At 47.2% G+C, this 57671-nt stretch carries 52 protein-coding genes and 1 tRNA gene (2 of these 53 cut by a window edge); 27 read left to right on the top strand and 26 right to left on the bottom strand.

The genetic code is table 11. The features are described 5' to 3' along the window. From rpsI to ACNI29_RS11410, 7 genes are all read left to right on the top strand, one after another. Positions 1-165: the end of a 30S ribosomal protein S9 gene (gene rpsI / locus ACNI29_RS11440; RefSeq protein WP_419778505.1), read on the top strand. 228 nt of this gene lie to the left of the window's left edge; only the last 165 of its 393 coding nucleotides appear in the window; the start codon falls outside the window, past its left edge; it ends in the stop codon at positions 163-165. A gap of 337 nt (positions 166-502) precedes the next feature. Further along, entirely contained in the window at positions 503-1753 is a 1251-nt protein-coding gene (locus ACNI29_RS11435; protein ID WP_419778504.1) for an EAL and HDOD domain-containing protein, read from the top strand. Positions 1754-1790: 37 nt separating this feature from the next. After that, the gene (locus tag ACNI29_RS11430; RefSeq protein WP_419778503.1) at positions 1791-3197 is read left to right on the top strand and encodes a sensor histidine kinase; all 1407 of its coding nucleotides are present in this window, start codon (positions 1791-1793) and stop codon (positions 3195-3197) included. Positions 3198-3217: 20 nt separating this feature from the next. Further along, entirely contained in the window at positions 3218-4495 is a 1278-nt protein-coding gene (locus tag ACNI29_RS11425; protein ID WP_419778502.1) for a radical SAM family protein, read from the top strand. Between the two features lie 250 nt (positions 4496-4745). Continuing rightward, entirely contained in the window at positions 4746-6746 is a 2001-nt protein-coding gene (locus ACNI29_RS11420) for a translocation/assembly module TamB domain-containing protein (RefSeq protein ID WP_419778501.1), read from the top strand. 17 nt (positions 6747-6763) lie between these two features. Then, the gene (locus tag ACNI29_RS11415) at positions 6764-7363 is read left to right on the top strand and encodes a DUF1318 domain-containing protein (RefSeq protein WP_419778500.1); all 600 of its coding nucleotides are present in this window, start codon (positions 6764-6766) and stop codon (positions 7361-7363) included. Between the two features lie 12 nt (positions 7364-7375). Further along, positions 7376-8830, top strand: a complete 1455-nt coding sequence (locus tag ACNI29_RS11410) for a protein adenylyltransferase SelO (RefSeq protein WP_419778499.1) — start codon at positions 7376-7378, stop codon at positions 8828-8830. Between the two features lie 62 nt (positions 8831-8892). Here ACNI29_RS11410 and purM read toward each other — a convergent pair whose 3' ends face one another. Continuing rightward, on the bottom strand, positions 8893-9939 hold the full coding sequence (gene purM, locus ACNI29_RS11405) for a phosphoribosylformylglycinamidine cyclo-ligase (protein ID WP_419778498.1): 1047 nt from the start codon (positions 9937-9939) through the stop codon (positions 8893-8895). A gap of 166 nt (positions 9940-10105) precedes the next feature. Here purM and ACNI29_RS11400 point away from each other — a divergent pair, with 166 nt between their 5' ends. The 5 genes from ACNI29_RS11400 to ACNI29_RS11380 all read left to right on the top strand — a co-directional run bounded on the left by ACNI29_RS11400 (position 10106) and on the right by ACNI29_RS11380 (position 14319). Next, positions 10106-10375, top strand: a complete 270-nt coding sequence (locus tag ACNI29_RS11400) for a hypothetical protein (RefSeq protein ID WP_419778497.1) — start codon at positions 10106-10108, stop codon at positions 10373-10375. 21 nt (positions 10376-10396) lie between these two features. Further along, complete coding sequence (amrS, locus tag ACNI29_RS11395) at positions 10397-11410, top strand: AmmeMemoRadiSam system radical SAM enzyme (RefSeq protein WP_419778496.1); 1014 nt, start codon at positions 10397-10399, stop codon at positions 11408-11410. A gap of 111 nt (positions 11411-11521) precedes the next feature. Continuing rightward, a tRNA-Pro gene (locus ACNI29_RS11390) sits at positions 11522-11598 on the top strand. 418 nt (positions 11599-12016) lie between these two features. After that, positions 12017-12676, top strand: coding sequence for a heterodisulfide reductase-related iron-sulfur binding cluster (locus tag ACNI29_RS11385; RefSeq protein WP_419778495.1), 660 nt, complete (start codon positions 12017-12019; stop codon positions 12674-12676). Between the two features lie 632 nt (positions 12677-13308). Next, positions 13309-14319 (top strand): hypothetical protein, encoded by a 1011-nt coding sequence (locus tag ACNI29_RS11380; protein ID WP_419778494.1) that lies wholly within the window; start codon positions 13309-13311, stop codon positions 14317-14319. A gap of 200 nt (positions 14320-14519) precedes the next feature. Here ACNI29_RS11380 and ACNI29_RS11375 read toward each other — a convergent pair whose 3' ends face one another. From ACNI29_RS11375 to ACNI29_RS11360, 4 genes are all read right to left on the bottom strand, one after another. Beyond that, positions 14520-15065, bottom strand: a complete 546-nt coding sequence (locus ACNI29_RS11375) for an LOG family protein (protein WP_419778493.1) — start codon at positions 15063-15065, stop codon at positions 14520-14522. 22 nt (positions 15066-15087) lie between these two features. Continuing rightward, positions 15088-15570 (bottom strand): MarR family winged helix-turn-helix transcriptional regulator, encoded by a 483-nt coding sequence (locus ACNI29_RS11370; protein WP_419778492.1) that lies wholly within the window; start codon positions 15568-15570, stop codon positions 15088-15090. A gap of 278 nt (positions 15571-15848) precedes the next feature. After that, entirely contained in the window at positions 15849-16304 is a 456-nt protein-coding gene (locus ACNI29_RS11365) for a superoxide dismutase, Ni (protein WP_419778491.1), read from the bottom strand. A 76-nt stretch (positions 16305-16380) separates the two neighbouring features. After that, on the bottom strand, positions 16381-17493 hold the full coding sequence (locus ACNI29_RS11360; RefSeq protein ID WP_419778490.1) for an NAD(P)/FAD-dependent oxidoreductase: 1113 nt from the start codon (positions 17491-17493) through the stop codon (positions 16381-16383). Between the two features lie 409 nt (positions 17494-17902). Here ACNI29_RS11360 and ACNI29_RS11355 point away from each other — a divergent pair, with 409 nt between their 5' ends. From ACNI29_RS11355 to ACNI29_RS11340, 4 genes are all read left to right on the top strand, one after another. Beyond that, positions 17903-18778, top strand: coding sequence for a hypothetical protein (locus ACNI29_RS11355; protein WP_419778489.1), 876 nt, complete (start codon positions 17903-17905; stop codon positions 18776-18778). Between the two features lie 193 nt (positions 18779-18971). Then, complete coding sequence (locus ACNI29_RS11350) at positions 18972-19877, top strand: FmdE family protein (RefSeq protein WP_419778488.1); 906 nt, start codon at positions 18972-18974, stop codon at positions 19875-19877. Between the two features lie 298 nt (positions 19878-20175). After that, positions 20176-21315 (top strand): serine hydrolase domain-containing protein, encoded by a 1140-nt coding sequence (locus ACNI29_RS11345; RefSeq protein ID WP_419778487.1) that lies wholly within the window; start codon positions 20176-20178, stop codon positions 21313-21315. A gap of 127 nt (positions 21316-21442) precedes the next feature. Beyond that, on the top strand, positions 21443-22738 hold the full coding sequence (locus ACNI29_RS11340) for a GGDEF domain-containing protein (protein WP_419778486.1): 1296 nt from the start codon (positions 21443-21445) through the stop codon (positions 22736-22738). Between the two features lie 63 nt (positions 22739-22801). Here ACNI29_RS11340 and ACNI29_RS11335 read toward each other — a convergent pair whose 3' ends face one another. The 5 genes from ACNI29_RS11335 to ACNI29_RS11315 all read right to left on the bottom strand — a co-directional run bounded on the left by ACNI29_RS11335 (position 22802) and on the right by ACNI29_RS11315 (position 28154). Then, the gene (locus ACNI29_RS11335; RefSeq protein ID WP_419778485.1) at positions 22802-24019 is read right to left on the bottom strand and encodes a rhamnosyltransferase WsaF family glycosyltransferase; all 1218 of its coding nucleotides are present in this window, start codon (positions 24017-24019) and stop codon (positions 22802-22804) included. A 116-nt stretch (positions 24020-24135) separates the two neighbouring features. Continuing rightward, positions 24136-24411 (bottom strand): hypothetical protein, encoded by a 276-nt coding sequence (locus ACNI29_RS11330; RefSeq protein ID WP_419778484.1) that lies wholly within the window; start codon positions 24409-24411, stop codon positions 24136-24138. A gap of 10 nt (positions 24412-24421) precedes the next feature. Next, positions 24422-26281 (bottom strand): ATP-binding protein, encoded by a 1860-nt coding sequence (locus ACNI29_RS11325; protein ID WP_419778483.1) that lies wholly within the window; start codon positions 26279-26281, stop codon positions 24422-24424. A 30-nt stretch (positions 26282-26311) separates the two neighbouring features. Continuing rightward, positions 26312-27019 (bottom strand): substrate-binding periplasmic protein, encoded by a 708-nt coding sequence (locus ACNI29_RS11320; protein WP_419778482.1) that lies wholly within the window; start codon positions 27017-27019, stop codon positions 26312-26314. A gap of 280 nt (positions 27020-27299) precedes the next feature. Further along, positions 27300-28154, bottom strand: a complete 855-nt coding sequence (locus tag ACNI29_RS11315; RefSeq protein ID WP_419778481.1) for a hypothetical protein — start codon at positions 28152-28154, stop codon at positions 27300-27302. Between the two features lie 160 nt (positions 28155-28314). Between ACNI29_RS11315 and ACNI29_RS11310 the strand changes: the two genes are divergently transcribed. From ACNI29_RS11310 to ACNI29_RS11300, 3 genes are all read left to right on the top strand, one after another. Continuing rightward, a complete protein-coding gene (locus tag ACNI29_RS11310) occupies positions 28315-29982 on the top strand; it encodes a DUF389 domain-containing protein (protein ID WP_419778480.1) in 1668 nt (555 codons plus the stop codon). Positions 29983-30047: 65 nt separating this feature from the next. Further along, positions 30048-30827, top strand: a complete 780-nt coding sequence (locus ACNI29_RS11305; RefSeq protein WP_419778479.1) for a substrate-binding periplasmic protein — start codon at positions 30048-30050, stop codon at positions 30825-30827. An 84-nt stretch (positions 30828-30911) separates the two neighbouring features. After that, positions 30912-32804, top strand: coding sequence for a c-type heme family protein (locus tag ACNI29_RS11300; protein ID WP_419778478.1), 1893 nt, complete (start codon positions 30912-30914; stop codon positions 32802-32804). A 257-nt stretch (positions 32805-33061) separates the two neighbouring features. Here ACNI29_RS11300 and glpK read toward each other — a convergent pair whose 3' ends face one another. The 3 genes from glpK to ACNI29_RS11285 form a co-directional block, all read right to left on the bottom strand. Continuing rightward, on the bottom strand, positions 33062-34549 hold the full coding sequence (gene glpK / locus ACNI29_RS11295) for a glycerol kinase GlpK (RefSeq protein ID WP_419778477.1): 1488 nt from the start codon (positions 34547-34549) through the stop codon (positions 33062-33064). A gap of 84 nt (positions 34550-34633) precedes the next feature. Beyond that, positions 34634-35341, bottom strand: a complete 708-nt coding sequence (locus ACNI29_RS11290) for an MIP/aquaporin family protein (RefSeq protein ID WP_419778476.1) — start codon at positions 35339-35341, stop codon at positions 34634-34636. A gap of 659 nt (positions 35342-36000) precedes the next feature. Beyond that, positions 36001-37563: a glycerol-3-phosphate dehydrogenase/oxidase gene (locus ACNI29_RS11285; protein WP_419778475.1), complete on the bottom strand. Its 1563-nt coding sequence runs from the start codon at positions 37561-37563 to the stop codon at positions 36001-36003. Positions 37564-38147: 584 nt separating this feature from the next. Here ACNI29_RS11285 and ACNI29_RS11280 point away from each other — a divergent pair. Next, positions 38148-38987: a DeoR/GlpR family DNA-binding transcription regulator gene (locus tag ACNI29_RS11280; RefSeq protein WP_426803761.1), complete on the top strand. Its 840-nt coding sequence runs from the start codon at positions 38148-38150 to the stop codon at positions 38985-38987. A gap of 105 nt (positions 38988-39092) precedes the next feature. Here ACNI29_RS11280 and ACNI29_RS11275 read toward each other — a convergent pair whose 3' ends face one another. After that, complete coding sequence (locus tag ACNI29_RS11275) at positions 39093-40442, bottom strand: radical SAM/SPASM family putative metalloenzyme maturase (protein ID WP_419778474.1); 1350 nt, start codon at positions 40440-40442, stop codon at positions 39093-39095. Between the two features lie 235 nt (positions 40443-40677). On the opposite strand from ACNI29_RS11275, the gene ACNI29_RS11270 reads away from it, so the two are divergent. Then, entirely contained in the window at positions 40678-40989 is a 312-nt protein-coding gene (locus ACNI29_RS11270; RefSeq protein WP_419778473.1) for a TIGR03905 family TSCPD domain-containing protein, read from the top strand. An 83-nt stretch (positions 40990-41072) separates the two neighbouring features. Here the strand turns inward: ACNI29_RS11270 and ACNI29_RS11265 are convergent, their stop codons facing one another. The 3 genes from ACNI29_RS11265 to ACNI29_RS11255 all read right to left on the bottom strand — a co-directional run bounded on the left by ACNI29_RS11265 (position 41073) and on the right by ACNI29_RS11255 (position 43278). After that, positions 41073-42182, bottom strand: a complete 1110-nt coding sequence (locus ACNI29_RS11265) for a metal-dependent phosphohydrolase (RefSeq protein ID WP_419778472.1) — start codon at positions 42180-42182, stop codon at positions 41073-41075. Between the two features lie 139 nt (positions 42183-42321). After that, the gene (locus ACNI29_RS11260; protein ID WP_419778471.1) at positions 42322-42507 is read right to left on the bottom strand and encodes a hypothetical protein; all 186 of its coding nucleotides are present in this window, start codon (positions 42505-42507) and stop codon (positions 42322-42324) included. 204 nt (positions 42508-42711) lie between these two features. Beyond that, positions 42712-43278, bottom strand: coding sequence for a DsbA family oxidoreductase (locus ACNI29_RS11255; protein WP_419782105.1), 567 nt, complete (start codon positions 43276-43278; stop codon positions 42712-42714). A 181-nt stretch (positions 43279-43459) separates the two neighbouring features. On the opposite strand from ACNI29_RS11255, the gene ACNI29_RS11250 reads away from it, so the two are divergent. Then, positions 43460-44614, top strand: a complete 1155-nt coding sequence (locus ACNI29_RS11250; RefSeq protein WP_419778470.1) for an iron-containing alcohol dehydrogenase — start codon at positions 43460-43462, stop codon at positions 44612-44614. A gap of 142 nt (positions 44615-44756) precedes the next feature. Here ACNI29_RS11250 and ACNI29_RS11245 read toward each other — a convergent pair whose 3' ends face one another. Continuing rightward, complete coding sequence (locus ACNI29_RS11245; protein WP_419778469.1) at positions 44757-45365, bottom strand: EF-hand domain-containing protein; 609 nt, start codon at positions 45363-45365, stop codon at positions 44757-44759. Positions 45366-45594: 229 nt separating this feature from the next. On the opposite strand from ACNI29_RS11245, the gene ACNI29_RS11240 reads away from it, so the two are divergent. Beyond that, positions 45595-46794, top strand: coding sequence for a hypothetical protein (locus ACNI29_RS11240; protein WP_419778468.1), 1200 nt, complete (start codon positions 45595-45597; stop codon positions 46792-46794). A gap of 69 nt (positions 46795-46863) precedes the next feature. On the opposite strand, the gene ACNI29_RS11235 is transcribed toward ACNI29_RS11240, so the two are convergent. The 8 genes from ACNI29_RS11235 to ACNI29_RS11200 all read right to left on the bottom strand — a co-directional run bounded on the left by ACNI29_RS11235 (position 46864) and on the right by ACNI29_RS11200 (position 54864). After that, positions 46864-48195 carry a sigma-54-dependent transcriptional regulator gene (locus ACNI29_RS11235; protein WP_419778467.1) on the bottom strand — a complete coding sequence of 444 codons (1332 nt, stop codon included), beginning with the start codon at positions 48193-48195 and terminating at the stop codon, positions 46864-46866. Further along, positions 48195-49685 carry a PAS domain-containing sensor histidine kinase gene (locus tag ACNI29_RS11230; RefSeq protein ID WP_419778466.1) on the bottom strand — a complete coding sequence of 497 codons (1491 nt, stop codon included), beginning with the start codon at positions 49683-49685 and terminating at the stop codon, positions 48195-48197. The genes ACNI29_RS11235 and ACNI29_RS11230 overlap by 1 nt, the downstream gene beginning before the upstream one ends. 164 nt (positions 49686-49849) lie before the next feature. Next, the gene (locus tag ACNI29_RS11225; RefSeq protein ID WP_419778465.1) at positions 49850-50536 is read right to left on the bottom strand and encodes a hypothetical protein; all 687 of its coding nucleotides are present in this window, start codon (positions 50534-50536) and stop codon (positions 49850-49852) included. A 1-nt stretch (position 50537) separates the two neighbouring features. Beyond that, positions 50538-51818 (bottom strand): sulfite exporter TauE/SafE family protein, encoded by a 1281-nt coding sequence (locus ACNI29_RS11220; protein WP_419778464.1) that lies wholly within the window; start codon positions 51816-51818, stop codon positions 50538-50540. A gap of 16 nt (positions 51819-51834) precedes the next feature. Next, entirely contained in the window at positions 51835-52212 is a 378-nt protein-coding gene (locus ACNI29_RS11215) for a response regulator (protein WP_419778463.1), read from the bottom strand. After that, entirely contained in the window at positions 52184-52600 is a 417-nt protein-coding gene (locus ACNI29_RS11210) for a response regulator (RefSeq protein ID WP_419778462.1), read from the bottom strand. The genes ACNI29_RS11215 and ACNI29_RS11210 overlap by 29 nt, the downstream gene beginning before the upstream one ends. Positions 52601-52635: 35 nt before the next feature. After that, on the bottom strand, positions 52636-53067 hold the full coding sequence (locus ACNI29_RS11205; RefSeq protein WP_419778461.1) for a response regulator: 432 nt from the start codon (positions 53065-53067) through the stop codon (positions 52636-52638). 3 nt (positions 53068-53070) lie between these two features. Then, complete coding sequence (locus tag ACNI29_RS11200) at positions 53071-54864, bottom strand: sensor histidine kinase (protein WP_419778460.1); 1794 nt, start codon at positions 54862-54864, stop codon at positions 53071-53073. 523 nt (positions 54865-55387) lie between these two features. On the opposite strand from ACNI29_RS11200, the gene ACNI29_RS11195 reads away from it, so the two are divergent. The 4 genes from ACNI29_RS11195 to ACNI29_RS11180 form a co-directional block, all read left to right on the top strand. After that, a complete protein-coding gene (locus ACNI29_RS11195; protein WP_419778459.1) occupies positions 55388-55780 on the top strand; it encodes a response regulator in 393 nt (130 codons plus the stop codon). 28 nt (positions 55781-55808) lie between these two features. After that, positions 55809-56576: a DUF1538 family protein gene (locus ACNI29_RS11190; protein ID WP_419778458.1), complete on the top strand. Its 768-nt coding sequence runs from the start codon at positions 55809-55811 to the stop codon at positions 56574-56576. 87 nt (positions 56577-56663) lie between these two features. Further along, on the top strand, positions 56664-57518 hold the full coding sequence (locus ACNI29_RS11185) for a DUF1538 domain-containing protein (protein WP_419778457.1): 855 nt from the start codon (positions 56664-56666) through the stop codon (positions 57516-57518). Next, positions 57518-57671, top strand: the 5' portion of a protein-coding gene (locus ACNI29_RS11180; protein ID WP_419778456.1) for a P-II family nitrogen regulator. The gene runs 194 nt beyond the window's last position; only the first 154 of its 348 coding nucleotides appear in the window; the start codon lies at positions 57518-57520; the stop codon falls past the right edge of the window. Before ACNI29_RS11185 ends, ACNI29_RS11180 begins: the two co-directional genes overlap by 1 nt.

Genomic DNA, 57671 nt, shown 5'->3' with positions numbered 1-57671 from the left:
CAGGCTGTTAGACACGGTATCTCCCGCGCACTTATCGAGATAGATCCCGAACTGCGTTCTATCCTCAAACGTGCAGGCCTCCTGACTCGTGATGCTCGTAAGAAAGAGCGTAAAAAATACGGTCAGCCCGGTGCACGCGCAAAATTCCAGTACTCCAAACGTTAAGAAGTACTGCGAATACTTTCGCAAGACCATTCAGGCGGGACTGCTTTTGCAGTTCCGCCTTTTCTTTTTGTCTATTCCGCCACCAGTTTGCCTGCAGAACTCCGTCTCTTTGCTCTGTCGTTATCGACCAAAAGTAACCACTCACTCTTTGTGCTAAAACAAACCTAATTAGAGTCATTTGGACAAACATATTTGTGATGGCAAATAATGATAAGTTATTTTCTCATTCTCATGCATTTTATAAGAATGATATTGTTTTTCACTAGCGTGAAACTCTGGATATTCCGTTCAAAACAATATATTTCTTAGAAAAATTGCAAGCAGGAATTACTAAAACATGTCCTCAAAAAAACCGCTTTACGATAAAATATTTTTCGCACGGCAGCCTATCCTCATGCCCGACCAGTCTGTCTGGGGGTATGAACTGCTTTTTCGCAACAGCAGCGAGGCGACCAGTGCAGAAATATCCGACAGCTACAAAGCAACTTTAAAAGTTGCTGCTGCCCTGTGCGCTGCGCCCGGAGAGAAATTGCCGGACAACGTAAAGCTGGTAGTCAACTTTTCCCACAAGGCAATCATGGATAAAATTCCATACTCACTGCCTGCCGGGAAAACTGTTGTCCAACTTCCGGAAACAACACCCCCAACTCCAAATCTCATCAAAGCCCTGCAGGAACTGACCAAGGACGGCTATTACATCGCCATCGATGACTTTGAGGCCAGACCTCAAGGGGAGTTCCTCATAGCATACGCCGATGCTATCATCGTAGACATTCTTTCTGCTGACGAAGAGAAGCTGCAACGCATCTGCGAACTCTGCAAAGACAACGACACCAAGCTCATCGCCAAAAGAGTCGAGAATACCGATCAATACCACCTCGCCCAGAAGCTGGGATTCAATTTTTTTCAAGGTTTTTACTTCAAGCGTCCGGAAAATGTACGTGGAAGAAAACTCCGCTCCGGGGAAACAGTAAAACTGAAAATACTCAAGCTGATTGAAGATCCTTCCCCGGACTTTGAAGCTTTGGCTGAAGCTCTGCAGAATGATGTATCCATCAGCTTCCGCCTGCTCACTCTTCTGAACTCACCGACCTTTGGCTTTTCCCAGAAGATTACTTCGATAAAGCAGGCCCTTGTTCTGGCAGGATGGAAAATGCTCAGAAACTGGCTGAGGGTTATTCTGCTTACCGACCTGACTCCAGAAGGAAAAAGCCGCATGCTTCCGCAGCTGGCCACCCAAAGAGCAAAGTTCCTGCAACTGGTTGCCAAAAGATCCGGTAAAGGCTTACCTGCCGATTCCATGTTTTTGCTGGGCCTTTTCTCGCTGCTAGAGGCTATGTTCGACATGTCAATGAAGGAACTGACCAGCTATCTGCCCCTTGAGGACGAAATCAATGCCGCCCTGCGTGGGGAAGATAATATTTACACCCGCTATCTGGAACTGACTTCTTTTTTTGAAACCGGAGAGTGGGAGAATCTTCAGCTGGTGCTCGATGAACTCGAACTTGATCCGGTCCAAATTTCAAAAAGTTACTACGAGTCCACCCGCTGGGCCAACAGCTTTTTCCAGATTCCCGGAACGTCCTGATCAAATTCGATCCGCAGCAGCGTAGAAAGGAGCTGAAATGCCGCATACACGCCTCAGCGATGAACATCACAAGCTGAATATTCTGATCACCGGCAAAATCCCGCTGATCCATACAGTCATCCCGTCACTGCATGATCTCGGACATGAGGTGTCTATTACCCGCTCGCCCCGGGAAACCCTGTTCACCTATGCCAGCCAGCAGCCGGACCTGCTCATTATGGCCGAGCAGGATGATACCTTCGATACCTTTTCCAGTATTAGGGAAGTTAACACCGAAGCACCCGCCCTTTTCTTAATCGACACTTCCAATCCGGAAAATTTTGAAAAACTTTTTGAATTCCAGCAAGTCTCATTTCTTCCGAATACAACTTCCAAAGAAAGACTTCTAAAGTTTATCAATAAATTTCAAAACCAGCACATACGTCAAAAAAAGCATCAGGATGATGCCAAACTATACAGCCTGATTTTGCAAAGCCTCCCTTTTCCGGCCCTGCTCGTCAGCACTAAAACGCAGGAAACCATAATCGCCAACAAGGCCGCGCACGATCAGCTGCCTATTTTTGATTACAGGCAGGCCCCGCCCTTCATATCTTCCCTTTCAGATGAAGTGCAGCAGAATCTCTTTCACGAACTGGAATCCTACCATCTACATTCCTTGAAATCCGTAAACGCTTATGAACGTTTCTGGGATTTGACTGTGGATCAGGTGGCTCCGTCAGTTTTCATGCTGCTTGCTGTTGACGTCACCGAACAACGTCAGCAGATGCAGTTACGTGAAGAGATGGAACGAATAGCAAGACACGACCTGCGTTCTCCAACAGCGAACATAGTCGGTATGTCCCGTATTCTTGAAACCGAGGCCGGGTTGAATGAAGAATTTCAACCGCTGGCAGAAATCGTACGTAAAACAAGTGAACGCATGATCCGGCAGATCGATACTTCACTGACCCTTATCCGTCTTGAGACGGGATCGCTCAAAGCAGATGCCCACCCCTTCAACCTCTCCAGTGCTATCAACGCCGCCATCGGTGACCTGAACCAACTGGTCGAAGACAAAGAGCTGACAATCGTCTGCATGATGGATGATGAACCGCTTCAGGAAGAAAACTCCATAGTCTGCTACGGTGAAGCTTCATTAATCATCACCATGTTTTCCAACCTGCTGAAAAACGCAGCCGAAGCAGCTCCTGAACACACGACCATCACAATTACCATAAGTGAAGACAGCCACTTCATCACAACCAAGATACACAATATGGGCGAAATTCCGGTCAGCATCCGTGAAACTTTCTTTGACCGCTATGCGACCTACGGTAAGAAATACGGAACCGGACTTGGAACATACAGTGCGCGGCTGATCGCCAGTGCCTCAGGCGGAGATATTTCATTCACAACATCAGAAGAAAAGGGTACTACCCTGATCACAACACTTCCCAAACCATAATTTAAACAGGATCTAATATAATGGCCGCTAAAAAAAAACCTCGTCCGCTGCTGGTCTTTGCTGATGCAGACGGGCAGATATACGATCATCCTGAACTTGAAATGATGTGCCGCAGGGGCGACGAACTATTCCAGCCCAAACCTGAAGAATACATCCCTCTGCCCCCTGACAGTGAATTTTTCCTACTTCCTGGACGCTTCCCCATAGGACTGGACCCGGAAACCGGAGAAGTGGTTGAAGTAGAAGGCACAGCTGTTACAGCTTTCCCCTGCCCCGGACACACTCTGACCGGACTTGCCGCTTACGGTAATACCGATGACGCTCCGGTTCTGCCTATGTTCTCATACGGTGCAGTTGGATACGCAAACGGTAAATTCTGGGTTACTGCAAAAAAAGTAGACGAAGACAAGAGACAGGTTTTCACCAGAATTCCGAATAAGAAAATCGATGCCGGGGCCCAGCGCATGATGAAGGAAATGCCTGAAAACAGGCTGGTCCGCCATCTTGCCGGGTGCGCCCTGACTTACTGCTGCCCGGCGGCAAAGAACCTTGCTTTGGGGCGTTTTGAGGCCCCCCTGCCGACGTCAAGGACCTGCAACGCCCGCTGCATCGGATGTATTTCTGAACAACCCGAGGATTCAGGATTTCCTTCACCGCAGGAGCGCATCAAGTTCACTCCCACAGCTGAAGAAATTACCGAACTCATGCATTTCCACGCCAAGCGTGAACGCAGACCTGTATTCTCTTTCGGTCAGGGCTGCGAAGGTGAACCGCTCACCGAGCACGTTCTGCTCACTGAAGCTATCAAGAAATACCGCGATGAAGGCGGGCACGGAACTGTAAATATCAACACCAACGGCTCCATCACCGAATCCATGGAACCACTGGCAGCAGCAGGATTGAACTCCATCCGGGTCAGCCTGAACAGTTTGCGTGAACCGGTTTACAATACCTACTACCGTCCCAAGGGCTATAAATTCGACGATGTTCTGGCTACCATCGGCAAAGCTAAGGAACTAGGGCTGCACGTTTCCCTTAACTATCTTTACTTCCCCGGTATCAGCGATACCGAATTTGAAGTGGGAGCACTGGTCGAAGTTGCCCAAAAAACCAAATTCGACTTCATCCAGCTGCGCAACCTGAACATAGATCCCGACCTGTACATGGAACTCATGGAACCTTACGAGTTCGGACCGGGTATGGGTTTCATCAACTTCCGCAAAAGAATCAAAACCGAATGTCCGTGGATCAACTTCGGTTACTTCAACCCTTATCTGGGTGACGGGAATAAAAAATAGTTTTCCTTGGTGCTTTTAAAGATTTAATTTCGCCCCGCACAAACGAAATCCTTTATGGGAGATTTGATTTTTACCAATCAAATCTCCCTTTTTATTATGTGTCGAGAAACTTCCCAGCAGCCATTCCTCCGTGTATAAGTGGGCGATGAACATTCGTCCCTTTATTTCCATACTGTGCATACTCCTATTACTCGTACTCGCTTGCCCGCATTCGTCTTTCTCGCACGTAAGCAGCTTCGGGTTCAACTGGATGTTCAATATTGTTCTCCCTCAAGCCGGTGTCGCCGGGAAATTGAAAGGCTACGTCGAACATGTTCAGGGAGCAAAATTCAAATTCAGCGGTAAATACCTGAATGAAAAAGGACCACTGCAATCCGGACCGGTCGAAATTTCCACCACCTTCAATCTTGATTCAGGAATTATTCGTCTCGAAAGCTTCCAAGCGCACATAAAAAATATGGCTGTTCACCAACCCCAACTAGGTCTCATAAACCCTGACCTGACACTCAGCGGGAAAGGAATAATTGATCCTGCTTCAGGAATGGCCGACTTCACAAATTTACGCATTAAAGCCGGAAAGCTACCCGAACTTCAAGGCACACTTAGCTATCGCCCGGACAACCATGGTCTGTGCCGGCTAAAAATACAAAACCCCCTTCCTCTTTTGGAAAGGCTGGTCGAAATCAACCTCCCTGACTTCGAACACTGGGACAAGGAAGGGCAATTCTCGCTGGCAATTGAGCTGCACGAAATCCAAAGCTCTCCGCAAGCACAGCTGCGCTTTGAATTCGCGAACACATCCGCAGCCTCCCCCGAAGGAACAGCCCTCGTGGACAGCATGAGCGGAAATCTTTTCGCAAGCAGCCCGCTGGACGATCCGCAGCTGAACTTAAAAATAGATTTCAAAAAAGGGGAAGCCCTTTACGACACATTCTACGTAAACCTGACTAAAAACCCATTACACCTTGAGTTCAATTCTCCGCTGCCCGACAGCGAAGGAAACTTCGATTTCACTGCTGCCGCAGACTGGAAAGACATGGGCAAAGTGAAAACTTTAGCCAAGATGAAGAACATTTTCGGCACCCCTTCATTCACCGGAAAAACGGAGTTCAAAACCAAACAACTATCAGCCCCCTTCCGAACCTTTGTGATTGAACCTTTTTCACTGGAAGGACTGGATGGAAGCGGCGAATTTGCAATGAACTATGTCTTCAACGGAAGCAGCCAGAACACCCATTTGAATGGCGAAATGCTCCTTAAGAATTGCACGCTAAGCCAGGATAAACTCATTTTCAGCGGAATTAATGCAGAGCTTCCTTTTGTGCTTTCCTTAAATGAGAGTTTCCTGCCGCAGGCTGACGCTAGCCTGCCCAAATCACAGTCAGGGGTGCTGCGATTCAGTAAAATTTCTGCTGGAAAACTGAAGATAGAGAACTTCGCATTCCCGGTCAGCGTATCCTCTAATGCAATAGAATTCGGGACCATTCCGGCTATCAGATCTGAAGGCGGAACTCTGCGTCTATCAGATCTGAAAATGCGCCACCCCTTCGATGACGACTTCGTGCTCAAAGGCAAAATTACAGCCAAGAACATAAATCTGCTCCCGCTATCGCCTAAGTCACTGCCCATCGACGGACATATCGGAGGCAATCTGAACTTCTGGCTGTTGAAAAACCATCTTTCCACTACGGGTAGTCTTTTCGGCGAAGTTTACGGTGGTGAAATGACCATTGATGAAATTTTCGCGGACAACCCGTTTGAGGATTCCCGGCAATACGGAGCGGACTTCAAACTCCGACATCTTAATCTGGAACCGCTCAGTCAGGCTCTGGACATCGGCCGTATCACAGGACGTATGGACCTTGATCTCACCGAACTGGTCATTGCCTACAACCAGCCTGCAGCATTTCACCTGCTGGCAAAAACAACACCCGGAACAGGAAAATCCGGGGATATCAGCCTCAAAGCGGTAAACACCCTCTCGGTAATCGGAACCGGCTCCGGACTTACCGGAGCAGGAGTGGGTATGTTTTCCCAATTTTTCAAAGAATTCGGCTATGCCGGACTGGGACTTGAATGTACCCTCAATGACGACATATTCAAGATCCGGGGCTTGATCAGGGATGATGGAATCGAGTACATTATCAAAAGACCGCCTTTGTTCGGCATCAACGTAATTAACAGCAATCCCGAAAACCTGATCAGCTTTTCCGACATGCTCAAAAGGCTGCGGCGGGTCATCGGCAACTAACAGCACAGGAGTTTATCATGCTCAAAAAAACCGCGCAGTTATTAACCTTTCTCAGCCTTCTTTCCTTTGTCGCCTGTGTGACAGTAAATATATATTTTCCGGCAGCAAAAGTGGAAAGGGCCGCTGAAGATATCGTGGAAGACGTATACGGAACCGACACAGGGCAGCAGGAGAACAGTGACGATCAGTCAGCCCTTGAGATCTTCCTAGCAATGGTCGGCCCGAATCAGGCCCATGCCCAGTCTGTATCCAAAGCCGACATTGAAAGCATCAAAAAATCCAATTCAGCCATTCGCGGCCTGAAAAAGACAATTACGGCCAACCACAGAAAACTCGTGCCCTACTACAACGCTGGCAACGTCGGCATTACCAATGACGGCTACCTGAAGATCATCAGCAAAGACGGACTGGATATCAAACAGACCGCCGCCCTGCGCCGCCTTGTTTCTCAGGATAATGATATCCGCGATCAGCTGTACATCGAGGTTGCCTCTTCCATGAACATTCCCGGCAGCGAACTTGGCAAAGTAAAAAACATCTTTGCGCAGGAATGGCAGGAAGGAGCACCTTCCGGGTGGTTTATCCAAAACCAGAGCGGCAAGTGGTCTAAAAAATAGAGAAATATTACCATGCCATTTGATAACAGTTACGCCCGGCTGGATGAAAAATTCTACCAGCGCATAGCCCCGGCCCCGGTCAAAAACCCACGCGTCAGGCTTGTGAACCGCGAATTAGCAGGGGAAATGGACTTTCCTCTGCCTGAAAGCGACGCTGGCCTTGCAGAACTTTTCTCCGGCAATAAACCTCCGCAGGGAGCGGAGCCGCTGGCGCAGGTCTATGCCGGGCATCAGTTCGGTAATTTCGTTCCCCGGCTGGGGGACGGGCGTGCTGTTCTGCTCGGAGAATTTCTGAACAATGCCGGGCAGCGATACGATATCCAGCTGAAAGGTTCCGGTCAGACCATGTTCTCCCGCAACGGTGACGGACGCTCCCCGATCGGTCCGGTTATACGCGAATACATTGTCAGCGAGGCAATGTTCCGGTTGGGAATTCCCACTACCCGTGCGCTGGCAATGACCACCAGCGGGGAGACAGTCTACCGGGAACAGGATCTTCCGGGCGGGGTGTTTACCAGAGTCGCCTCCAGCCATATCAGGATCGGCAGTTTCGAATACTTTGCATCCCGCAACGATTATGACGCAGTGAAAACTCTGGCCGACTACACCATCGACCGCCACTACCCGGACCTCAAAGAGTCCGGTAATCCATATGCAGCCCTGCTTGGAAAAGTCTGCTCCGTTCAGGCCCGGCTAGTCGCGAAATGGATGCGTATCGGCTTCATCCACGGCGTCATGAATACCGACAACACAACCGTATCCGGGGAAACCATTGATTACGGCCCCTGTGCCTTCATGGATGGCTATGATCCGGCAACCGTATTCAGCTCCATTGATCACTACGGGCGCTATGCCTACGCGCGCCAACCCTCCATTGCGCAATGGAATCTGGCGGCATTTGCGGGCTGCCTGCTACCCCTGATCCACAAGGATACAGAACAGGCCAAGTCTCGGGCAGAGGAAATAGTTCAGGGATTCGGTGCGGAATTCAGGAGACACTATTTTACCGAGATGTGTGCCAAGATCGGGCTTGTCCCGACTAATCCGGCTAAAGAACTGCTTGATGAATTCCTGCAGCTTATGCAAAATTCAAAAGTGGATTTCACCAATAGTTTTCGCAATCTTGGCAAAGCAGTGCGGAAAGACTACAGTACGCTGCTGGAACTTTTTGCTGACCGTGAACAGCTGCAGAACTGGCTGCAAAAATGGCGGGGAGAACTCAAAAAGCAGGGCATAGAACCTGAAACCGCCACCAGTGCCATGGACAGCAACAACCCGGCTTTCATTCCGCGCAACCACCGCGTGGAGGAGGCCATCAGCGCCGCAATAGAACAGGATGATTTTGAGACGACCAAAAAGTTAATCGAAATCCTGCAGTATCCATACGAAGAACAGCCGAAATACGCTGAATATATGAACCCGCCGGAACCGGACGAGCGGGTCTACCAGACCTTCTGCGGAACTTAAAAAACAAAAAAACCTCAATCCAAAAGGATTGAGGTTTTTTATACTAAACGAAAAAACAGAAACTAGAACTTAACGTTGACCTGCTCGGCATCTCCATCACGGGCGACGATTTCGCCGATCTTCCATGATTTGAGTTTCATGCCGGAAAGCCTGTTGAGCACGTCTTCTTCACGGTCTTTAGCTACAACGAGAATGTAACCGACACCGGTATTGAAGATCTGCAGCATTTCAGGCCAGCTCAGGTCACCCTGTTCTTTGAGCCAGTTGAATACCGGGGAAACTTCCCAGGAATTGAAATCAATGTCAGCGGTAACCTGTTTGGGCAGGATACGGGGCAGGTTGTCATAGAAACCGCCGCCGGTCACGTGAACCATACCCTTGATTTCGATATCGCGGGAAAGGTTGTGAACCGCATCTACGTAAATGCGTGTGGGGGTCAGCAGTGCTTCACCGATTTTCTGGTCAGTACCGGGCAGCAGATCCTCTGCCTTGAGGCCGGACTCATCAAACAGCTTACGCACGAGGGAGTAACCATTGGAATGGATACCGGAAGACTCCAGACCGATGATGGAATCGCCAATGGTGATTGAAGAACCGTCAACAATCCTGGTGTTATCAACCATACCAACACAGAAACCGGAAAGGTCATACTCACCGTCAGCGTAGAAGCCGGGCATCTCAGCAGTCTCACCACCAAGCAGTGCACAGCCGGACATCTTGCAGCCTTCAACGACACCTGCGATTACCTCTTCCGCTACACCGGATTCAAGTTTACCGGTTGCGAAGTAATCGAGGAAGAACAGGGGTTTTGCACCCTGTACAAGGATATCGTTTACGCTCATGGCAACAAGGTCGATACCGATGGTATCATGCTTGTCGACAGCGAAAGCGAGTTTAAGTTTGGTTCCCACACCGTCGGCACCTGCCACCAGCACGGGTTCATTCATCTGGGTCAGATCGAGCTTGAAAAGCCCGCCGAAACCGCCGATATCGGTGACAACACCTTTAGTAAAGGTGGAGCCGACCATATCCTTAATGCGGCCTATAAAATCATTGGCCGCATCAATGTCAACACCGGCGGCCTTGTATGCATCAGAACGACTTGCCATATTATTTTCTCCTAACAGTCTCTAAGAGCTAAGAGGTGACTGTATATGCTGAATCCCGCATAAGTTCAAGGAACAACAGCACACATTTCCCATAAAGGGAAAAAGAAAAGGCCCATTGTTTGCACAGGATCGGATAAGAGTTTATACTATGCCACGGAGAAATACCATGTACAAGAAAACTTTGCTCGCAGCTTTTATTATTATGGTAACGGTTCTATGCGGCAACGCCATGGCCGGGACCAAATTCATTAACAAGGATACTGCCAAGGAACGCAAGCCGATCCGCATGGGAACTTCCGGCGGTAACAACAGCGAAATCACAATTAAATCTGACAAGAATTCAAATAGTATACGAGTAAAACCAAAAGAGGATGACGAGAAAGAGGAAGACCAGCAGATCGGCCCTATCTTCGTTATTCCCGAAGTAAAACCATAGAACAGACTCATAAGGAAAAACATGCTTCATCCGGCCAGACTCTGGAAATCACTTAATGAGAACAAGGTGCAATGCCGCCTTTGCAGCCACTTCTGCATTATTGACAAAAACAATCATGGTAACTGCGGGGTGCGGCAAAACGTTGACGGCCAACTTATGACCCGCACCTATGAACTGGTTGCCGCACTGAATGTTGACCCGGTGGAAAAGAAACCGCTCTACCACTTCCTGCCCGGAACCCAGACCTTTTCACTGGGCACACAGGGCTGTAATTTCGGTTGCACTTTCTGCCAGAATGCTTCCCTTTCCCAGCACCCGAAGACCGGCCGGAAAATCACCGGACAAAAAGTAACCCCGGAAATTCTGGTGGAAGCGGCCATCGCCCATAAATGCGATTCCATTTCCTACACCTATTCCGAACCGACAATTTTTTTCGAGTTGATGCAGGATACCGCCCGCCGCGCTCATGCCAAAGGCCTAAAAAACATCATGGTTTCCAACGGCTTTCAAAGTCCGGAATGCATTGATGAACTTACCGGACTGATCGACGCTGCAAACATAGATCTCAAAGCCTTTAACGATGGATTTTACCGCAGCACCTGCGGAGGACGACTGAATCCGGTCCTCGACAATCTCCGACACATGAAAAAGAACGGTTGGTGGATTGAGGTTACCACCCTGCTTATCCCGGGTAAAAACGATTCGCCTGATGAGCTGAAACAGATGGCCGCCTTCATTGCGGACGAGCTGGGCAAGGAAGTCCCGTGGCACATTTCCCGCTTTCACCCAGACTACAAAATGCAGGATTGCCCGGTAACCCCCATGGAGGCCCTGCAAAAAGCCAGAAAAGCCGGAACCTCAGCAGGACTGGAGTACGTTTACATCGGCAATGTTCCGGGTAACGACAACACATCAACCTTCTGCCCGGACTGCCACAAGGAACTGCTCAAACGTTTCGGCTTTGAAATGACCAATACGGGCCTTTCCGACGGTATGTGCAAATATTGCGGATGTAAGATAGATGGAGTATTTTAAAAAGCCAATAGAATAACGCAAAGCATGAAATGGAGGAAATTTCATAAAAATAAATTTTGTTCTTGCCAAGGACATGCAATTCAAGTATCCCCCTTTCTGCACGAACCAAGTCGGAGCATGGCGCAGCCTGGTAGCGCGCTTGCTTTGGGAGCAAGATGCCGGGGGTTCAAATCCTCCTGCTCCGACCAGTAAATTCAAGCCCTTACGTTATACTTTACGTAAGGGCTTTTTTCGTTGTTGGGGACTTATTGGGGACTCTTTGAAAAATGCAAAACAAAACGTGATGAGATTGCCTAAGTATAGACGCAGGCTTCATCATAATTTTAACGCATATTTTCAGACATATAGACTGAAACTGCATTTTCTATCTCAATACATTATTGCCATCAGTAGACTTGGCTGAAGAGCAAGATGCCCACCTGAATGAAAAAGCCAGCCTCCGGGGGCCTAGCCCTTAAATTTATTACTCTTCAACCAAAGTATACAGAACAAACTCTTTATAAACACCAACAAATCATGTTTCTCAATGCGAATTCCGAAAGTCGCTATACGTAATCAATTTGAGCGCCTATCTTATAACAAACAGCTACCCCACAAGGAGATAAGATGCAGACCAACTCATACTTTAATCCCGGATGTGCGCTGAGTATCTATAAACCTGAAATGGAAAAACGCATTCTGGATTTCCTGAACCGAAACTACAAGAAAACATCACTGCATAAAATATGCTGTCGCCACGATCCGCAGTTGGACAAAGGATCTGTGATAATCAATGTTTGTGCCGGATGCGATAAACGCTTCAGCGGCTTATATGAAGGGATTTCAACCATATCATTATGGGAAGTTCTTGATAGTCTGGATTCATTTGAATTCCCTGACTATCAAGGGCTAAAAATGTCTGTCCACGATGCATGTCCTGTCCGGGGCAATACCGCTGTGCATCAGGCAGTACGCAACCTGCTCCGTAAAATGAACATTGAAATTATTGAGACCAAATTACACGGTTCAAAATCAGTCTGCTGCGGCGATGATTTTTATCCGAAACTTCCCGTTGAAAAAGTCCATCAACTTATGAAAAAGAGAGCTGATTCCATGCCTTGTGACGACGTCTGTGTTTACTGCGTATCCTGCATAAAATCTTTACACATCGGTGGCAAAACACCGCGCCATTTAGTTGACCTATTAATGAACGAATCCACAGCTCCGCAAGAGTACGACACAATTAGATGGCATGAACAATTACAGGAGTATATTGACCTGCATTAATTTCATGCTACCCAATTAAACTTCTTATAAACGGGGAACCATTCACCCCAAAAAATCTCGAAAAAGTGTTCCCAATGCGAAATTTTCTTCAATTAATTCAATGGTTGCGACATCAATAACCGGCTTTGGGAGCAAGATGCCGGGGGTTCAAATCCTCCTGCTCCGACCACTGCGAATTCAAAGGCTTACAGCATTAATTGTTGTAAGCCTTTTTTCGTGGGGAACCGGGTGGGGGGCCGGTTAAAAATACGCGCTGGATTATACACAAGTTCAAGTCTAGTCGGCTCCGCAACTTTTCTGACAGGAGATCAATCATTTAGATTGGTCTCCTTTTTTCCGATACCGACAAAATTGATCGGCCCCTTCCATCGGTCACCATATGTATTTTAGGTCGTAATCGCGGTAACTTAAAAACAAATTGTGTCAATCTGAGCATATAACACAAAAACTATACTTAGAAGAGTTCATCAACTTAACATTAGTGAGTGAGACTATTAATGCTGCATAAAAACTTCAATTTCTAACATTCCTCTTTTTGTTATTCATTATGAACTCTTTATCATTATTCAACTTGAGGAAGTGGATGCATATGCCGGGTGGCCTTTATCTGCTCGTGGCGTACGGAGTGAAAGATGGATATGATAATTCGTGATTTAATAAAATTTAATGAGTTCCTAGATTCGACAATAGATCGGAAAAATTTGGATGAGGAATTTATTACTTTAAGACAAGTCGAGCTGGAAGGAATATCAAAGAATTCCGATATTAAATATTCTCCTTATATTGCCTTAAGCTATGCGAAATTAATGGAGTTAACCGTTTTATTGGCTGGTAAGTATGCTGACAATTGCCAAATCGTGGATTTTGGGGATCTTTTGGTTAACCCCAGACACATAGACGTTTGCATCCTAAATGCCAGATTTATGACAGAAGACCTTGGCATTACAGATAATATTTCGCTTTGGTTCAAGCAACAAGTGCAGAAATATGTTGGCAGCCAATATTCTGAAGATCTGGGACGAATGGTTGTTGACCCAACGTTGCTATCTTATTTTTTTAAAAAAGGTCTACTGCTTAAAATAGTAAAAAAAGAAAGGCACAGAAGATTGAGCGATCAATTCCGGGGCTGCATTCTCGGTGACGCTCAATTAGCTTTTTCAAAATATGCTAAGGAGATTACCCCTGTCGCTTACACCCCGTTAAAAGAACTTGGCTGCGGAGGGGGAACGGTCGAGGGTCTTGATGTTGCATCATGGCTTGCCGGCAACACAGTATTAAACATAGTTAAAGGGACCTTAAAAAATGATCTTATAAATATGTTGCGTGGAAGCATGTCAGAGGATTACCTGAAATCAATCCATAGAAAATTTGAAAAGGCACATAATTCTATAGCCTATGTAAAAATGGGAAGGAAAAATTTTGCTAATTATCCATATGATGAGAAAGTTCCTTTAGCAGAATGGAATGAGATCAATCAAACCTTGTGCCACTTTACGCTGGATAGTTATGGTGAGATTCAGTCAGAATTGGATAAGAGCCTTTCCAATCCTTGGTACAAAAGCCCTTTTCTGAACGGATCGTTGTACAGGGCATCCAAAACACTGGACACAAACCGGGCACAAATAATCGCAAACATCATGTAAAGTTTCAGCACAATATGACATGCCCCAAACAATCATCTGGGATTAAATAATTGAATCAGTTACTCAGAGCGGTTCCACTCATGTCGCGCTGGAGATCTTGAAAAGAAGGCTTAACTGAAATTTCAGCTAAGCCTTTACATTTTGTATTTCGAAACAACGAAATATATTCTCCCCTTTCAACTCCAAAAACAGGAAACAGCTTACCGGATACCTCCCAGCAATCTATCAAATAGTTCAGGCACATTTTCTGATATAGACACGGATTCATCATAAGGAGTTTTCAAAAATCCTTCCCTCTCTGCAGTACTCATCATAAGCTCAAGCGGATGATAAAAATCATTAACATTCAACAAACCACACGGCTTGGAATGAAAGCCTAACTGCTTAAGAGTATACACTTCGAAAAACTCCTCATAAGTCCCTATTCCCCCCGGAAGAGCAATAAATCCATCTGAAAGTTCAATCATCATTTTTTTTCTTTCATGCATTGTCGGTGTAACGTGCAGCTCAGTCAGGTTCTTATGGAACTGCTCTTTATCTTTCAAAGCCTGAACAGTTACTCCTATAACCTTCCCCCCTGCATCCAGCACCGAGTCAGCAAGCTCATTCATCATTCCGGTACAGGACCCGCCGTACACACAAGTAATATTTCGCTTGGCAAGTTCCAGTCCTGTTTCCCTTGCTGCCTGCATATACAGAGGGTCATTCCCAGCATTTGAGCCTAAAAATATACAAATAGAATCCATAACCAACTCCAACTATGATCTATTATTCATAATAACTTAATAATGTTTTCAAAATATCATTCAAGGACTTGCGGTCATCAACAGAAAGACACCCGATAAATTTATCCGCAATGTCAAATCGCTCATGAATAATTGAATCTATCAATTCAAAACCAGATGCTGTTAAAACTGCATCGACTCCTCGACGGTCATCCGCATTAGTCTTCCGTTCAACCAGCCCCTTCATCACTAGTTTATCAATGCGATTAGTCATAGCTCCACTAGTCAACAATGCGGCGTCACACAATTCACCGACTGATAGTTTATACGGCTTTCCTGCACGTCTGAGCACTGCCAGGACATCAAACTCAGGATTCGTGAGTCCATGTTTTTTCAAAAATCCGCCCATGGCTTTTTCAGCAAGCTTATTAACAATCATCAGCCTGCCATATATCTCCATTGATTCCGGCTCCAGCTCAGGACGCTCTTTTGCCCATTGCTCAGCCATCAAACCAATTCTATCCATGTTTACCTACCTGTACTTCCTGTTTGCTTTTACATAAAGAATCTTTATATTAAGATATTTTTAAGATCAAGAAATTTTAACCTACAATTTGAAATGACAAAACCGAGCAAGACGTAAAGGGGAAAGGCCTTACGTCAATGAAACGCAAGGCCTTTTTATTGCCGGGAGATATTTGGATAAATTTAGGTTGTGCAAACACTTAATACACTTAACAACTCGACATTTCGCCAAGCCTTAATAAGTCAACTTCCACAAGCAACCGAGACTTTTAAGTAGGCTTAATGTTTATGCTCGGCAGGATAGTAACCCTCCAGGGCCTTAACACTGGCTTCCAGCTCATCAACTGTCGCCATATCAGCATTCTGCTTAGCGTTCATGGCGTTAACAATTACAGCGTGGTGACGTTTTAGGCGTTCCACATAGTCCTTTTGCGTTGCCTTGACCCGCTGCGTCAGAAAGTAGTCAGAGATGGTGGAGATGATGAGTTGCGCATGATGCTCTTTGTTCATAACCCAGCGCGTGAACTGCTGTCTGGACTGAACATCAGTCTTCTCAGCCAATTCCTGAAGCATGGTTACAGCCTTCTTCACTGTTTTCACATCCTCAAGCATTGCCTCTACGCGGGCATGGTCATCATAAATACCGCAAGGAACCTGACAATGTGCTGAAGACAGAACCGGAACCAGAACTATAATCATTAGAATGGACATGCCGGTAATTGTTTTGCGCAACACAGTGATTCTCCTTGTTAAAGATTGAACTAGTACTGATTCATACCACATATCCGGATATGCAGACAATCCACTACGGTCAACTTCCTTCCGCCATGAACCGCTTGATAAATTTCCTGTCAATATAGTCTTTAATCCAGAAAGCAGGAGAACCGCCGAAGCTCAATCCATTTTTATACAATATGCCCCTCCCGCCCCCGGTATTAAATATGAGAAGATAGGAACCGCCCGGATCAAATTCTCTTAAGCTATGGCCGTCAAGCTGCGCCCGAACATTATGCACGAGTACCGGGTTCTGGCGAACGGCATAAACACCCACCTTATCCAGTGGTTTCGGTTCGAACCGGATGCAATCACCGCCACCGAAGATCTCAGGATGGGAAATGCTCTGTAAATAGCGGTTAACCATCAGCCCGCCATCCTTCCCTGTGGGCAGCTCTGAGGCATCGAACACTCTGGAGGGATGCACACCCAAAGCCAAAAAAATGATGTCCTGATCGTAGTTTTGACCGTTTTGCAACACGACGCTTCCGTCTGCCACCCGCTCCACATAACTTCCTTGGATAATATTGATTCCGCGTTTATTCAGGACCTTGAGTGCAAGACGGCGTACCCTGTCCGGCTGGTTACGTAAAAATGCACTGCCGGTAAAAATCTGGACGTTAGCACCTGAGCGGCCCTGGTCTTTGGCTGCTGCCCAAGCGTTGCAGGCTATTTCCAGCGCGGCAGGACCGCCCCCGCATATGCCGATGCGCGCCGGACGTTCGGAGGCTATTTCCTGAATCCTCATGCGGGCCAGCAAAAGGTTTTGGATGGGTTTTACAGTATAAACCCCGGAACTGTCTCCGCCCGTAAGCCCACTTGGAACGAAACTGCCAAGATTGCAGGAAAGCACGTCATAGCGGAACTCCTGACCCGTTTCGAGAATTACCAGACGCATATACGGATCTATACGTGCAACCTTGCCCAGCACAAAAGTGCCACCCCGCCTTTCCACCATGGACTTCACCGGAAAACTGATTTCCTCGGCACGGTAAGCACCCCCAAGCAGCCCCGGTCCCATCCCCGAATAAAAGTGGCGGTCATCCGGGCCGATAACCGTGACACGATGTCCGTCCGCAATGATGTCCGGAATGACTTCCATGAGCTGCATGTGCGCGTGGCCTGCACCGGCAAGGACAAGTTCGCCCATAATCTCTCCTGACATAAATATTTTGATCACGATGAAACTGAGAAGGAGTAAGCATCTGCGCACGCCGGTCGTCAGCAAATCATGCTTGTGTATGAAACAACCTACCTCAATGGCTTCTTTTGTACTTATGCTAGCAAAAAAAATTACCCTGTCGAGAGATATCTAAGAATGATGCGAACTCCTTCGCCTATGACGATTCCATAACAACTTTCAACAATATCATGATTTATTACCATAGAACCCTGTCTTTCCAATAAAAACATATGGGCAGGCATTTACCGCATCACCCCGAAGTAGTTTTCGGGGCGTTAATAATAATTTCGATGAAGTAGTGAAAAGATTAATAATCAATATTGGTTTTATCAAGAACACAGACGCATATAAAAAACCTCTATAATCTGCAAAATACATGAATAAAATAAGAATCACATGCTACCTTATAGGTTTAATGCTAATATCAATTAGCAAAACATATGCTGCAAGCAGGATATACTGGCCTAGTTTTGATTTACCCCCGCTTTTTATATATGATGATTCCGGTAAGAGATATGGACTGGGTGAAGACCTGAACAAGCACTTCCAGCAGCTTCTCCCTAAAGATGAACATCTTAACACTATCTCTTCTCCCAAAAAAATCACGCAAGACGCTAAACAAGGGAAAAACATCGTCATTACAGGGATATTGAAAAGCAAGAAACGACAAGATTATTTATATTATTCAAAATATCCATGCAGAATATCTTGGAGCATGGTTGCTGTAATTAGAGCTGAAGACAAAACTAAGCTAACAACAGATGGTAAGTTCTCACTATATAAGAATCTTAACAAAAGGAAACACAAATTCAGCTATATAGATGGCATCTACTATGACAAACTCACAAAAATAATCGACCAAATAAAGTATGACAAGAAACTCACAGCAACCAGCACAGCAAGCATCGACACAAGCCATCAAATAAATTTACTTGCTAATAAAAGAATAGATTTCTTTTTTGCGGATCCACTTGTTGTATTTAAGCTTAAAAATCAAAACAACAATTTATATCCTATAGAATTAGTTGAATGCTTAGAACTGCCTTTGACCCCTATATATGGATATTATGCTACACCCAAAACATCGTGGGGACATGATATGATAGAAAAGGTAGATGAAATTATGTACCAGACCATTTGCTCGGGGGAACTTGAAAATATCATCGGCAGCTGGATTCCGGACAACCTGAAAAACAGATTTAAACGATCTTACAGAGATGAAATCGAAGACAAAGTTAAGTGCGATAAATAAACGCTACTTCCGGGCCTTACGTTGATGTAACGTAAGACCCTTTTTTTTAGCTCTATTCCTACTTCGCAATTCCCCACTGCATCCCTAATTATGCCGAAATAACACTAGTTAATACGCGATTGACAGTAACGCTCCCCGCCCGTAAACAACTCATTGATTATTTATATACCTCAAATAAGGGAGTTTTTTAACTATGTGTAAAAACACACCATCTCCAACATCAATCCTTTTGAGCCTGTCGATCTGCATGGCGCTGATCCTTGCTGCTTCCACCGGATTCTGCGGTGCTCCGCTTTATAAACAGGGCGAAAATATTTTCATCGAAACAGGTGTTACCCAGCCGGACCGGACACCGACATGGTATGCCCCCATGATTGCCAAACCTTATGCTCCCGAATTCGAAATTCTGGCCACCCGCGGAACACAGGGCCGATACTACCCCTATACCTACGCAGTTAACATGAAAGACATCATCCAGTTCCACGGACATGATTGCGAAGGACTTTCCCATTGCGCGGCATGCTGCAAACTGGCTTTTGATGTCCTCTTCCCTGATGGAATCATTGACCGCAGCGTTCTGGGCGGCATTACCGGTAAATCTCCCTGCTGGTCTGACTGTACCGCATTCCTCACCGGGGCACGTGTGCAGTACGGCAACCTCTCCTTTTTCAAAGAAAAAAAATATGGCCACGTTATCATTCTCTACCGCCAGGATACCGGACAGGCTGTGATGGCGACATGGAAAAAAGGTATCAATAATATTCCCGGTGAACCGCCAGTTCTGCCCGGTGTGATTGAATGGCAGACGAAAGTGGACAACAAAGAAGTGCTCGCGCTGAAAAAAGTTGTCAAAGATGCCGGAGGCAAACCAACCCCTTATCAGGTAGACCTGATGCGTTACCTGCAATTCACCCATATCAATGACGTTTTCAGCCACCCGCTGGAAGACAGCTATCAAATCAAGGTACTGGAAAATTTCAAGCTCGCTGATTGGGCTGACCCGAGCAAAGCTATTGCCAATCCACACAAACGTGGCGATATACGCCTGCGCGATTATCCCTTCCGTGATAAACCCATTGATGGACCGCACGATAAATAAGAAACTCCCGATACCGAAAACTGCAATTCAAAGGCCTTGCGTTAATATAACGTAAGGCCTTTTTTGGAGGGATGCAGCCTGCCGGGAGGCATCTCCGAAAGGACAAATCAAACAAGATTTAACTCTGTAAGGACTATGAAATACTCCCTTTCTTAAAAAACCCACTTGATATTATCAGCAAAATAAGCATACATAGCGTATGCAATATACAACTAAACGCCTATTTATCCATATAGTCTCGATTGTAGTACTTCTTTCTTGTCCCTTCATGTTTGGAAACACCGGCTGTGGACACTCAGTGACTTTTCCCGAAGAGCAAGCCAAGGCATTGCAGGACTCACTTGATCAATCCAGAAGTAGTCTCGGATTTCCGGGCGGGATGCTCGGCGTAAGACAAGTTGGCGGTGCAACATGGATGGGCACAAGCGGAAATGCAGAGATCGACAGTAGCCTTGCTCAAATAAACAACGACAATATTTTTCTGAAAATCAAGGATTTCCTGATCGCACCAGCCTATGCAGTCAACACAAGCACACCTATGCGGTCTGATATGTATACGCGAATAGGGAGTGTTACAAAGACTTACACCGCCGCACTCATCATGAAATTCGTGGAAGAGGGCATAATCAATCTTGACGATAAAGTTGAAGACTGGATGGGGCCCGGATACTATCCGGGTAGCGACATAGTAACCGTGAAACAGTTGCTGAATATGACTTCCGGATATAGCAACTACACGCAGACAGATGCATTCTCTACACAGTATACATCAAACCCGAAAGCCATTTTCCAACCGGAAACACTGGTCAATTATGCCAGAACAAGTGACGAACCCAACGAGTTCTATCCCGGAAAAGGCTGGAACTATTCGAACACCAACTACGTAATCCTTGGACTGATTGCCGAGAAAGCAGGTAAAGCGGCATTCAAAGATCTGGTGCAACAAAAAATCCTGAACAAACTTTACATTAAACAAAGCTACGTCCCGGCCATAACAGACAACACAATACACTCCCCCCATGTCAACGGCTACAAGGACGATGACGGATCATGGGTAAACACCACCGACCACACCCCAAGCATAGCCTTTTCCGCAGGAAATATGATTTCAAACCTGCCGAATATGCTGGACTGGATTCAAGCATTGCATGAGTACCGTCTGCTGACCAAAGAATCAGTGGATAAGATGATGACCTGGGTTACTCTCTCAGACGGCAGTGAATGGAACGGGGAAGACTTAGGATACGGTCTTGGAATTTCATACAACAAGGGAGCGACGGGCCACAATGGCGACATCGATGGTTACAAAGTTTGCACATACAAATACAAAAACCACTATTTCGCTGTAATTCTCAACACAGATTCCCCTCCAGCCGGAGATGTAGACACTGTTTTCTGGAACGCCGTACGCACTCTTTACCCGAACGACAACATATAAGTCTTTACCGATTTCCGGCCACGTCATATAGAAAGTATCTTGATTCAGCATAATCACGTTTGCGCTATGCCATTAAATCAACCGCATGCATACCGCAAAGACCCGCAACCCTGATTAAGTACACGACGTGAAAGATAATTCCTTAGTAAAAAACATCGTCTGGACCATTTGCCGTTGTTACATTGCTACAATTGCAATTGTGGCAGTAACTGTTTCCACCATTAATTACAAAGAAGCTGTCGATGAAAGCACTGGGATTATTTCCAGACTGGGTAGCTCTTTTGCACCGCAGATAGCTCTGGACATACAGAATTCCAATGAACGTTCCATTGAATCAAGCCTTGAAAACATCAAGCTGAATCAGATTGTTGAATCAGTTGAGCTGGTAAAGGTAAAGGGCGAGAGCACCGTTTTAAAGAACAAAAGCCAAGTAAATTTCCTGAACAATGTGCTTCCTGATCCGGAAAAGCAGAGCTTCGATCTCCGGGTTACGACAGCCGAAAGCAATAACGCCAGCGTAGGAACTCTCATAATACAGCCCGGTAAAGGGCTTCTTATCCAGAAAATCAGCTCCGGCTTATACACCTCTTTTTTGAATCTATTCTTCGGTCTGCTTGCGATTATCGCAGCAACGGCTTTCATCTGCCGCCGTATTTTGACCAAACCATTGCGCAGGCTGACCTCATCAATTGAGAATACTGACCCGGCAAGTGATTTAACTTTGCCGGATATGTCAGGAATTAAACTGCCCGATGAAATCAAAACTGTCCGCGATAAAATTAATGCGTTGCTGCAAAAAACGCATCAGATGCAGGCAACAGAAAAACAAGTCAGGCACAGCCTTGAACAAATGGTGCGCACCAGAACCGCAGCACAGGAGCTTGCCAGCGCAAAGCTTGATAGAATTATCCACACCGACGCCCTGTCCGGCCTCAGCAACCGCCAGGCCTTCGACAGCCAGTTGCAGCAGGACTGGACCAGCTCCCAGAGAAGCGGAACCCCGCTCGCCCTGCTGATGATCGACATTGATAACTTCAACAAATATAATGAGAATTACGGATATCAGGCCGGAGATGAGTGCATCAGCACAACCGCAGGCGTTATAGAATCTTCACTCCCGAACAGCTCCCACACGGCAGTTCGTTACAGCGGAAATAAATTTGCCGTGATCCTTCCCCGGACAGATCTACTCAGCAGCCGGGATATCGCCACAATGATCAGCGCAAAACTGGCAGAACAGAGAATTGCACACTATTGTTCAGAGACTGGACATGTCACTATAAGTATTGGGATTTCAGAAAAAAATACACATGAACACGAATCCCCGCAGCATCTGGTTGCGGCAGCAGACAAAGCCCTGCACCGCAGTAAAGAAGAAGGTAGAAACAGTATCAGCATCGCAGCACCGGAAAAGTATAATTAGCAACCTGCCCCGGTTCAAACATCTATTGCTTAATCTCCCTGACTACCTGTAAAATACCGGTTATTAACGGGGATAGATCGGAGAAAGATCTAAAGCGCGGGCATTTTCTTCCCACGTCAGCGGACTGATGCAGTTTGGCAATACTGCTTTGTGGACTCCGCTTTTGCGTTTAGTCGTCCACTTTGCGGCCTTGTGCAACTCCGCAGCCAACAACAGAGGGTCCGGCGCGGGCAGACTTTTCAAATTAGGATGAGTCGCAGAGATCTTCTTGGTTCCGAAATCATTGGTGATGGTATAAAGACCGAAAGAAGCCATCTCAAGCGGAGGATAAGACGGATGCGGTGAAACCATAAAAGATATGCCGATATGTGAAAATTCCAGATAGGAGGCATACTTTTCCATGGTTAATTTGCCCATGCTTTTGATGGGCACACCGGAGGAGAGAATAATATCTTCATGCTCCTGCCCCGCACTTATCACATGAAATCCTTCACGCTCTTGCGGGCTCAATTCATTAAAGAAAGCATCCAGTCCTGCCAGAATAGGAGCAAAACAATTTCGCGGCTGCTCCGGCCTACCATAGAAAAATATTACTGTTTTATCAGAATCCTTACCTTCCAACCGCCATCCGAGACTATCAAGCCGCTCGCGCAGAAACTGGTTTAACGACGGAACCACCACGTGCCTTTCGGCAAAAGGATAATCCTTATCATCAAACCACTTCGCCAAGGTATGGGAATTAAACAAGGCATGGGTATATTCATGATGACGGTAGGAAGCCTGACTCATGGCAAAACGATATCCAAAAGGATAAAACCCCGGTTCGTAATCCTGAATGAAATAGTAAAAGGGAGTCTTGGAATTCCCGGCCTGCTCCATCAACCGGGAGTGCTCTTCCCAAACCATGGTGCTCATCCAATATGTGCAGAAAAAAACGTCATCCGGGCTGGTTTCAAGGGCTGTATTTCCGAAAACAGTTGCACACTCAATTGTTTTGCCCTCAGGATTTTCCACAAAATCACTGAAATTAAACATCTCCTCAGGAGTTCCCAGAGGATTGAGAGACAGAAAACGGATGGAATCATAGTGCATGGTCAGAGATTTTGCCACCTGTAAAGCCGAAACGACTCCCCCGAAAGCCCAGCGGGTAAAGAAATGGGGCAGGATAATATTCAGTCTCGGCAGCCCTTCCCCGGCATTAAGGCGGAGGCTGGGACGGTCGATAACACTTTCCTTATACTTACTGTGCGCGTAGGCGATGGGTTGAGTGGAATTCTGCATATGGGAAGGGTAAAGGAAACAGTATAAGTCCGCAAGAAGGATTAAAAATGGAGAGCTTACAAAGTCAGTAAAAAATCATTTGTAATCCGCATTCTTACAGAACGTTGACCGATAAACTATTTCAAACCTTCAATATCGTAAACACGAATCTTGTTACTGCGCGGGAATTCCTTTTTGAGCAGTTTCTTGAGCAATTTCTTCAGCCCCTTGAAATCTTCGTTGAAACGCTCCTGATCAAAACCATCCTCAATAACAGTGTATGCATTTTCTCCCGTACGTAAAATGACAACGGACCGATCACGCTTGTAGGTCCGCAGGTCCAGCCCATGTCCCAGGGAAATTTTCTTGAGCTTGCGCAAAACTGTTTCTATCGCTGAAGATTTATCTATCATTTTTTAATAATTAAACATTAGCCAAAGGAAGCTTGACGGTAAACCTTGTCCATTTGCCAGTAGAGGAATCTACCTCCAGTTCTCCGCCATGTTGATCTTTGACTATGAAGTACGACACGGAAAGCCCAAGCCCCGTCCCCTTTCCTACTTCTTTTGTGGTATAGAAAGGTTCAAAAATACGTTTACGGGTATCTATATCCATGCCCGGACCATTATCCTCAATCTCAACCACTACCATGGAGTAATCTTCCTTAATACGACAATTGAAACACGGAATTTCATCAACATATTCCTTATCTGTCATTGCCTCAGCCCCATTCTTGAGCAGATTAAAAAAGACCTGCTGCAACTCGGTTCCTTCACAGACAACTTCCGGAATGTCACTAGCATACTCACGGTTAATTTCTATCATCCTGAAATCATAATGCTTCTTTAAATCGTAATCATTAGCAGCAAGCTCAATAGTACTATCAAGAAGCTTCGCGATATCATACTTGCCGTGCTTCTTTTCACTCTTACGGCTGAAAGACAGCATATTTGCGACAATTGCCGCAGCCCTGTTACCGGAGTCGAAAATACCATCAAGCATGCGTGATATTTCCCGGCGCTCCATGTAGCAGCGCAGCGCCTCAAGTTCTATTCCGCACTCTTCGGCCACAATTTCATTCTTTTTTAAATCGCCAAAAATACGCGTGCGCATGTTATGGACATGGCCCAACACACCTGCCAGAGGGTTGTTTATTTCATGGGCCATTCCTGCTGCAAGCCCACCCACCGACATCATTTTCTCAGACTGGACCATCATCATTTCCAGACGGGTACGGTCTGTAACATCGTCTACACGAATAACCGCTTCATCCACACCGTCAGCAGTCAGCGGATAAATGGTAATTTCTTCATAAAGCAGTTCACCGTCTTTTCGGCGGTGCTGATGAGAATCGGAATAAACTTCTTTCTCATCCAAAGCCTTGCGGATCAAACCGTCTATCGCAGCCATTCTGGGAACCACACTCTCTAAATGACGGCCTATAGCCTCGGAAGACGGAACACCGATATTTCTCTCGGCCTGCTTGTTCCAGTGCGTAATCATGCAGTCATTATCCACACTCACCAGCGCAGACGGCATGGAATTAATGATACTGGACAGATAAACACGCAACTGTCCCAACTCGTCTTTGGTTCTATGCAGCTGATGGATTTCCTTTTCAATCTTGCTAAGTAAAATATTAAAATTTTCCGCAACCGAACCGATTTCATCCAACTCGTGTCCCTTAGGCGGTACTACCCGGCCCAAATCACGGCTTTCAAGTTCAAATTCAGAAAGAGTACGGGCCAAGCGGGACAACGGTCTGGTAAGTGTCAAATAAAATACGAGCGTAAATGCAATAGCCAGAGCCACAAGAATAAGCAGAATATTGACTACTTCAGCACTGATAATGGAATGCAGGCTTTCATTCACTTCCCGGTCATCAATGTCAACCACAAGTCTGCCCACAGATTGACCGTAAGCTGTCAGTCCTACAGAACGTTTATCATTCCAACTGATTCCGGGAATTTTGAATTTTGAATTTCCGCCCTTGGTCCCGGACTTGGCAAAGGTGAAAAGTACAGTTCCGAAATCATCAACAACAGACACGGAACTGACATAGCGGGACTCGACAAGCCCCTGAACAGCACGCCCAGCAAGTATCGGGTCTATACTGAATGCAGCTTCACCGGCAGGGCCTGCCACGGCATTGACTAATGAAGAAATAGTGGAATCAAGTTCACTGATACGCCAATCAATAAACATTTTGATGCGTATACCACCAACTATGATACTGACTGCAAAAGCCACTAACACCACATTCAAGGTTAATGCAAAATTCAAACTCCTGCGATTCGCAAGCATATTTTGTCCTTATTTGATGGGATCGACGATCCCGGCCCATCGGCCATCAGCCTTTATCTTTCGAATAGCGCTATTAATCTCACCCATGCGCGACGCAAGAGGTGATGATTTTGAAATACCCATATGCCAGTAACAACGAGAGACAGCGCGATCGGAATGCTTTATGCGTTCACGCCACTCTGCATTGGCATGAAAAAAAACCCGCACAGAAGTCTCATACTCGACAACAAAATCAACCCTTCCGGCCAATAGCTTAACAAGACACGATTCTGTATCTTTCGAATACAGCACCTTTAATTTATGATTCTTCACAGCATCAAGAAAATCTTTACTATAGGTATAACCGTTGACCAGCCCGATTGTTTTTCCGGCCAGATCATCATAGCTCTCCCAAAGAAAGTCCGGGAACCTTTCCGGCAGATAAAAAAGGAGTTCTCTTGTTTCAATAAGCGGAAGCGAAAAGGAAATAAATTTTTCACGTTCACTACTTTTCATCATCAGCGGGACACCGTCAATCTTTCCGTGTGTTGCGGACTTGATGGCCCGTCTCCACGGAACCAGATTAATGTCAAAATCCACACCCAGCTCATCAAAAATCAAACTCAACAATTCATATGAAATCCCTTCCCGGGAAATGCTTCCAGTCTCGCCTAAGCTATATGGAGGCAACGGCTCATCCATAAAAATATATTTTTCTTTGTCTAACTGTCTGGCCACCACTAAATCTATAGAACAACAACAGACAAAAACAAACAACAGACTCGTCAAAAATCCAATATTGTATTTTTTTACCATCTACACTTACAAATTAATATACAGATAAATTTTATATGATTATGCAAAAGCAACATCCTTTAAACACGTTATTAAACCTAGCTGTTTCATATAACCTTGTCCAGTGAGCAGACCTCAAGCAACATGCGACACATACATATTCACATAATATTCCAACTAAATAGTTGTTCGATAAAAAGAGGATAATATTATTTGTCTATAATCAATTCACTTTCTTAACTGGCAACTTAAATCCAAAGTAATTATCAAGCAGACCGACTGTCACAACATTCTCAATAACTATTTTTGATCCGCCGATAACTATAAATTCAGACAAACCGACATGACCATTATTAAACCTGTCATCGGACCAATCGTAAGTATATCCCAGCTGCGTCCAAGGATAAGGAGTCTCAGCCGAATATGTTGTTGCGTTAAGATTCTCATACCACTGTTTATAATTCAAAATAACATCAGGATGGTCTTCATCAACATAACTGTGGATTAAACGGTCTGAATTAAAGCTTTGAAAAGGACTGCTTTTCCACGGGTAGCTCAGCTGTGCTTCATGGTCTGCGGGGTCTGAATCCGGGCAAGGCCTGAACAGATCGGAAGGCCGGACCCAGAATTCGACCAGCAATGTTGAATCCTCCCCTGCGGGCAGCCCCAGCAATTGTTTAATACGCAGCAGCAAGGCATCATGGTCGGCGGGTATCAAACCGCGTTCCTTAAAAAAATTCTTCAGCTCCGGAACCGCCGTCACCCAGAGATTGTCTGTTTTGGACAGCTGTGCAACCTGCCCGGACTTCCAGTTCTTACCCTGAAGATATCCGCCCGCTAAAGTGCACACCAGCACAGACTGCTCCCCGGATATTTCCTTCCACCTTAGCAGTTCAGGATTATTCTTTGCTTCAGGAGATGATATACCCACAAGATTACGGTAGATTTCTCCATGCTCAACAACGCTGGCATCCTCAACTGCCTGCCGGTACAAATCTTCAAGACTGGCAGCCTGTGCTGCTCCGCAAATAAACAAAAGACTGCAAAACAAGAAACTTTTGTATAAACGAAAATGCATTCCCTATATCCTTTTAAAATAATCCCAAAAGTTAGAAGAAGGCATGAATATGGCCTGCCTTATTGACCTATCCAGCCATTATAGGTATTTTCTTTATTACAGTTACTATTTTGCAGTCAAATCAACCGTAACCGTAATCTCGCCGAACAGAGGAGGCTTTATGGGCCTGCCTTTCAAACGTCACTTCTTTAAAAAACCACTGCTATTTGTCAGCGATATGCGCCGTGAATTCCTCATCGCAGAAATAACACGCAACTCAGTTCCCAGAGGCATGTACTACCTGCTAATGGGTGTCGCTGCCTTCATTGCCTCTATCGGACTAACAGCAGAAAGCCCGGCGGTTGTAATCGGGGCCATGCTTGTTTCTCCGCTGATGACGCCCATATTCGGACTGGCCCTAGGACTGGTTCGCGGTGAAGTTTCCCTTATCCGGGCTTCGGCTCTTTCAGTTACAGCCGGTATCATTATTGGTCTTCTTGGGGGAATAGCTATCGGCAACTTCCCAATTTTTTATGAACTGACCCATGAAATCATTTCCCGAACCAAACCAAACCTGCTTGACCTCGGGGTTGCCGCTCTGGCCGGATTAGCTGGAACAGTCGCACTTATAGATGAGCGGGTCAGTCCGGTGATGCCGGGTATCGCCATCGCCACATCACTGATGCCCCCACTCTGCGCCAGCGGTTTATGCATAGCCCTGCAGCACTACACTGCAGGATGGGGAGCATTTCTGCTCTTCTTTGCCAACTTTCTGGTAATCCTTTCTGTTGCCAGCGTGCTGTTCATAATCACTGGCTTCATCCCCCACTCCGAAAATGAACCGCTCCCCAGACTGCTTAAACATTTTTCTATTTCAACCATCGGCCTGATCATCATTGCAGTTTTACTGACCAAATCCCTGTTCGACGTAGCACTGGCCAGACAGATCAACAACACCCTGCGCACCGTGGCAATGGAAGCCATCACTTCGATCCCCAACACAAACATCGAAAAAATACATCACTTGGTCAGCAGCGGCGGGATCGACGGCTTCATTACCGTAAACGGTCCTTCTTCCCTAAAAGCCGGGGAAGTGGAGAAAATGGAAAAAAAAGCGGCTGAAGTTCTGCACAAGCCGGTAAAGATTATTGTCCGCACCAGCATCACCCGCAGCATAACTTCTTCACTTGAATCAAGCAGTTCCATTATTAAGGCTAATGCCGAACAAAAGAAATTAATAATGCAGAAGAGTGCCATTATTCAGGAACAGGGCGAACTGATACTACGCAGTCTGGTTTCAGAATTCCCATGGTACACACTCTCCGGGATCAACTACACAGAACTGAAAAGCGGCCCCGCACTCATAGTTGAGATAAGCGGGCCGGAGCGGCCAAAACCAGATTCGGTTGGCAAGCTTGAAAATATGCTGCGCGACCGTACCGGAGAAAACAGTCTGGCCCTGATCATCCGTTACTACAAAAGTGACGACATTACCCGTAACGGTAGAAACCTGTTCGGCACACGCTATTCCGGCAAAACTTCAGCTTTAACCAAAGAGATTGAGAAATCCGCCACTGAACACATCAAGAACATCAGAAATCTTTTCCCGATTCATGTTGAAGCCCAAAAGATGAGTGAAGGCTGGAAAATAATGGCAGATGTAACCGGACAAAGGCTAATACGAAGCAAAGAAATAAAGGCAATTGAACAAAAGTTGAAAGATAAATATTTGACGCCGATTAAACTATATATTTATTCCAAAACCGAGGGGGTAGTTGAAAGCGATGGAATCAAGCCCCTTGAATTTTTCAACAACGGAGCACGCGTAAAACGCCTGGATATAAAATAACCGAAACGAGAATTTATATGAAACGGTATAACCCTATACTGACACTGACTTTAATTTTACTATCCTTGCTTGTATTTCAAAGCAGAACCTCATACGCAGATGATCATAAAGCAGCAATTACAGTACTCGGTATCGATGAAGCACCTAACAACTATGTAGATTCTGCCGGAAAGCTAACAGGAATAAGTGTTGACTTTATCAAAGCTATCATGGAGCGAACCGGAACAAATCAAGAGATACCCGTTTACCCGGCGACCAGAGCTATCAAGACAGCCGAATCCGTACCCGGGACAGTCACTTTCTCCTTAGCCAGAACCCCCGGACGGGAAAATAAATTCCATTGGATAAGCGTGGTAACAAGGCGAAAATGGTCTCTATTTTACTTGAAAAGCAAAAACATCAACCTGAAAAAATTTGAAGATGCCCGCCTCCACGGTATGATCGGCGTGCAGCGCGGAGCTATTCGCGAGAAGGTACTCCGCGAATCAGGTTTCGTAAATATAGACTCAACCAGAACCCACGCTCAGAATGTACTAAAGTTGCTCAACGGCAGAATTGATTTTGCCTTTGCCGACTCTGGAATATTTGCAATCGAATGCTCAAAAATGAATATTGATATCAATCAGTTCGAAAAATTTGAGTCTCCTTACAGCGTGGATACGTACATAGTCATGTCCAACAAAGGAACCCCTGCCCATCAGGTCGAGAAATGGATACAGGCTGCGCAAGACATTAAAAAGGAAGGCACTTTTAATCAAATAGCCCGCAAATGGCAGAAGAAGTACCTTAACGAATTCAACCTCTCCAGCAAATTAATTTCTAACAAGCACTTGGAAATCCACTAAACATTTTCAAACTCATTGTGGATGCTTCCCCCCTGATCTGATAAGATACAGCATTGCTATAAATCTTATACTCAGGGGATGGCCGTGAAGTATTACCACAATTTATTCCTCTTCGGGCTTCTTCTGGCTTGTGTATGGACCGCATCCATCTACCATTTCTACTCAGGTGTGATTCAGGCGGAAGAAGATAATATTTACCGGACAGCCTTAAGAGAAGCTGAAGTCGCTTTTGAAAAAGACCTGACTTATCGCCGCTGGGTAACTGGACTGGGCGGTCTTTATGCTGAAGTCTCCCCTACGCTGTCTCCTAACCGATATCTGAATGTTCCAAACCGCGATATCACCACAGAAGGCGGCAAAGAACTGACCATGATAAACCCCGCATACATGATGCGCATGGTCTATTCGATAATGGATAACAAAGCCGGATTACACGGCCACATAACCAGCCTTAATCCGATTCGTCCCGACAATATTCCCAGTGAATGGGAAAGAAAGGTTCTGACAACATTCATTGACAATCCTGCCGATTATCACAGCCTTGCCAAAGAAAACGGAAAGCCGGTCCTGCATTTCATGCGCCCGATGATTACCGAGAAAGGATGCCTGAAATGCCATGCTTCACAGGGATACAAAGTCGGAGAAATCCGAGGGGGGATAAGTGTAACTGTCCCAATGACCGGATACCAACAATATCTTGCCACATTTATAGACACAACCAATGCCTCATTCACAAGCATCTGGTCCGGCGGAATGCTCTTTCTGTTCATCGGTTTTTATTTTCTGGTCAGATATGACCGGGCCCGCAGCTGCGCGGAAAAAGAACTGCACAGAACGAAAAAATATCTTTCCAATATACTGAACTCCATGCCGTCAATTCTGGTCGGAGTTGACCCGGAAGGCAAAGTCACACATTGGAACACCGAAGCTGAAAAGTTCAGTAACCTGCCCTCCAGCTACGCCGTGGGCCGTCCGCTGGTTGAAACAATGCCCAAGTTGCAGAGTGAATTGGGCAAAGTTCTCGCGGCCATGAAAAACCGGACCATTGAAACCGACTCCATGGAAACACGGACCAACGGTGATATCACCCGCTACGACGACATCACTATTTTTCCGCTGGTAGCCAATGGGGTTCAGGGAGCTGTCATTCGCATTGATGATGTAACAGAGCGAATCAACCTTGAACAAATGATGATCCAATCCGAAAAAATGGTTTCAGTTGGAGGACTGGCAGCCGGAATGGCCCATGAAATCAACAACCCGCTGGCCGGGATACTGGGACATGCCCAGAACATGCAGAAAAGACTGCTAAGCGATATGAATACAAACAAAACAACCGCAGAAGAATGCGGAATTTCACTTGAGCAGTTACAGGAATACCTGCAGAAACGGAGCATCCCTTTGATGATCAACGGAATTCAGGAGTCTGGAAAGCGGGCAGCAGCAATCGTATCCAACATGCTTAATTTCAGTCGTAAAAGTGAACAAAAGACCAAACAACACAACCTTGCAATTCTTTTGGATCAAACAATAGAACTGGCGGCAAATGACTACAATCTCAAGAAGCATTACGACTTCAGAAAACTGGAAATAATACGTGAATATGCGGACGATTTACCACCTGTTATATGTGATGGAAATGAAATCCAGCAGGTATTTCTGAATATCCTGCGTAACGGTGCAGAAGCCATGACAGAGAAGGATTACACGCAAGGCAGGCCACAATTCATATGCCGCGCCAAAAAACAAAACAATATGGCTGTCATTGAGATTGAAGACAATGGACCGGGCATCAGCCATGATCGCAAGAATATGGTTTTCGACCCGTTCTACACCACAAAAAAGGTTGGTAAAGGAACCGGGCTCGGGCTTTCAGTCTCCTATTTCATCATCACAAACCAGCATGAAGGTATCATGGAAGTGGAATCCGTTCCCGGACAATGGACACGGTTCACAATTAAACTTCCCATTTCATAACCCCTCTACAACCGTCTTTTTCAAGAAAGTGCCCGATGCCAGGCGCAAAAAAAACACTGGAACCTCACGTATGCTTTGATACGGTTCGTTCCAGTGTTTTTTTGCAGCCACCGCAGGCGTAACATCTTGTAAGCTCGAAGAACTGGCTAACAATTCACATCACAGCAGACCGTGCTTTTTCAAAAAGCAGAAGGGCATCGCAAGCGATGCCCTTCTTATATACAGTGAGATACAGCGGTTAAGCTGCGTATGTTCTATTATTTAAAAGCCATGGTAGCTTCAACAGCTTTCTGCCAGCCTTCGTACAGCTTTGCAGCTTCTGCTTCTTCCATTTTGGGATCGAACTCACGGTCAACACCGAAGTTCTTTTTGATGTCGTTTTTGTCTTCCCAGAAACCAACTGCCAGACCTGCGAGGTAAGCAGCACCGAGAGCGGTGGTTTCGATGCAGAGAGGACGCTCAACGGGTACGCCGAGGAAGTCAGACTGAATCTGGAGCATCAGGTCGTTAGCAACTGCACCACCGTCAACGCGGAGTTTTGCCAGCTCGATGCCGGAGTCAGCTTCCATAGCGGAGAGAACGTCTTTGGTCTGGTAGCAGAGGGACTCAAGAGTAGCACGAACAAAGTGTTCCTTGGTGGTACCACGGGTCAGGCCGAATACTGCACCGCGAACTTCGGAGTTCCAGTAAGGAGCGCCGAGACCTACGAATGCAGGAACCATGTAAACACCGTCGGTGCCCTGAACACGGGTTGCGTAAAGCTCGGAGTCTTTAGCGTCACGGAACATTCTCATACCGTCGCGCAGCCACTGGATAGCGGAACCTGCTACGAAGATGGAACCTTCAAGAGCGTATTCAACTTTACCGTCAACACCCCATGCGATGGTGGTCAGCAGGCCGTTCTTGGAAGGAACTGCTTTTTCACCGGTGTTCATGAGCATGAAGCAACCGGTACCGTAGGTGTTTTTAGCCATACCTTCTTCGAAACAAGCCTGACCGAACAGAGCAGCCTGCTGGTCACCTGCCATACCGGAGATGGGGATTTCGAGGCCCTGGAACTTATCTTTGTGGGTGTTGCCGTATACTTCGGAAGAAGGTTTAACTTCGGGCAGCATGGAAGCAGGAACAGTCAGTGCTTCAAGGATTTCTTCGTCCCACTTGAGTTCGTGGATGTTGTACATCAGAGTACGGGAAGCGTTGGTGTAGTCAGTTACGTGAACTGCGCCGTCGGTGAGCTTCCATACCAGCCATGTGTCAATGGTACCGAAAAGGAGGTCGCCTGCTTCAGCTTTTTCACGAGCGCCTTCAACGTTGTCGAGGATCCATTTTACTTTGGTACCGGAGAAGTATGCGTCGATGAGCAGACCGGTCTTTTCACGAACAACGGGATCAAGACCTTTTTCTTTAAGGTCATTGCAGATGTCCATGGTCTGGCGGGACTGCCATACGATTGCGTTGTAAACAGGCTTACCGGTGTTCTTGTCCCAAACAACGGTGGTTTCACGCTGGTTGGTGATACCGATAGCTGCGATTTCTTCAGCAGAAACATCGGAGAGGGCTTCAGCTACTACGGACTGGACAGAAGACCAGATTTCCATAGCGTCGTGCTCAACCCAACCCGGGTTAGGAAAAATCTGGGTGAATTCTTTCTGGGTAACTTTCTGGATCTGGCCAGCTTTGTCGAAGATGATTGCACGGGAGCTGGTTGTACCCTGGTCAATTGAAAGTACGTATTTTTTAGCCATTTTTTAAATTCCCCTTTTGTAATCGGGGCGAAGAAAAACTTCGCCCCGTATTATCATTTAAGTTCTATCTATCAATCGTGAGACTTAGCCTATGAGAGCTTTGTAAGTCAGAGCTCCTGCAACACCACCGCAGATGGGTGCTACAACAGGAATCCAGGAGTATCCCCAGTCGCTGTCGCCTTTACCCGGGATGGGCAGGATAGCGTGAGCAATACGGGGACCGAGGTCACGAGCAGGGTTGATAGCGTAACCGGTGGGGCCACCAAGAGAGAGGCCGATGGATACGATGAAGAAACCGACGATCAGGGGGTTAAGACCCTGGGTGAATTCGTTGGCACCGATACCGAGGATGATGAATACCAGAAAGAAGGTACCGATAAATTCGCAGAGGAAGTTTTCGCTGGTGCAGCGAATAGCAGGGCCAGTGGAGAACACAGCCAGCTTAAGGCCGGCGTCCGCAGTGGGTTCCCAGTGGCATTTGTAGGTCAGGAAGCAGATAACAGCACCGATGAAAGCGCCGAGCATCTGGCCTGCGATGTAAAGGGGAACCAGACCCCAGGAAAAATAACCGCCGGCAGCAAGGCCGATGGTAACAGCAGGGTTGATGTGCGCACCGGAGTATTTACCGGCAACGTAGATTGCAAATGTTACTGCAAATCCCCAACCCATGGTGATAACAATCCAACCACCGTTCTGACCTTTGGATTTTTCAAGAAGGACGTTCGCAACTACGCCGCAACCGAAAAGGGTAAGAATCATTGTACCAATTACTTCGCCTAAGAAAGGACTCATAATCACTCCCACATCTCTTAAAGCAGTTAAAACACAAATTCGTTTCTTTTCGGAAACGAATACCACCTCGCGCTTGAGTAACTCTCACGCTTTTTCCATTTCCTATGGGTTAACACTATTTTGTAACAAATAAAAAATCAACCCCATAATGTTCAAAATCGAAAAGAAATTTTCACTTTAAGCTTTCGGTTTGGTAAAATTAGTTTGATATTAAACAGTTGCAACATCTATTTCCAAAACATTTTTTCTTTTCCGACACCTCCTTTTCCACAAATAAGGCGGTCTTTATGGCGCATAGCAACATATACCGCCATTTTACCTGAAACGAAAATGGCACCGTACTGTCAATACAAACGGGCACATGCACTCATTTGTACATACAAAGTGAACATCACAGTAAAGAAATTGAATTCGAATATACTCAATTTCCAAACCAGACACACTACTTTTTTGCACTTAAATGAAAAAAAAGAAGCCGTCGGCCCAGGCGACCGACGGCAAAGGGAAGTGGTGATGGGAGTAGGGAAGCCCCCCATCGTTCTTTGGAGAATATGCTGCACTGAAGACAGTGCGAAATATGTATATGCAACATTCCGGCTGGGTGCTGATGCAGTAGGGAGACATCAACACCCGGGCCGATAAAATCGCAAAATTATATATTAATCTACAATGTAATTCTTGGCCAGTTCCTGAAACTCTGCAATCTGTTCCTTAACCCACGCTTCATCTTTACCAAGCTCTTTTGCCATAATTTCAGCGGCTTTAGGGGCTACTTCATTGGCAGCTTTAGCATCGATGATCAGTGCTCTGGTTCTGCGGGACAATGCGTCGCCCACAGTCTGAGCCCATTCGTTGCGGGCAGCCCAGACAACTTCAAGCCAGGAATACGGCAGTCTTTCATGCATGCGGGCATCAAGTTCGGGGTACTCTTCAGCCAGAGCCATGATCTCTGCTGCTTCGCTACCGTAAACGTGCATGTGATCATTGTGGTCAAACTCTTCGGTGTAACCGTGGAGTTTAACGTTCTTGGTCACGCAGGGACGGAAAGGCAGGCTCCCCATCTGGATTGCGTTGTCGATGCAGTCTTCAGCCATGTGCCTGTAAGTGGTCCATTTACCACCGGCAATGGTCAACAACTTGTTGGGGGACACGGTCAGGTAGTGGTCTCTGGAGAGTGCGGAAGTGGATTCGGAATCGCCAGCTGCAATCAAGGGACGAATACCGGTGAATACACTGCGAACATCTGCACGGGTAGGAGCTTTAGCAAGATATCTTGCGGAATGCTCAACGAGGAAGTTGATTTCTTCTTCGAGAGGCTTCGGCTCCATACATACACCATCAAGAGCGGTGTCAGTAGTACCGACAACAACCTTGCCGTGCCAGGGCACGAAGAAAATTACGCGACCATCATCGGTTTTGGGAACCATGATACCGGTATCGCCACCAAGGAATTCACGGTCGATAACAATGTGGATACCCTGACTGGGAGCGATGAGCGGCTTGTGCTCGCCGTTGTCCATGTTCATGATATCATCAGTAAAAATACCGGTGGCGTTGATAACGGCCTTAGCTTTCAGCTCGTAAGTCTTACCGGAGAGCTTGTCTTCAGCTTTAACACCGCAGACATAACCGGTAGAATTCTTAACGAGATCAGTAACCTTGGTGTGGTTCATGGGGCAACCGCCCATGTCTGCCATGGTACGGGCAATGGTAAGAGCAAGACGGGCATCATCAAACTGACCGTCGTGGTATGTCACGCCGCCTTTAAGCTTCTTGGCAAGAACACCGGGAACTTCCTTCATCACAGATCCCTTGGAGTAGATCTGGGAGGGGCCGAAGCTGTATTTTCTGGCCAGCAAGTCATAGCACTTCAGGCCGATGCCGTAGTAGGGAAGGCCCCACCATTTGTAGTCGGGAACGATGAACTTCTGGTTGTAGCACATGTGCGGGGCATTCTGCTTGAGGATACCGCGCTCATACAGAGCTTCCATGACCAGAGAAATATTACCCTGCGCGAGATACCTGACACCGCCGTGAACCATCTTGGTACTACGGCTGGAAGTTGCCTCGGCAAAATCACCCTGCTCAAGAAGAAGTACAGAATAACCACGGGCAGCAGCATCAAGACCGGAACCGAGACCGGTAGCACCACCACCTATAATAATGAAGTCCCAAACCTTTGAGCTGTCTTCCATCTGTTGGACAAAATCAGAACGTTTCATGCAACACCCACTCTATAAACCGACCGCAATCGCCGGATAAAAATTGTAATGAACATATGAACCCGAATCATCAAAAACCAACCGTTGAAAACGGGTTCCTCCCACGCATCGTATTTCAATGCGAAACGCTGAAAATTTCGTTAGCCACCTCTTTCCGTTTCGCTTTTGAACAAAATGTGACATATTGAAAACAATATGACAAGAATTTATTTTCATTTTGGAAGACTTTTATATAAAAACAAAATAAAAACCAACCTTTACGATCAAAAATAAATTTTCGATTAGCGAATCAATTTTCAGCGTCGAAACACGAAAAAAGACGATTTAAGGCACTAATAAAACTCGGTTATGCTTCTTTATCATTCAAAAGTGAACAAATGAGCATTACGCAAAATCTGTATCGGCCAAAAATCACTTCTTTGCCTTGCGTGTGAGTGCGACTGCTGCTAAGAGTCACAATGAAGCGTAACAATTTTCATTTTACATGAAACGAATACCTTTGGGTAGAAAAACAACCAAAAATACCGAAGTCTCTCATTATATAAATAAAATTGTTCGGTGGCGAAAGGAAGGAGACGGTCATTTTGACTGAAAAACAAAAAAGAAAGAACAAAGGCATGAAATTCAACCTCGAGTCATTATCAAAAAGACAACGGGAAATCTTTAATATTGTTAATGAAAGAGGTTTCACTCCCATTGAATCCCTTGCACAGCATTTTGAGGTTACCCCCCAGACAATCAGAAGGGATATCAACAAACTCTGTAAGAATAATCTTTTACAGCGTTTTCATGGTGGAGCAGGCAGAGCCTCAAGTGTAGAGAATGTTGACTACAGCGCACGCCGCAACATCCTGCATCAGGAAAAAAGACTCATCGCTGAAATGGTTGCCAAACATATTCCCGAACATGCTTCCATGTTCATAAATATTGGAACAACAACCGAGGAAGTTGCAAAAGCCCTTGCCAACCACAAATCGCTGCGCATCATCACAAACAACCTCAATGTGGCCCAGACCATGAGCAATAATGATTGCGAAGTTATCGTGGCCGGAGGGATGGTCCGCCAGCGGGATAAAGGGATTACCGGGGAAGCCACTGTTGAATTCATCAAGCAGTTCAAAGTGGATTACGGTATCATCGGGGTTTCCGGCATAGATGAAGACGGCACGCTGCTCGACTACGACTACCACGAAGTCCGTGTCGCCCGCGAAATCATCAACAATGCCCGCAATATTTTTCTGGTCACCGACCACACCAAATTCAACCGTAACGCCATGGTCCGCATTGCCGATCTCGGCGAGATTGATGCTATATTCACAGACAAGAGACCGCCGCAGGTTTTTTGCGACCTGATGAAGAGTAAGGAAGTGGAACTTTATGTGACTGATCCAGATCCTGACCCTGATCCTGAAGAAGAACAGTAGCCCAGACTGCTGATACGCATCAGCTATATAACGAAAAAAACCTCACGTATGTTCGCATACGTGAGGTTCTTTTTTCCATTGAAATGTTCACTTAGCGCAAAGTGATCACATCAGACATTGCAAACCGCCCATGGCCCACGGACAATGCCCGCAGGGAACTTCCAAGCCAAGACAATCGCATTCAAACTCGTTGCTCCGTCCGATTATGTCGTCACAGGGAACCATGGGACAATTAGAACAGTAAGGATATTCGTATTCCAGCACATCAGTCCGAAAATATTGATACTCTGGAGATTTCCAGACCTCAGCTATATCGTCAGCAGCAAGGGTTCCGAATACTTTCTGGCGGAGGAGCTTTTCACTGCCATCCAGAAAACAAGTACAACTGTGCCAGAGAAACTGACAGGGCGAAACTTCACCTTTTGAGGTGATAAACGCTGTTCCATTTTCGAGAAATGAACAGCTCAGTTCATTTTCCGCCATCAAAGGCGGCAAGCGCAGGTCCACTTCAAGCTCGGCTGCCAGTTCTTTTGAGCGGGCATAGACTTCGCGCAACAGTTTAAACTCTTCCGATTGGCTGCGCTGGTCCCAGTCCGCAAGGCTACGCAGGTTGATCCAGATTCCACGCAGCTCAGCTTCGGCTCTCATTTCGCGTATGAGATCAAAGAGCTTTTCCCGCTTCATGCTCCTACCGGGATTCCAGACAAAACTGAAATAGTTCTCTAAATCCTGACCCCGTTCACGAGCTACACCCTTCCATTTGTCATAAAGCTCAACAGCGGTCCGGGTATTGGGATTAAACAAAGACTGTTCCTGCATGGATCTGTGAAAAGCCAGCACATGGGAACAGAGAACAAACTCAGCGCCCTGCTCCGCTGCCCAGCGGACTACATCAGGAAGCTGGGCATAGGTTTCGGACATGAGTACGAATTCCGCACCAAGACGAATTTTCCTGCTGCCCTTCTTTCCGGCTTCACGCAAAATTTTGAAAGTCCGGGCCAGCCTGTCAGTGCTGGACTGACCATGCAGTTCCCCGCCTGTCACCGAAGGATCGACCGAATCAACAGAAATACAAAAAGTATCCACTCCAGCCTCAACCAATTCCTGTGCCCTGTCCTCAGTAAAAAGCAAACCGTTGGTCTGAAAGCCGATGGAACCATGTTTCGGCATACGCTTCCGGGCAAAAGCTGCCATCGCTGCAAGATCAGGATGCAGCAGGGGTTCCCCGATACCGTTCAGAACCAGCTTTTCGCAATGCTCCAAGGCCGGCCCCAGCTTCTTGAAATCATCAAGACTCAAATCACTCTCTGAAATATCGCTTTCCGGAGCATACTTCACACACATGGAGCAATTCATATTGCACCGGGTGGTAACTTCCACCTGAAGTCTCGCCGGATATTCATTGAAAGCAAGCGGAAAAGTTTTCTGCAGACCGTCTGAAATTGATTTCAGCATGCCAAACATCCCTCTTAAAAAATAAGTTCAAATTTATTTTCTTTTTTTGCCAAACAGCAAAGCCATGAAATCCCACAATATGACCGAAAAGTCAAAAGACAAGCCGAAAATAAGGGGTGAAAAGCCCCTTGACCTGAACATCAATTTCATGATGAAAAACTTCCAGCACAATCAATTCAACACTATCCGCTCCATCCTGAGGTGGATATGACCTTAATCAAATACAGAGGAAAAAATGGAAAACATTACTCTTCAGCCGACTATGCTCAGCCCTCTGGGAGGAAGTGAAGCTCCCGCCGACAGTCAGGTTTTCACCCCTAAGGGAATCTGTGCCAAATTGATCCGGTTTAAAGTCGAAAACAACAGGATAACCTACCTGAACTTCACCGGAGGCTGCGACGGTAACCTCAAAGCCATCTCCGCCCTTGTGAAGGGTATGGAACTTGAGCAGATCATCAGCACTCTCGAAGGCATAACCTGCGGCAAGAAGAATACTTCCTGTGCTGACCAGCTCTGCAAGGCACTGCATGAATACATGGCCAGCTAAATAGATTTTTTCAATCTCACAAAAAACGGGGCTGTCGAATAATCTTCGACAGCCCCGTTTTTTATGTTTATGCGTAACCGGTGCTAAGCTTTCACGATGGAATGAACCTGCTTGCGCAGGGCTTCCTTACCGTCCTTCTGCATCAGACGGTAAAGAGTCATGATGGTCGCCTGACTGAAAACAGTATTGCGTAACGCATAGAATTTCCTGGATTGGAGATCTGCTTTATTAATACCGTAATCCTGCATGGCTATTTCTTCCATAGCCGGGATAAGCCACTTTGCAGCGGGAACAGTCAGAACCCAGTCATGGTCGCCGAGGTGAGTGACAAACGCTTCCATGCTGCGCTGAAGAGGGAGGGTCTTACCGTCTGCAGCGAGCAGACCGTATTCAACCGGATCAACATCAGCAATGATCGCTGCAGCCTTAAGCCAGCGAACCGGACCTTCTTCATCCTTGGAAAAACCGGGGTGGTTGTGGGCGCAGGCTTGAGCCACACAGACGTCAGCAGGCAGACCGCGAACAATGGATTCTGCTACACCGAGAACATGGTGCTCACCGGTTCCGGCAAGTTTGTTCTCATTTCGGCTGGAGCCGTCCTTCTGCCACTGGAAAACCCAGGGTTTATGCAAATCATGCAGAATCTGGGCAGCAACAATCACGTCACGGTCAAGGTTAAAGCCGTAAATTTTGTTATAGTTATCGTAAAGAGCCAGAGACATCTCAACGTTCAAGGCTGTGTGGGTTGCCAGCCCGCCGGGGTAACTGTGGTGGCTGGTGTAGCCGCTGCCGGGAGCGGTATAAAAAGGCTGGTTGGCTTTTTTTGCAGAGCCGTTTTCAGGCAGGAAGGCATCGTAGGAAACACCCTTGAGCCATCCGTTTTTATCCAGTTCTTTATAAACTTCTTTCTTGCGCCCGCTCACAACAGTCTCCAGTTTCGGGGCAGGGTTAGCGATAATTTCCTGAACCGCTTTGCGCAGTTTGGGATTCTTGATGCTGGCAGCCTGAGCCTGAATAAACTTCCATGACTCCATGACCGCACCGGAATTTTCAGCCATCTGCTGCGGGGTCAGCTTCATGCAATCTTCAAGTGTAAATTCAGTGTAAGAAGCCTCAGCCATTGCAGGCATTGCAGAAGCAGCCACAGCGGCTCCGGCAACAATACCCATCTTCAAAAATTCGCGTCTTTCCATAATATCAACTCCGTATATTCAGGTTTAATCCACCACCTCGACACGGAACTTATGCGCGAATATTATGACAAGAACATTACGATAAGTACTAGTTTAAATTACAATTTTGTGGCGACACAAACAATTCACAACCATATTTCTAAGAATGACCGCTGAACAAGGAACTCGCCCCCATCACATCGGGGATGGATGACTTGGGGAGCTTCTGGTAAGGATTTTCAGGTTCAAAATCGTAATACTCGATTGCAGAACATCCTGCATTCAGAAACATAAGCCCGACCAGAAATGATAAAGAGACAAAAGACAAAACAGATCTTAAAAACATTGAACTCTCTCCGAAAACGTTCTCTCCAAAATATCGACCCACCATAGACCTCCGAAATTACGGCTTCCATAAACGGGAGCTAGCAAATAATAAAAATCCAGTCAGTAGCCTTAATATTTCCTGAGTATACTAAATAAAAGGCCCGCCCAATGATTGAACGGACCTTTACACGTTGACTGTGAATCTATTGTGAACGAAGAACAGCTAATTCCGGTCCTGAAGTTTGCGGAAAATCTCCCGGAAGCTGTCCAGAGACGCCGCTCCGGTAACATTACCGTGTCCCTCAATTACAAATGTAGGTGCAGCATTTACGAAATTATCGCGCGCTTTTTGCGTGGTTTCCTTTAATTTATCCAGATAAACGCCCTGCTCCAAAGCCTGCGTAAAAGCATCTTCATCAAGCCCGCAGTTTCGGGCAGCTTCCAGCAGTACGTCCATTTCACCGATATTTTTACAATCAGTAAAAAAGGCTTTGAAAACCGCCTCGTGATACTCGTGGTAGCGTCCGTGCTCCTTGGCTAATTCTCCGCCCATAAGCGCCAGCCGGGAATTGCTCATCACTTCCTGAGGCCCAAATACAAGATCATAACGTTTTGCACGCTGGTTGATCTCTTCAAAGAAAAGAGCGGTATTCATGCCGGGAAAATATTCATCCAGCCGCACTCCCCCCGCCGGGGTTTCGGGATGGATTTCATAAGGCAGCCATTCATCTTCAATGGTTAATTCTCCGGCGAACTCCTGCTGTAATTTTTCGACAATACCTTTGCCGATGTAGCAGTAGGGTCAAATATAGTCTGAAAATATGGTAACTTTGATCGTTTTCATGGAATACCTCCGCAAGTTGTGTATCCAAAATCTAGCAAAGTACATGCTAAGATCAATCAGTATTTTGTATGATTCAAAGAAGCGAAAACAAATTGCAGACCCCAAAGTGCTGCGGTAATCTCTGCCCATGAATTTTCAATTTTCCACCGCACCAAAAATCGTCTTCGGCCCGGAGAGCGCGCACTCCATCCCAGAACATGCAGCAGCAATGGGCAAAAATATCTGCCTTGTGACCGGAAAGTCACAGCAAAGAATTCAATGGCTCATTGATGCCTTGCAGCAAAAAGTGTCTTCCCTGCACACCATACCCATTTCAGGGGAACCGGATACGGAACTTATCTCCGCCCATGCAGCCGAAGCCCGCGCAAAAGGCTGCGATGTGGTCGTCGCCATAGGCGGAGGCAGTGTTCTTGATGCAGGCAAAGCCATTGCCGCGCTGATCCCCAACACACGGGATATTCTGGATTATCTGGAAGTTGTAGGCAAAGGCATGCCTCTCACGGAAAAACCCCTGCCGCTCATCGCCGCACCGACGACCTCCGGCACAGGATCTGAAGTAACATCCAACGCAGTGCTGCTCTCTTCCGAACACAGGGTCAAAGTCAGCCTGCGCTCGACTGATATGATCCCGGATATTGCGGTGGCTGATCCGCTACTGACCCTGTCCGCTCCCCCGGCAGTGACTGCCGCCACCGGGCTGGATGCCCTGACCCAGCTCATGGAATCTTTTGTCTCCCGCTTTGCATCCCCCATGACAGATGCGCTCTGCCGAGAAGGTTTGAAACATGGTGCAAAATCAATGTTCCCGGCTTATGAAGACGGACAGGATGTTGAAGCCCGCACAGGCATGGCGTTGGCAAGCCTCTTTTCCGGCATAACCCTCGCCAACGCCAAGCTTGGTGCTGTCCACGGTTTCGCCGCTCCGCTTGGTGGTGAATTCAAAGCACCGCATGGAGCGGTCTGCGCCGCACTGCTTCCTTATGTAATGGAAATAAACATCCGCGCCCTGAAGGAACGCGATCCGCAGAATCCGGCCCTAGCTGCATACGATGAAATCGCACAGATTCTGACCGCAGACAGTACAGCCCAAGCCGCAGACGGCATTGAATGGGTTAAAGATATTTGCCGGAAAATGAACATTCCCGGACTTGGTGAGATTGGAGTGGCTGAAAAAGATTTCAAATCCCTTGCCGCCAAAGCCGCACAGGCCAGCAGCATGAGAGGAAATCCCATCGAGCTGACCGGATCAGAACTGCTGGAAATTTTGAAGAAGGCTCTATAATTTATTTATGTAAAAAACAGAAAAGGCTTACCCTATTCAAGGTAAGCCTTTTTCTACATCCATGTTCACGACATATTTCCTTGCTTTGAATTAATACGCCGGGACCGTGAATCCATTCACAGCCTTAAACCATGATGCCGAATTATACACTGGAACCAAGCAGACTGGATGATGAGTAATTTGCGGACTGATCCTGATAGGCACGCATAGCCATGCGTTGCATTATGGACTGCCCGGACTGACCTTCTTCGTTTGCGCTCTGCTGATTCTGATCCCCCCTGCGACCAACTATATCTTCCAGCGAGGTTTCTCCGCTGGCAAAAGCCTGCTGCATTTCATCCAGAGTTACAACGCCGTCTTTGTTGTAGTCGAACTCATCATATTCTTCCTCGGACTCATCGTTGGAAGAACTCTCTTCCGTACCGCTGGCAGACTTTCCGCCACCCATTGCCACAGAAATGCTGCCCATTGCGGCCTTCATTTCCTGCATCTTTTCCACATCAGCAACAAGCTCTTCCTGAGAAAGATAGCCGTCACCGTCGGAATCAATCTTATTAAAATGATCTTCTTTGAAATTAGCTTCTGAAGAACTCAGCAGCCCGTCACCGTCGCTGTCCTGATCGCCGATGATGGAATCGACAAAATCTTCCGTGGAATCAAAATCCTCGGGCCGTTTCTTTTGATTCATCTGGCTCAGTTGATCTGAAAACAAACCACTAACCGATGAACCGCCAATGCCGGAAATGCTCATAATTATTCCTCCTGATCAATTTCACTGAGAGGCAATTCTTGCCTATTCCTGTGTCTGATCAGGATTTCAGCAACTATAAGACCGTATTACATTAAGAAATCTTAACATTTCATCAAATATACCAAAGAACATTCTCCAGAAAAGAAACATCGCTCAGCAATTGCCAAAAAGCATTCCTGCAAGCTATAATAAAATCCCCCAGAACTATATTTACCGCAGGAGGCGAGCCGTGCCTAAAATCAAACAGACATTTTTATACGTCATGCTGACAGTTATTTTTCTGCTTTCCGCTGTTCACAGCGCTACGGCATACGGTGATGCTGATTTCTGGATACAAACACCCAACGAATGGACCGAAAATACAGAAGATTTATCTGACGATCTCAAAAAGCAGGTTATATCCCCGGACCGCAACGCTTTTATCGAAGTCTACGCCGCATCAGGCAATAATCCCGGCCTGCAGGCCATTGCGGACGGCATGGAGCAGGCGATTCTCAACCGGGGTGGAGCATATTTTCAAAACAGAATCTCCAGCCGGAGTATAACGCAGGATAACCACCCGGCAATATTTAGGGAGTACAGTTCTTTTTACAACGGTAACAAGCTGCATGCCTACGCTATCTATGCCTATGCCAAAGGCGGCGCGGTCGTTGCTATCGGAGTATATGCCGAGGCTTTAGCCAGCAGCTATCAAAACCTCGTCTATGAATGTTTGAACAGCCTGCGCTTTTCACCTCCCCCGGGAATGGGCAGCGATCCTTATGGCGGATCACAAGGAGATCCCTACGTTGTTAATGGAAACGGATGTGATAAAATAGTTGGTAAATGGCGCTGGTTCACCGGCTCACAAGCAGAATTTTATGCAGGTGGAGGTATGCCCGGTAACGGCAACAGCTGGCAATGCATCGATCCCGCGCGCGGAGTGGTCAAGGTCATCTGGAGCAACGGCAAATGGATAGACACCCTGACCATATCTAATGACGGCAGCCGTATTGACGGCCAGAATCAGGTCGGCAACAGGGTATGGGGCACAAAGATTTCAGGCCCCCCGCAACAGTCTCAACAGGTGCAGACTCCGCAGCAGGTGCAGACTCCGCAACAGCCTAAACCGAAGATGAATTACGCCAAAAGGGTCCGCGGCAACCTCGCCGCCAGTTGGCGGCTGGCCCACGGCAGCCTCAAAGCCGGGACATCGGATAGCAGGGGCGAATGGGAACTAAGCACAGTTTCGGGCACAACCCTGCGCTTCAGCGATCCATACAAAGGAGGAAAGCAGAGTTACCGGGTTGTCATCATGACCAAAAATGGACAGAAAGTAGACGAAAAAGTCGTCGGCATGTCCGAAGACATAACTGTCAGCCCCGGTATTTATAAAATTCGCGTTTTTGCGGAACAGGGATATGCCGGCTGGCGTTGTGAATGGAATTAATTAAAAAAGTCCGCCGGATTCATGACAATGATTCCGGCGGACAGAATATATTTTATTTCAGGTATGGGCTTAGGACCCTTCCATACGTTTAAGCTTTTCACGCAGGGTCTTGCGATTGATACCCAAAATTTCAGCTGCTCTGGTTTTGTTATTCTTGGCCATGGCAAGCACATTCTTGATGTGCTCTTTTTCTATGTCCGCAAGGGTACGGTCAATCCTGCCTTCCATCGGCAGGCTGAAACGCATGTTATCGGGAAGGTCGGTCACCTCAATAGGATCATGATCCACGATGACCACCAGCCGCTGAATCAGGTTTTCCAACTCACGCACGTTTCCGGGCCATGAGTAGTTGCGCAGGGCCTGCAAAGCTTCATCGGTCATGCGCGGTGTAGACCGCTGCATGGACTTTGAAAAACGGTCCAGAAAACTGCTGATCATAATCAAAATATCATCACCACGCTCGGCAAGGGACGGAACAGGAATGTCGACCACGTTCAAACGGTAGTAAAGATCTTCACGGAAGGAACCGTCATCCACCAGCCGCTTCAGGTTCTTATGCGTGGCAGCCAGAATACGGGTATCCACCGTATTGACCACGCTTGAACCGACCTTGCAGAATTCCTTTGATTGCAGGATACGCAAAAGCTTGGCCTGCATATTTGGGCTGGCATCACCAATCTCATCAAGGAAAATTGTTCCGCCGTTGGCAATCTCAAAAAATCCGGCCCGCGCTTCCTTGGCTCCGGTAAAAGCTCCCTTCACATGACCGAAAAGCTCGCTTTCCACCAGAGAGTCAGGGATGGCAGCGCAGTTCACGGGCACAAAAGGAGCGGCCCGGCGGTCACTGTGATAGTGCACGGCCCTTGCCACCAATTCTTTACCAGTTCCTGAATCACCGGAAATGAGCACATTGGCATTGGTCGCCGCGGCCTTTCCGATTCTCCTGAATACAAGCTGCATCAAGGGTGAATTGCCATAAATACCGTAATTCTCAGCCGGGACCTCGGCAGGCTCAACAGCCTTACGCCGCTTGACCCGCTCCATAATGCGTTCCATAGCCGAAAGAAGTTCTTCGGCTGTAAACGGCTTGGGCAGGTATTCCCCGGCTCCGTCTTTGATCGCCTCAACAGCGCCGGAAATGGATGGATATCCGGTAATCATCATAATTTCGATATCGCGGTGGTTCTCCCGCACATGGCGGATCAGGTCCAACCCTGAAGCCTGCGGCATTTTAAAATCAGTGATGACAACATCTATTTCATACTCTTCAAGCAACGGAAGGGCTTCATCAACACGCAAAGCAGTCAACACCTCGTAACCGCTTGATTCAAGGTTCCTCTTAAGCACTTCAAGAGTGCTCTTACTATCATCTACTGCCAGAATCTTAATTTTTCCACTCATCAGTCATCCGTTGAATTCTTCTGCTGGCAGGGAAGCACTATCTCAAAACATGTTCCCTCACCAAGTTCACTGTGAACCTGAATAAATCCTTTGTGTGCCTTTACAATACCAAGCACAACAGAAAGCCCCAGTCCGGTCCCCTGATCCACATCCTTAGTAGTGAAAAAGGGATTAAAAATCTGCTTGAGTTCCGCTTCAGGAATTCCCGGACCATTGTCTTCAACTATAATATAAGCATCGCTCTTGTCACTCAGGGTTTTAATAGTCAGTTTTCCCCCGCCCTCCATTGCCTGAATAGCATTGGCCGCGAGATTGACTATTACCTGCTTTATATGCTGCGGGTCTGCCGCAACCAACGGCAGATCATCTTCAAAATCGCACTGAACATCAATCTGATGCCGCTTGGCCGCTGTCTCGGTGATGCGCAGGGCCTCGGTAATTGTCTCATTGATATTAGTCGGGATTAATTGCGGCGGCAACTGCCTGCTGAAAAACATCAGTTTCTTGATGATTTCCCGCGCATGCAACGAAGAATCAACAATATTCCCCAAATCCATACGAACCTGCTCCTCCAGTCCCGGAGTCTGCAAGGCAAGCTGGGCATAACCGAGAATATTGGAAAGCGGTTCGTTGATTTCATGGGCCACCCCGGCAGAAAACTGCCCGATTTTAGCCAGCCTGTCCGCCTGCCGAAGCTGCTGTTCCAATTCCTTTTTAGCAGACTTGATTTCTTTTTTAGCTACAATAATGGCTATCTGCTGGGCAGCAGTCATGAGCAGGTCTTTTTCATCATCGATAAATACCGATCGATTATAATTTTCCGGCACTTCAACAGCTACGGTGATGGTTCCGCGAATATCCCGGTGGGCATCTACGGCCTCAACCAGAAAATTATCGGTCTTGCGGTAGCCCGGTGTCTCCCAACTGAGATTACCGATACGCAGCCTGACATGGGTTTTCTCCGGCCTCTGGAACCCGGAAGGCATCAGCTGAACGATGCGTTCCATGGTTTCTTTCATGTTCAGATCCAGATCACTGCCGAGTTTGGAAATTTCAAAAAGACAGTTCAACTCCTTGTTGCGTTCAATTAGTGTAAACCGCTCATACAGCAGACCCTTCTGGCGCATCATATGACTGGTTACATCCTGACCGACGCAAAGAATGCTGACCACATTGGACTTGGAATCTGTAAGCTGCTTGATATTCCAATCTATATATATCTTGCTGCCGCCGCGGGTACGAATATACCCGGAAATTTTTGAAATCCTGCTTTTTTTAGCCCTATTGAAAACATCTCTGCGGGCATCTTCGCGCTCATCTCTGACTACGAAGGTTTCAAACCAGTCCTTTCCGGCCAACTCCTTCATTGAATAGCCGGTGAGATCTTCCAAACGGGCATTGCCGTGGATGATTTCTCCATTCAAATCCAATGTAACCACGATGCCGTGGCTCAGTTGCATTATGGTGTCGTAATATTCCTGAAGATTCATTGTAATCCCCTCATCTTTAAAAGGATAAGGTGAAATCAGGTCCGAGTAAACCGTTTCTGCAGCATAAACTTGCGCAAGGCAACCACGATCCTAAAAATTAAGTATACGGCCCGGCACTGGAGGCAACCGGGCCGTATACGTTATATTGAGATCCGGCTATTACATCAATGTCCTAGATTGAGTCCCCATCCTTCGAAAACGAAGAGGATGGCAAAGCCGTACCACAAAGTGTAGACCACATAGAATACCAGCGAGAAGATGACCAACCACAGTTCATCCATGATATTCAAGGGTTCAATTTCATAATAGTTGTATGCTGTTTCCACGCCCTTCTTCATGACGGATGAAGCTACCTTGGCAACCTTAAACTCACTCTGGTCATTAAGAGCCTTTTCCATCAGGCCGAGGCTGGTCCACCAGTTAAAGGTGGCCCGGCGCGGTTCTATATCGTACTTGCCGGTAACTTCTCCGCCCTTGTTGTGATACATAAGATCTGCATCATCAAGACAACTATCCAGAATGGTCCCGATGGAACCCTTTACTTCCAGATCTTTACCGCTCAGAGAGACCTGTACCCCGGCAGAGCTGAACAGCTTTTCAGACTGTTCGGCCTGCACTGCGGTGGAGTAAGTAAGCTTGAAGTTGACTTCCTTATCCCCGATAGATTTCACATTTTCACGCAGGTCAGGGATATAGTTAACTGAGCCTTTGGAGATTGAGTTGTACATGGCATCAAGATAGGCCATGGAATTCTTACCGTCGAACAGAGGCTGGAACATAACAACCAGCACAGCAAAAAAGAGAACTAGTAAGGCCAAACCGCCGGTAAATTCTTTCTTATTGACGATCATCTTAACGTGCCTCCTCAACCTTGAGATTCCTGATATTCACTAGGAAAGTCCCGATAACCCAGACGGAGAAACCGCCGATAACTACAAAGAATGCCCAGATGCCGATGGTATCCAATATGCTGCCCATGGCCGGAGAGATAGGCAGGTAGCCCATTTCACCAAGCTTTCCGGGCAGGGCAAATATACGGTTTACAAATCCGGCCAGAACCGCCATGGCGTAGAAGCCGCGGATGGTGATGCCGGGAACAACCTTGGTCACCAACGCGCCGATCTGGATACCCAGCAGGGAACCGAGCAGCATACCCATAGCCAGAGTGTAAAAGATAAAACCGTAAATTGCGTACTGGCTGATAGATGCGAATCCGGCCGTGAACACGATCTGGAAAATATCAGTTCCAACTGTGGTCATGGAAGAAACGCCGAGTACGTATACAAAGATGGGGAAGGTCAGAAAGCCACCGCCTACCCCCATAATACCGGCGGCAAGACCGACCAGCGCGCCGGAGAGCACGAGGAATACCCATGAAATCTGGCGTCCGCCAGGGACGAGGTCATGGTCGAACTTGACCATGGGCGGGAAGTTTACTCCCTGCAGGGACTTGGAGAGCGCACCAAGCTCAGCACCTTCACCGCCACCGTGGGCATCACCGCCCATGCCGGACTTGCGAGCTTTAAGGTAGTCCAACATGGCATAAGAGCCGAGGAAACCGAGCATGAGGGAGTACACGGTAGTGATGAATGCATCCGAAAGAACCGGATTAATTTCGTAAAGCACACGGTTGATAATACCGCCCGCTGTTGCGCCTAGAATGGCCCCGATCAGGAAAACCACCGCCAGCGGCACGGAAACATTACCCATCTTACGGTGGATAACACTACCCATAATCGCCTTGGCGAAGATGTGGAAAAGGTCGGTACCAACGGCCAGAATACCCTTGATCCCGGCACTCATAAGTGCAGGCGCAATGATAAAACCACCCCCCGCCCCGATACAGCCGGTAATCAATCCGGCACCGAGACCGATGGCGATGGAAACCATAAAGATTCCAAAACTGTAAAATGCAGGACTGTAGGACTTTTTACCGCCGAGCAGATCCGGAAGAATCGGAGCGATATCGTCGGCAAAAGCGATACCCCCAAGAATTACAGGAATCAGCATCAGCCCGAGAAGCATCCTAAGTCTCTTGCTACCCATAATCGCCTTGGCATTGTCTATTTCCCAGCGGGCCATATATCCGGCCCCGGCCATCATAAACTTACCCCATTGATTAAAAAAATTCATGATTATCCTCGCGTTGTCATTTGTTGTTGTATTGTAAGACTGCATCCTTGAGCTTGTGGACAATCTCATCCACATCGGCCGGTTTCAGGAGGTAATCACAAGCCCCCATGGCCAGACTGGAAACCACTATGTCCGATTCAGCATGGGCCGTGAGCATCACAACCGCGATCTCGGGATACTGTCTCTTTATTTCTCCAAGCAGCTGAACTCCGTCCCTGCCGGGCATCTTTATGTCCAGCAGCACCACGTCTACCGGGTGTTCCTTCAAGGCTTCAACAGCCTCATCGGCCCCGCCGGCCGTGCCGACTTCAAGTCCCCTTCTTTCCAACCTGAGGGAAAGAACACGGGAAAATTCAACTTCATCATCAACCAGAAGTACTTTTATCTTTTCCATGGTCCACCTCCTTACGGATGGATGCCTGCTGCACTTTTTCAAGCAGCAGACTGAACTCGACCGGTTTGGAAAGATAGTCCGCAACTCCCAGCCTAATACTTTCCGTCGCGGCTTTTTCGCAGCCATGCCCGGTGAGCATCAGAACCGGAAGATCCGGGTCCAGCATTTTGAAAACTTTTAAAATCTCTATCCCATCCATTCCTTCGAGTTTGAGATCGAGCAGGGCAACATCGAATTGCTTTTCACGAAGCATCCGCACCGCGTCCTCGCCACGGTAAGCGGTTTCGACGTGAATACCCCGCCGCTCCAGACGTTTACGCAAAACTTCAGCAAAGCCGACCTCATCGTCGACTATTAGAAGTTTTATCTGCTTATCGTTGCTGGTCATGTTCAAACCCTCAGTTCCGGTTTAACCCGTACAGATCAGGCCATACGGTGGGTAATATCATCGATGCGGGCCTGCACTTCTTCGTCGGCGTGGGAACGATACAGTTCCACGGCCTTACGCAGCTTTTCCGCAAGTTCATCAATGTTGCACGGCTTCATCAGGTAATCGAAAGCACCATTCTGCATACCATCGATGGCAGACTCGACTGTGGCATGCCCGGTAAGCATGATCACTTCCACGATAGGGAAATCACGCTTGATGTCGCGCAACACTCCCAGACCGTCCTTGCCCGGCATCTTCATATCCAGAATAACAACTTCGATTTCGTGATGCTCAGCAAGCATCTGCATGGCCTGTTCTCCGTCATATGCCTTGTGGACAGTCAGATTTCTTCTGGCCAGTCTCTTGGACATAGCGTCAACAAAACCTTCCTCATCATCAACGAATAGAATAGTAGCATCCATCATGGTTTACTCCTCCTTTTCAACGTCGTGTTCGGCTTCAGCTGCGGGCAAAGGCAACCGGATATTGAACCGGGCACCGTGTCCCACTGCACTTTCAACATCAATCTCACCACCCATTTGGTGAATAAGTCCAAAGCAGATGGAAAGCCCCAGCCCGCTTCCCTTGCCCACCGGCTTGGTGGTAAAAAAGGGATCGAAGATTCTGCCTAAGTTAGCGGCAGGAATTCCGGGACCAGTATCCGCTACGGAAATATATGCTTCTTCGCCTTCAGCCCAGCAGGTTACGCTCAGAGTTCCACCCTCAGCTTCCATGGCCTGAACGGCATTATTGAAAAGATTAAGAAAAACCTGTTGTAATTCGGATTCGGACACACATACCGGAGGCATTTTCCGGTCAAGATTCAGAGCAAGATTGACCTGTGCATACCGGGCCTGCTGCATGGAGATTTCAATTACGTCCTCGATAAGGTCCGGCAAGGATACTTCCGCCACCCTCGAATCCGTCTTGCGTGCGAAGCTGAGCAGCTTGTGGGTAATATCCTTGCAACGTCCGCCCTGAGTACGAACCTGCTCCAACGCACGGGTGATTTCGTTGTACGAGGCCATTTCCTTGCCCTCATCTTCCAACAAGTCACTCACCCACCCGGCTTCTTCGATCATAATCGCCACCGGGTTGTTGATTTCATGGGCAATTCCTGCTGCCAACTCACCAATGGAAGCCAGCTTCCCGGTCTCCACCATCTGGCGGTTCATCATTTCATTTTCGTCATCAATAAATTCGATATGTGAAACCAGTTTGCGGGAAAGATAGAGTGCCATGGCAATTATCGCCAAGCCACCGGAAAGAAAAATGGCGAGAGTAAAAAGTTCACTGCGGATCATGGCCGAGAAGGCATCGGAAATATTCTGCTGATAGACCAGCTTCCACTCCCCGTCCTTAAGCAGAGAAGAAACAGTTACATACTTTTCACCGTCGCTGCCCTCGGAAAGCTGGATGGTAACACCTTGCTCATGCTCGGGCTTCTGGATAGTTTCATAAGGGGTCAGCACCAGACCACGGTTACGGTTGGCCTGTGGTCTTGTCTGAAAAACGCCATTCATATTAAGGATGTAAGCATATCCTGTTTCACCGATGTGTACATTCTCCACCAGATTTGAAAAGGCGAGAAAATCTATGGTCGCACGCAAGGTCCAAGGCTTACCGTCCTTGTTCTTGCTATTGATAGTGGTGATAAAATGCGGTGACTGGCGCAGCCCCAAGAAGACATCGCTGATCCCGGTACTCTTGTTGCGGGAGCTTATGTACCAGTCCGCCTTGGAGTAATCAGCGCCCAGCAGATCGAAAGGCCCGGCATATGCAACCTGCAACCCGTTCTCATCGATAATTCCGAGGTCGACAAAGATGCGTCCGTACTGCTGCTGCATTCCCTTCAGGGTCTGTTCAAGAATCCGGGAATCACTGAGCTGCTCATAAGTAAACACCCGGCTGAGATATTGGACCTCGGCCAGCTTCTCACTCAAAAAATTGTTTACATTGTCAGTCTGCTTATCGACCACCTCAGCAAGGTGAGCATAAACCTTGGCCCGGTAAATGGACCTAAACTGGTCAAAGATAAGACCGCCCACAAGAATCAGCGGGGCAAGGGACACCGTTATCACTGTCAACGTGATTTTCCGGGAAAGCTTGTCGTATGTGTTCTTGGCTTCGGTCTGCATAGCTGCACCACTCTCGGTTTCAATAATTTCAGATCCGCAGGGTTTGCGGCCCTCTTGAAACACATTGAGCAAATGGTGTGCCACTTTGAACAGTTCGCGGCAATTTTCACAAACCTCACAAAACACTATAACATACTGTTTTTAAACGAATATCATCAACACATTCTGAATAGACCTATTAGTAATGAAGAGAGCACCCTCCATCCGGAGTTAGACACAATCTCACGCCGAAACAAAGCAAATAGGGGCACATTGCCCCGGTGGGTAAAAACACCCCACAAATCATTTTTAATACATTTCTGACCAGACTGTGCGCTTTTTCACAATTATTGATGACTCAACACACTGCTGGAGGTACAAAACGCCCCGATTCACCCTCTCCAAACATCCGCTACCTGAACTTCCAAGCCTGAAAAAACTTAATTACTCTACCGATCCTGCTCATAAAATTCTTGCCACCAAGCACAAAAAAACACGCAAACCCCTAAGTTAAATAACTAAACATACGAAGAGGTTCATTTCGAACTTAAGACTCAGTGAATGATTCTCACAGTTTGGCATGCTCATTGTAACTACCGGATTAAAGCCAAGGAGAAGGAGGAAGATTATGAAAAATATTCGAATACTCCTCATAGATGACGAAAAAGGCTTTTCTTCAGTGCTGGCCAAAAGGCTGACCCGAAGGGGAGTTGAAGTAGTCACCGCCGAAGACGGCGCAGAAGGACTGCTTAAACTGGATACTGAAATTTACCAGGTAGTGGTTCTGGATATGAAAATGCCCGGCATAAACGGACTGCAGGTTTTAAAAACCATCAAGCACCGTCACCCGAGCGTGGAAGTAATTCTGCTGACAGGCAATGCAGATATGGATAGTGCCCTTTCCGCAATGAACGCCGGGGCGTTTGATTTCATGCTCAAGCCTGCGAACACCGAGATTCTGACCCACAGGATTTACGATGCAGCCAAAAACGGGCTCATCACTATGGATAAAACGGGCTGAACAAACCAAAACGGATCATTTTAATTAAATGCAGGACAACACCAAAACGTCACCATGTGCGCGAAGAATAGTAACGGCAGTTCTTAGAAAGTTATGGACCGCTTTCAAAGACCTGCTGCCCATTATTCTAGTCATCGCCTTTTTCCAGATTGTTGTTCTCAGGCAGCCTCTGCCGAATATGGGAGAGGTGTTTTTCGGCGGCATGCTCGTGGTTCTTGGGCTGATGCTCTTCGTGCAGGGACTTGAAATGGGCCTTTTCCCTATCGGGGAAGAAATGGCCCGTGCCCTGGCACGCAAGGGGAGCTTATTCTGGCTGCTGAGTTTCGCCTTTCTGCTAGGTTTTTCAACAACGGTTGCGGAACCAGCGTTGATTGCCGTCTCGGCAGAGGCTGCCAGTATTGCCGCACAAGGCAATTTGATAGCTCCTGGAGAAGAATCGCTGAACAGGTACGCACTGGGATTGCGGCTTTCTGTGGCCTTCTCCGTCGGAGTGGCAATATTGATTGGTGTTTTAAGGATATTGCGCGGTTGGCCCGTGCATTACCTAATCATAGGCGGCTACGTGGTTGTAATGCTCATGACCCTGATCGCTCCCAAAGAAATCGTGGGCATAGCTTACGACGCCGGCGGTGTTACCACATCCACCGTGACTGTCCCCCTCGTGGCAGCCTTGGGAGTTGGACTGGCTTCAATCATCAAAGGACGCAGCCCTCTGCTAGACGGATTCGGGCTGATAGCCTTTGCCTCACTCCTGCCTATGATCTTCGTAATGGGATACGGCCTAACCGTTTTCTAAATATCTGGAGGGTCTGTAGGCGTGCTTGAACACCACGCCTCCTCCCCGCCCTCCAGAACAATTTTAACAAAAGAGGAAAGCAGGACCATGGACTTCCTTATACAATTCGGAGCGGTATTCCTCGCCACAGTGAGGGATATCCTACCCATTTTGGCCCTGATAATCTGCTTTCAGCTTTTTGTTTTGCGCCAGCCGATCCCCAACCTGCGCAGTCTGGCCATCGGCGGCGTCTATGTAGTTCTGGGGCTGGCAATGTTTTTGATCGGCCTGGAAAAAGCGCTGTTTCCGATAGGCAGGATCATGGCGACCCAACTCTCCGCGCCTTCGCTGCTGGCGGGCGAAGGCGGGGTCGCCGCAATTTCAGACTGGACTGCATACGGCTGGGTTTACCTGTTTGCAGCCATGATCGGATTCTCCACTACCATTGCCGAACCGTCCCTGCTGGCTGTTGCCCTTAAAGCAAAAGAGGTTTCCGGCGGAGTGATCAGTCAGTGGGGATTGCGCCTTACCGTAGCACTGGGCGTGGCTATCGGCATTTCGCTCGGAGCTTTCCGGATCGTTACCGGGACTCCGCTCTACATTTATATTATGGTGGGCTACATAATCGTGATCATCCAAACTTTTATGGCACCTAAAAAAATAATCCCGCTGGCTTACGATTCCGGTGGGGTGACGACATCAACAGTGACAGTGCCGCTAGTGGCTGCACTGGGACTGGGCCTCTCTGAGTCCGTGCCAGGGCGTAACCCTGCGCTGGACGGATTCGGGCTGATCGCCTTTGCCAGCCTGTTTCCCATTATCACCGTGATGGGTTACGCTCAGTACACCCATTTCATGGCGACACGGAAAAAAACAAAAAAAATGCGTGAAGAGCACACTGGCAGTAATCATTCCCGCACAGCACCGCTGAGCGAAAACAAACCCTTACAGGGGGATATGTAATGAAGTTCAAAATCATCCTTGCCCCGGTCAAGCCGAATAAAACTGATCCCATCGTTGATGCGGCAAAGAAAGTAGGCGCAACCGGAGCAACCATTATCCCTGCACGGGGAACCGGAATGCGCGAAGCCAAAACTTTTTTCGGTCTGACCCTTG

The organism is Maridesulfovibrio spiralis (SeqCode), assembly GCF_048571135.1.
In the GTDB taxonomy this organism is placed as follows: Bacteria; Desulfobacterota; Desulfovibrionia; order Desulfovibrionales; family Desulfovibrionaceae; genus Maridesulfovibrio; species Maridesulfovibrio spiralis.
Note: the sequence above shows the minus strand (reverse complement) of the source record. Positions and strands in the feature narration are given on the sequence as shown.

Coding starts and splice junctions, on each gene's coding strand:
- ACNI29_RS11375 (WP_419778493.1), bottom strand. CDS start 15,065: ATGGATTCTATTTGTATATTTTTAGGCTCAAATGCTGGGAATGACCCT.
- ACNI29_RS11415 (WP_419778500.1), top strand. CDS start 6,764: ATGCTCAAAAAAACCGCGCAGTTATTAACCTTTCTCAGCCTTCTTTCC.
- ACNI29_RS11210 (WP_419778462.1), bottom strand. CDS start 52,600: ATGACCAGCAACGATAAGCAGATAAAACTTCTAATAGTCGACGATGAG.
- ACNI29_RS11270 (WP_419778473.1), top strand. CDS start 40,678: ATGGAAAACATTACTCTTCAGCCGACTATGCTCAGCCCTCTGGGAGGA.
- ACNI29_RS11370 (WP_419778492.1), bottom strand. CDS start 15,570: ATGGATAGAATTGGTTTGATGGCTGAGCAATGGGCAAAAGAGCGTCCT.
- ACNI29_RS11380 (WP_419778494.1), top strand. CDS start 13,309: ATGGATATGATAATTCGTGATTTAATAAAATTTAATGAGTTCCTAGAT.
- ACNI29_RS11385 (WP_419778495.1), top strand. CDS start 12,017: ATGCAGACCAACTCATACTTTAATCCCGGATGTGCGCTGAGTATCTAT.
- ACNI29_RS11235 (WP_419778467.1), bottom strand. CDS start 48,195: ATGAGTGGAAAAATTAAGATTCTGGCAGTAGATGATAGTAAGAGCACT.
- ACNI29_RS11360 (WP_419778490.1), bottom strand. CDS start 17,493: ATGGGCGAACTTGTCCTTGCCGGTGCAGGCCACGCGCACATGCAGCTC.
- ACNI29_RS11430 (WP_419778503.1), top strand. CDS start 1,791: ATGCCGCATACACGCCTCAGCGATGAACATCACAAGCTGAATATTCTG.
- ACNI29_RS11330 (WP_419778484.1), bottom strand. CDS start 24,411: ATGATAGATAAATCTTCAGCGATAGAAACAGTTTTGCGCAAGCTCAAG.
- ACNI29_RS11250 (WP_419778470.1), top strand. CDS start 43,460: ATGAATTTTCAATTTTCCACCGCACCAAAAATCGTCTTCGGCCCGGAG.
- ACNI29_RS11185 (WP_419778457.1), top strand. CDS start 56,664: ATGGACTTCCTTATACAATTCGGAGCGGTATTCCTCGCCACAGTGAGG.
- ACNI29_RS11350 (WP_419778488.1), top strand. CDS start 18,972: ATGTGTAAAAACACACCATCTCCAACATCAATCCTTTTGAGCCTGTCG.
- ACNI29_RS11205 (WP_419778461.1), bottom strand. CDS start 53,067: ATGATGGATGCTACTATTCTATTCGTTGATGATGAGGAAGGTTTTGTT.
- amrS (WP_419778496.1), top strand. CDS start 10,397: ATGCTTCATCCGGCCAGACTCTGGAAATCACTTAATGAGAACAAGGTG.
- ACNI29_RS11215 (WP_419778463.1), bottom strand. CDS start 52,212: ATGGAAAAGATAAAAGTACTTCTGGTTGATGATGAAGTTGAATTTTCC.
- ACNI29_RS11225 (WP_419778465.1), bottom strand. CDS start 50,536: ATGATCGTCAATAAGAAAGAATTTACCGGCGGTTTGGCCTTACTAGTT.
- ACNI29_RS11335 (WP_419778485.1), bottom strand. CDS start 24,019: ATGCAGAATTCCACTCAACCCATCGCCTACGCGCACAGTAAGTATAAG.
- ACNI29_RS11420 (WP_419778501.1), top strand. CDS start 4,746: ATGTTCAATATTGTTCTCCCTCAAGCCGGTGTCGCCGGGAAATTGAAA.
- ACNI29_RS11410 (WP_419778499.1), top strand. CDS start 7,376: ATGCCATTTGATAACAGTTACGCCCGGCTGGATGAAAAATTCTACCAG.
- ACNI29_RS11400 (WP_419778497.1), top strand. CDS start 10,106: ATGTACAAGAAAACTTTGCTCGCAGCTTTTATTATTATGGTAACGGTT.
- ACNI29_RS11285 (WP_419778475.1), bottom strand. CDS start 37,563: ATGAAACGTTCTGATTTTGTCCAACAGATGGAAGACAGCTCAAAGGTT.
- ACNI29_RS11290 (WP_419778476.1), bottom strand. CDS start 35,341: ATGAGTCCTTTCTTAGGCGAAGTAATTGGTACAATGATTCTTACCCTT.
- ACNI29_RS11275 (WP_419778474.1), bottom strand. CDS start 40,442: ATGCTGAAATCAATTTCAGACGGTCTGCAGAAAACTTTTCCGCTTGCT.
- ACNI29_RS11265 (WP_419778472.1), bottom strand. CDS start 42,182: ATGGAAAGACGCGAATTTTTGAAGATGGGTATTGTTGCCGGAGCCGCT.
- ACNI29_RS11425 (WP_419778502.1), top strand. CDS start 3,218: ATGGCCGCTAAAAAAAAACCTCGTCCGCTGCTGGTCTTTGCTGATGCA.
- ACNI29_RS11220 (WP_419778464.1), bottom strand. CDS start 51,818: ATGAATTTTTTTAATCAATGGGGTAAGTTTATGATGGCCGGGGCCGGA.
- ACNI29_RS11435 (WP_419778504.1), top strand. CDS start 503: ATGTCCTCAAAAAAACCGCTTTACGATAAAATATTTTTCGCACGGCAG.
- ACNI29_RS11195 (WP_419778459.1), top strand. CDS start 55,388: ATGAAAAATATTCGAATACTCCTCATAGATGACGAAAAAGGCTTTTCT.
- ACNI29_RS11230 (WP_419778466.1), bottom strand. CDS start 49,685: ATGAATCTTCAGGAATATTACGACACCATAATGCAACTGAGCCACGGC.
- ACNI29_RS11310 (WP_419778480.1), top strand. CDS start 28,315: ATGGGCCTGCCTTTCAAACGTCACTTCTTTAAAAAACCACTGCTATTT.
- glpK (WP_419778477.1), bottom strand. CDS start 34,549: ATGGCTAAAAAATACGTACTTTCAATTGACCAGGGTACAACCAGCTCC.
- purM (WP_419778498.1), bottom strand. CDS start 9,939: ATGGCAAGTCGTTCTGATGCATACAAGGCCGCCGGTGTTGACATTGAT.
- ACNI29_RS11245 (WP_419778469.1), bottom strand. CDS start 45,365: ATGAGCATTTCCGGCATTGGCGGTTCATCGGTTAGTGGTTTGTTTTCA.
- ACNI29_RS11355 (WP_419778489.1), top strand. CDS start 17,903: ATGAATAAAATAAGAATCACATGCTACCTTATAGGTTTAATGCTAATA.
- ACNI29_RS11260 (WP_419778471.1), bottom strand. CDS start 42,507: ATGTTTTTAAGATCTGTTTTGTCTTTTGTCTCTTTATCATTTCTGGTC.
- ACNI29_RS11190 (WP_419778458.1), top strand. CDS start 55,809: ATGCAGGACAACACCAAAACGTCACCATGTGCGCGAAGAATAGTAACG.
- ACNI29_RS11315 (WP_419778481.1), bottom strand. CDS start 28,154: ATGCATTTTCGTTTATACAAAAGTTTCTTGTTTTGCAGTCTTTTGTTT.